Source organism: Burkholderia sp. FW306-1C-G01B (assembly GCF_058781685.1).
In genome coordinates, this window is the sequence record NZ_JBYSWZ010000012.1 from 56,168 (window position 1) to 112,003 (window position 55,836).

The 55,836-nt window shown below is 65.1% G+C and carries 53 protein-coding genes and 5 pseudogenes (2 of these 58 only partly in view); 25 read left to right on the forward strand and 33 right to left on the reverse strand.

Translation table 11 applies throughout. The features are described 5' to 3' along the window. The 3 genes in view from ceoB to AC3WLY_RS23340 are tightly spaced (at most 45 nt apart) and all read right to left on the reverse strand, a layout consistent with a single transcriptional unit that may run on beyond the window. Window positions 1-2,756: the 5' portion of a multidrug efflux RND transporter permease subunit CeoB gene (gene ceoB / locus AC3WLY_RS23330; protein WP_175960100.1), read on the reverse strand. Its footprint begins 460 nt before the window's first position; the window shows 2,756 of its 3,216 coding nt (coding positions 1-2,756); the start codon lies at window positions 2,754-2,756; the stop codon falls past the left edge of the window. A 45-nt stretch (window positions 2,757-2,801) separates the two neighbouring features. Beyond that, on the reverse strand, window positions 2,802-4,019 hold the full coding sequence (gene ceoA, locus AC3WLY_RS23335) for a multidrug efflux RND transporter periplasmic adaptor subunit CeoA (RefSeq protein ID WP_425131479.1): 1,218 nt from the start codon (window positions 4,017-4,019) through the stop codon (window positions 2,802-2,804). A 32-nt stretch (window positions 4,020-4,051) separates the two neighbouring features. Then, entirely contained in the window at window positions 4,052-4,912 is an 861-nt protein-coding gene (locus AC3WLY_RS23340) for an alpha/beta hydrolase (RefSeq protein ID WP_027781544.1), read from the reverse strand. A 174-nt stretch (window positions 4,913-5,086) separates the two neighbouring features. Here AC3WLY_RS23340 and ceoR point away from each other — a divergent pair, with 174 nt between their 5' ends. Both ceoR and AC3WLY_RS23350 read left to right on the forward strand, forming a co-directional pair. Next, window positions 5,087-6,091, forward strand: coding sequence for a putative multidrug efflux transcriptional regulator CeoR (ceoR, locus tag AC3WLY_RS23345; protein WP_072444546.1), 1,005 nt, complete (start codon window positions 5,087-5,089; stop codon window positions 6,089-6,091). 364 nt (window positions 6,092-6,455) lie between these two features. Further along, a complete protein-coding gene (locus tag AC3WLY_RS23350; RefSeq protein WP_492309778.1) occupies window positions 6,456-6,749 on the forward strand; it encodes a DUF4148 domain-containing protein in 294 nt (97 codons plus the stop codon). A 217-nt stretch (window positions 6,750-6,966) separates the two neighbouring features. Here AC3WLY_RS23350 and AC3WLY_RS23355 read toward each other — a convergent pair whose 3' ends face one another. The 3 genes from AC3WLY_RS23355 to selD form a co-directional block, all read right to left on the reverse strand. Continuing rightward, complete coding sequence (locus AC3WLY_RS23355) at window positions 6,967-8,046, reverse strand: purine-nucleoside phosphorylase (protein ID WP_492309777.1); 1,080 nt, start codon at window positions 8,044-8,046, stop codon at window positions 6,967-6,969. A gap of 289 nt (window positions 8,047-8,335) precedes the next feature. Next, entirely contained in the window at window positions 8,336-8,926 is a 591-nt protein-coding gene (locus AC3WLY_RS23360; protein WP_492309776.1) for a LysE family translocator, read from the reverse strand. 70 nt (window positions 8,927-8,996) lie between these two features. Then, window positions 8,997-10,061: a selenide, water dikinase SelD gene (gene selD, locus AC3WLY_RS23365; protein WP_175960095.1), complete on the reverse strand. Its 1,065-nt coding sequence runs from the start codon at window positions 10,059-10,061 to the stop codon at window positions 8,997-8,999. A gap of 105 nt (window positions 10,062-10,166) precedes the next feature. On the opposite strand from selD, the gene AC3WLY_RS23370 reads away from it, so the two are divergent. Then, on the forward strand, window positions 10,167-11,003 hold the full coding sequence (locus AC3WLY_RS23370) for an EamA family transporter (RefSeq protein ID WP_492309775.1): 837 nt from the start codon (window positions 10,167-10,169) through the stop codon (window positions 11,001-11,003). Between the two features lie 117 nt (window positions 11,004-11,120). On the opposite strand, the gene pdxR is transcribed toward AC3WLY_RS23370, so the two are convergent. Then, the gene (pdxR, locus tag AC3WLY_RS23375) at window positions 11,121-12,629 is read right to left on the reverse strand and encodes a MocR-like pyridoxine biosynthesis transcription factor PdxR (RefSeq protein WP_175960093.1); all 1,509 of its coding nucleotides are present in this window, start codon (window positions 12,627-12,629) and stop codon (window positions 11,121-11,123) included. A 126-nt stretch (window positions 12,630-12,755) separates the two neighbouring features. Between pdxR and AC3WLY_RS23380 the strand changes: the two genes are divergently transcribed. Further along, window positions 12,756-14,039, forward strand: coding sequence for a 4-aminobutyrate--2-oxoglutarate transaminase (locus AC3WLY_RS23380; protein WP_310136570.1), 1,284 nt, complete (start codon window positions 12,756-12,758; stop codon window positions 14,037-14,039). Window positions 14,040-14,124: 85 nt separating this feature from the next. Then, window positions 14,125-15,594, forward strand: coding sequence for an NADP-dependent succinate-semialdehyde dehydrogenase (gabD, locus tag AC3WLY_RS23385; protein ID WP_492309774.1), 1,470 nt, complete (start codon window positions 14,125-14,127; stop codon window positions 15,592-15,594). A 115-nt stretch (window positions 15,595-15,709) separates the two neighbouring features. Here gabD and AC3WLY_RS23390 read toward each other — a convergent pair whose 3' ends face one another. Then, a complete protein-coding gene (locus AC3WLY_RS23390) occupies window positions 15,710-17,254 on the reverse strand; it encodes a methyl-accepting chemotaxis protein (protein ID WP_492309773.1) in 1,545 nt (514 codons plus the stop codon). 323 nt (window positions 17,255-17,577) lie between these two features. On the opposite strand from AC3WLY_RS23390, the pseudogene AC3WLY_RS23395 reads away from it, so the two are divergent. The 3 genes and pseudogenes from AC3WLY_RS23395 to AC3WLY_RS23405 form a co-directional block, all read left to right on the forward strand. Beyond that, window positions 17,578-17,943 (forward strand): annotated as a pseudogene (locus tag AC3WLY_RS23395) (class I SAM-dependent methyltransferase); the annotation flags it as partial. A gap of 14 nt (window positions 17,944-17,957) precedes the next feature. Then, window positions 17,958-18,518 carry a GNAT family N-acetyltransferase gene (locus tag AC3WLY_RS23400; protein ID WP_492309772.1) on the forward strand — a complete coding sequence of 187 codons (561 nt, stop codon included), beginning with the start codon at window positions 17,958-17,960 and terminating at the stop codon, window positions 18,516-18,518. A 101-nt stretch (window positions 18,519-18,619) separates the two neighbouring features. Next, window positions 18,620-19,120 (forward strand): 2-thiouracil desulfurase family protein, encoded by a 501-nt coding sequence (locus AC3WLY_RS23405; RefSeq protein ID WP_492309790.1) that lies wholly within the window; start codon window positions 18,620-18,622, stop codon window positions 19,118-19,120. A 92-nt stretch (window positions 19,121-19,212) separates the two neighbouring features. On the opposite strand, the gene pcaF is transcribed toward AC3WLY_RS23405, so the two are convergent. After that, window positions 19,213-20,415 carry a 3-oxoadipyl-CoA thiolase gene (pcaF, locus tag AC3WLY_RS23410; protein ID WP_492309771.1) on the reverse strand — a complete coding sequence of 401 codons (1,203 nt, stop codon included), beginning with the start codon at window positions 20,413-20,415 and terminating at the stop codon, window positions 19,213-19,215. A 261-nt stretch (window positions 20,416-20,676) separates the two neighbouring features. On the opposite strand from pcaF, the gene AC3WLY_RS23415 reads away from it, so the two are divergent. Then, window positions 20,677-21,462, forward strand: coding sequence for an IclR family transcriptional regulator (locus AC3WLY_RS23415; RefSeq protein ID WP_175960086.1), 786 nt, complete (start codon window positions 20,677-20,679; stop codon window positions 21,460-21,462). 218 nt (window positions 21,463-21,680) lie between these two features. On the opposite strand, the pseudogene AC3WLY_RS23420 reads toward AC3WLY_RS23415, so the two are convergent. The 3 genes and pseudogenes from AC3WLY_RS23420 to AC3WLY_RS23430 all read right to left on the reverse strand — a co-directional run. Continuing rightward, window positions 21,681-21,857 (reverse strand): annotated as a pseudogene (locus AC3WLY_RS23420) (succinylglutamate desuccinylase); the annotation flags it as partial. Between the two features lie 24 nt (window positions 21,858-21,881). After that, window positions 21,882-23,204, reverse strand: a complete 1,323-nt coding sequence (locus AC3WLY_RS23425) for an MFS transporter (RefSeq protein WP_492309789.1) — start codon at window positions 23,202-23,204, stop codon at window positions 21,882-21,884. A 54-nt stretch (window positions 23,205-23,258) separates the two neighbouring features. After that, a complete protein-coding gene (locus AC3WLY_RS23430; protein WP_492309770.1) occupies window positions 23,259-24,449 on the reverse strand; it encodes a M20 aminoacylase family protein in 1,191 nt (396 codons plus the stop codon). Window positions 24,450-24,880: 431 nt separating this feature from the next. Here AC3WLY_RS23430 and AC3WLY_RS23435 point away from each other — a divergent pair, with 431 nt between their 5' ends. Next, window positions 24,881-25,099: a hypothetical protein gene (locus AC3WLY_RS23435; protein WP_492309769.1), complete on the forward strand. Its 219-nt coding sequence runs from the start codon at window positions 24,881-24,883 to the stop codon at window positions 25,097-25,099. A gap of 462 nt (window positions 25,100-25,561) precedes the next feature. Here AC3WLY_RS23435 and AC3WLY_RS23440 read toward each other — a convergent pair whose 3' ends face one another. After that, entirely contained in the window at window positions 25,562-26,467 is a 906-nt protein-coding gene (locus AC3WLY_RS23440; protein ID WP_492332721.1) for a LysR family transcriptional regulator, read from the reverse strand. A gap of 125 nt (window positions 26,468-26,592) precedes the next feature. On the opposite strand from AC3WLY_RS23440, the gene AC3WLY_RS23445 reads away from it, so the two are divergent. Together AC3WLY_RS23445 and AC3WLY_RS23450 are read left to right on the forward strand one after the other, a co-directional pair. Beyond that, window positions 26,593-27,345 carry an SDR family oxidoreductase gene (locus AC3WLY_RS23445; protein WP_175960211.1) on the forward strand — a complete coding sequence of 251 codons (753 nt, stop codon included), beginning with the start codon at window positions 26,593-26,595 and terminating at the stop codon, window positions 27,343-27,345. 160 nt (window positions 27,346-27,505) lie between these two features. Further along, a complete protein-coding gene (locus AC3WLY_RS23450; RefSeq protein ID WP_175960082.1) occupies window positions 27,506-28,186 on the forward strand; it encodes a glutathione S-transferase family protein in 681 nt (226 codons plus the stop codon). A gap of 308 nt (window positions 28,187-28,494) precedes the next feature. On the opposite strand, the pseudogene AC3WLY_RS23455 reads toward AC3WLY_RS23450, so the two are convergent. The 8 genes and pseudogenes from AC3WLY_RS23455 to AC3WLY_RS23490 form a co-directional block, all read right to left on the reverse strand. Next, window positions 28,495-28,914, reverse strand: a pseudogene (locus AC3WLY_RS23455) (SDR family NAD(P)-dependent oxidoreductase); the annotation flags it as partial. A gap of 375 nt (window positions 28,915-29,289) precedes the next feature. Continuing rightward, window positions 29,290-30,291, reverse strand: a complete 1,002-nt coding sequence (locus AC3WLY_RS23460; protein ID WP_492309768.1) for an NADP-dependent oxidoreductase — start codon at window positions 30,289-30,291, stop codon at window positions 29,290-29,292. A gap of 315 nt (window positions 30,292-30,606) precedes the next feature. Next, the gene (locus AC3WLY_RS23465; protein ID WP_492309767.1) at window positions 30,607-31,470 is read right to left on the reverse strand and encodes an alpha/beta fold hydrolase; all 864 of its coding nucleotides are present in this window, start codon (window positions 31,468-31,470) and stop codon (window positions 30,607-30,609) included. Between the two features lie 70 nt (window positions 31,471-31,540). Next, window positions 31,541-32,122, reverse strand: coding sequence for a TetR/AcrR family transcriptional regulator (locus tag AC3WLY_RS23470; RefSeq protein ID WP_175960078.1), 582 nt, complete (start codon window positions 32,120-32,122; stop codon window positions 31,541-31,543). A 46-nt stretch (window positions 32,123-32,168) separates the two neighbouring features. Continuing rightward, entirely contained in the window at window positions 32,169-33,419 is a 1,251-nt protein-coding gene (locus AC3WLY_RS23475; RefSeq protein ID WP_492309766.1) for an NADH:flavin oxidoreductase/NADH oxidase family protein, read from the reverse strand. A gap of 122 nt (window positions 33,420-33,541) precedes the next feature. Next, complete coding sequence (locus tag AC3WLY_RS23480) at window positions 33,542-34,231, reverse strand: alpha/beta hydrolase (protein ID WP_425132394.1); 690 nt, start codon at window positions 34,229-34,231, stop codon at window positions 33,542-33,544. Between the two features lie 223 nt (window positions 34,232-34,454). Then, the gene (locus AC3WLY_RS23485) at window positions 34,455-35,243 is read right to left on the reverse strand and encodes an SDR family NAD(P)-dependent oxidoreductase (protein ID WP_072440264.1); all 789 of its coding nucleotides are present in this window, start codon (window positions 35,241-35,243) and stop codon (window positions 34,455-34,457) included. 56 nt (window positions 35,244-35,299) lie between these two features. After that, on the reverse strand, window positions 35,300-36,382 hold the full coding sequence (locus AC3WLY_RS23490; RefSeq protein ID WP_492309765.1) for an alkene reductase: 1,083 nt from the start codon (window positions 36,380-36,382) through the stop codon (window positions 35,300-35,302). 132 nt (window positions 36,383-36,514) lie between these two features. On the opposite strand from AC3WLY_RS23490, the gene AC3WLY_RS23495 reads away from it, so the two are divergent. Beyond that, on the forward strand, window positions 36,515-37,144 hold the full coding sequence (locus tag AC3WLY_RS23495; RefSeq protein WP_492309764.1) for a TetR/AcrR family transcriptional regulator: 630 nt from the start codon (window positions 36,515-36,517) through the stop codon (window positions 37,142-37,144). Window positions 37,145-37,310: 166 nt separating this feature from the next. Here AC3WLY_RS23495 and AC3WLY_RS23500 read toward each other — a convergent pair whose 3' ends face one another. The 3 genes and pseudogenes from AC3WLY_RS23500 to AC3WLY_RS23510 form a co-directional block, all read right to left on the reverse strand. Further along, window positions 37,311-37,652, reverse strand: a complete 342-nt coding sequence (locus tag AC3WLY_RS23500; RefSeq protein WP_492309788.1) for an ATP-binding domain-containing protein — start codon at window positions 37,650-37,652, stop codon at window positions 37,311-37,313. Window positions 37,653-37,900: 248 nt separating this feature from the next. Then, window positions 37,901-38,355 (reverse strand): annotated as a pseudogene (locus AC3WLY_RS23505) (sigma-70 family RNA polymerase sigma factor); the annotation flags it as partial. Continuing rightward, window positions 38,354-38,611 (reverse strand): annotated as a pseudogene (locus tag AC3WLY_RS23510) (DUF4142 domain-containing protein); the annotation flags it as partial. The pseudogenes AC3WLY_RS23505 and AC3WLY_RS23510, both read right to left, overlap by 2 nt. Window positions 38,612-38,800: 189 nt before the next feature. Between AC3WLY_RS23510 and AC3WLY_RS23515 the strand changes: the two are divergent. Together AC3WLY_RS23515 and AC3WLY_RS23520 are read left to right on the forward strand one after the other, a co-directional pair. Further along, entirely contained in the window at window positions 38,801-39,874 is a 1,074-nt protein-coding gene (locus tag AC3WLY_RS23515) for a TIGR03118 family protein (RefSeq protein ID WP_175960071.1), read from the forward strand. 77 nt (window positions 39,875-39,951) lie between these two features. Continuing rightward, window positions 39,952-40,368 (forward strand): plastocyanin/azurin family copper-binding protein, encoded by a 417-nt coding sequence (locus tag AC3WLY_RS23520; RefSeq protein WP_175960070.1) that lies wholly within the window; start codon window positions 39,952-39,954, stop codon window positions 40,366-40,368. Here the strand turns inward: AC3WLY_RS23520 and AC3WLY_RS23525 are convergent. The 5 genes from AC3WLY_RS23525 to bufA1 all read right to left on the reverse strand — a co-directional run bounded on the left by AC3WLY_RS23525 (window position 40,326) and on the right by bufA1 (window position 43,289). After that, complete coding sequence (locus AC3WLY_RS23525; protein ID WP_175960069.1) at window positions 40,326-40,727, reverse strand: hypothetical protein; 402 nt, start codon at window positions 40,725-40,727, stop codon at window positions 40,326-40,328. The genes AC3WLY_RS23520 and AC3WLY_RS23525 overlap by 43 nt on opposite strands. 64 nt (window positions 40,728-40,791) lie before the next feature. Beyond that, a complete protein-coding gene (locus AC3WLY_RS23530; protein ID WP_175960068.1) occupies window positions 40,792-41,274 on the reverse strand; it encodes a DoxX family protein in 483 nt (160 codons plus the stop codon). Further along, a complete protein-coding gene (locus AC3WLY_RS23535) occupies window positions 41,271-42,095 on the reverse strand; it encodes an HvfC/BufC N-terminal domain-containing protein (protein WP_175960067.1) in 825 nt (274 codons plus the stop codon). The genes AC3WLY_RS23530 and AC3WLY_RS23535 overlap by 4 nt, the downstream gene beginning before the upstream one ends. Continuing rightward, window positions 42,067-42,954 carry an MNIO family bufferin maturase gene (gene bufB, locus AC3WLY_RS23540; RefSeq protein WP_175960066.1) on the reverse strand — a complete coding sequence of 296 codons (888 nt, stop codon included), beginning with the start codon at window positions 42,952-42,954 and terminating at the stop codon, window positions 42,067-42,069. Before bufB ends, AC3WLY_RS23535 begins: the two co-directional genes overlap by 29 nt. Window positions 42,955-42,968: 14 nt before the next feature. Continuing rightward, window positions 42,969-43,289 carry a BufA1 family periplasmic bufferin-type metallophore gene (gene bufA1 / locus AC3WLY_RS23545; protein ID WP_175960065.1) on the reverse strand — a complete coding sequence of 107 codons (321 nt, stop codon included), beginning with the start codon at window positions 43,287-43,289 and terminating at the stop codon, window positions 42,969-42,971. A gap of 132 nt (window positions 43,290-43,421) precedes the next feature. Between bufA1 and AC3WLY_RS23550 the strand changes: the two genes are divergently transcribed. Beyond that, a complete protein-coding gene (locus AC3WLY_RS23550) occupies window positions 43,422-44,072 on the forward strand; it encodes a sigma-70 family RNA polymerase sigma factor (protein ID WP_175960064.1) in 651 nt (216 codons plus the stop codon). Further along, a complete protein-coding gene (locus tag AC3WLY_RS23555; protein ID WP_492309763.1) occupies window positions 44,069-44,728 on the forward strand; it encodes an NrsF family protein in 660 nt (219 codons plus the stop codon). The genes AC3WLY_RS23550 and AC3WLY_RS23555 overlap by 4 nt, the downstream gene beginning before the upstream one ends. 107 nt (window positions 44,729-44,835) lie before the next feature. On the opposite strand, the gene AC3WLY_RS23560 is transcribed toward AC3WLY_RS23555, so the two are convergent. Both AC3WLY_RS23560 and AC3WLY_RS23565 read right to left on the reverse strand, forming a co-directional pair. Further along, on the reverse strand, window positions 44,836-45,708 hold the full coding sequence (locus AC3WLY_RS23560; protein ID WP_492309762.1) for an SDR family NAD(P)-dependent oxidoreductase: 873 nt from the start codon (window positions 45,706-45,708) through the stop codon (window positions 44,836-44,838). A gap of 187 nt (window positions 45,709-45,895) precedes the next feature. Next, a complete protein-coding gene (locus tag AC3WLY_RS23565) occupies window positions 45,896-46,474 on the reverse strand; it encodes a TetR/AcrR family transcriptional regulator (RefSeq protein WP_175960062.1) in 579 nt (192 codons plus the stop codon). Between the two features lie 201 nt (window positions 46,475-46,675). Here AC3WLY_RS23565 and zwf point away from each other — a divergent pair, with 201 nt between their 5' ends. Beyond that, complete coding sequence (gene zwf / locus AC3WLY_RS23570; RefSeq protein ID WP_175960061.1) at window positions 46,676-48,151, forward strand: glucose-6-phosphate dehydrogenase; 1,476 nt, start codon at window positions 46,676-46,678, stop codon at window positions 48,149-48,151. A 100-nt stretch (window positions 48,152-48,251) separates the two neighbouring features. Here zwf and AC3WLY_RS23575 read toward each other — a convergent pair whose 3' ends face one another. Next, window positions 48,252-49,196 carry a LysR family transcriptional regulator gene (locus AC3WLY_RS23575; RefSeq protein ID WP_310136602.1) on the reverse strand — a complete coding sequence of 315 codons (945 nt, stop codon included), beginning with the start codon at window positions 49,194-49,196 and terminating at the stop codon, window positions 48,252-48,254. Between the two features lie 101 nt (window positions 49,197-49,297). Between AC3WLY_RS23575 and AC3WLY_RS23580 the strand changes: the two genes are divergently transcribed. The 7 genes from AC3WLY_RS23580 to AC3WLY_RS23610 all read left to right on the forward strand — a co-directional run bounded on the left by AC3WLY_RS23580 (window position 49,298) and on the right by AC3WLY_RS23610 (window position 55,683). Further along, the gene (locus AC3WLY_RS23580) at window positions 49,298-50,500 is read left to right on the forward strand and encodes an MFS transporter (protein ID WP_047902309.1); all 1,203 of its coding nucleotides are present in this window, start codon (window positions 49,298-49,300) and stop codon (window positions 50,498-50,500) included. A gap of 31 nt (window positions 50,501-50,531) precedes the next feature. Then, window positions 50,532-50,855: a MoaF-related domain-containing protein gene (locus AC3WLY_RS23585; RefSeq protein ID WP_492309761.1), complete on the forward strand. Its 324-nt coding sequence runs from the start codon at window positions 50,532-50,534 to the stop codon at window positions 50,853-50,855. Between the two features lie 13 nt (window positions 50,856-50,868). Beyond that, window positions 50,869-51,831, forward strand: a complete 963-nt coding sequence (locus tag AC3WLY_RS23590; protein ID WP_310136607.1) for a TIGR03571 family LLM class oxidoreductase — start codon at window positions 50,869-50,871, stop codon at window positions 51,829-51,831. Window positions 51,832-51,981: 150 nt separating this feature from the next. After that, window positions 51,982-52,788, forward strand: coding sequence for a 2,5-didehydrogluconate reductase DkgB (dkgB, locus tag AC3WLY_RS23595; protein ID WP_492309760.1), 807 nt, complete (start codon window positions 51,982-51,984; stop codon window positions 52,786-52,788). A 64-nt stretch (window positions 52,789-52,852) separates the two neighbouring features. Then, complete coding sequence (locus AC3WLY_RS23600; RefSeq protein ID WP_072440226.1) at window positions 52,853-53,968, forward strand: alkene reductase; 1,116 nt, start codon at window positions 52,853-52,855, stop codon at window positions 53,966-53,968. Window positions 53,969-53,988: 20 nt separating this feature from the next. After that, window positions 53,989-54,993, forward strand: a complete 1,005-nt coding sequence (locus tag AC3WLY_RS23605) for an aldo/keto reductase (RefSeq protein ID WP_175960056.1) — start codon at window positions 53,989-53,991, stop codon at window positions 54,991-54,993. Window positions 54,994-55,164: 171 nt separating this feature from the next. After that, on the forward strand, window positions 55,165-55,683 hold the full coding sequence (locus AC3WLY_RS23610; RefSeq protein ID WP_425132381.1) for a DUF3455 domain-containing protein: 519 nt from the start codon (window positions 55,165-55,167) through the stop codon (window positions 55,681-55,683). Between the two features lie 129 nt (window positions 55,684-55,812). Here AC3WLY_RS23610 and AC3WLY_RS23615 read toward each other — a convergent pair whose 3' ends face one another. Continuing rightward, window positions 55,813-55,836 carry the 3' end of an O-methyltransferase gene (locus AC3WLY_RS23615; protein WP_425132380.1) on the reverse strand. 642 nt of this gene lie beyond the right edge of the window, so only the last 24 of its 666 coding nucleotides appear in the window; its start codon lies off the right edge, out of view — the gene reads right to left on this strand; it ends in the stop codon at window positions 55,813-55,815.

The following is a 55,836-nucleotide window of genomic DNA, read 5'->3' on the forward strand; positions in this document are numbered from 1 at the left end:
GACAGAATGCTCATCGGCACGATCAGGATCACCGCGAGCGGCAGCGTCAGGCTTTCGTACAGCGCGGCGAGCACCAGGAACACGAGCAGCACGCTGATCGGGAACACATACATCGCCGAATCGCCCGCGAGGATCTGCTGGTACGTGAGGTCGGTCCACTCGAAGCGCACGCCGCGCGGCAGCGTCTCGTGCGCGATCCGCTCGACCGCGGCCTGCGCCTGACCCGACGAGAAGCCCGGCGCCGGGCCGCCGTTGATGTCGGCCGCCGTGTAGCCGTTGTAGCGCACCACCATTTCAGGGCCGAACGTCGGCGTCACCGTGACGAGCGACGACAGCGGCACCATCTCGCCCTTGTCGTTGCGCGTCTTCAACTGCAGGATGTCGTCCGCGCGCTGGCGGAACGGCGCATCGGCCTGCACGCGCACCTGGTACACGCGCCCGAAGCGGTTGAAGTCGTTCACGTACAGCGAGCCGAGATACACCTGCATCGTGTTGAACACGTCCGTGACCGGCACGCCGAGCTGCTTCGCCTTCACGCGGTCGAGATCGACGTTGAGCTGCGGCACGTTGATCTGGTAGCTCGTAAACAGGGGCCCGAGCTCGGGCGCCTGCTGCGCGCGCTTGATGAAGTCGTTGGTCGCATCCGCGAGCCGCGCATAGCCGACCGCACCGCGATCCTCGATCTGCATCTTGAAACCGCCGAGCGTGCCGAGGCCGAGCACCGGCGGCGGCGGGAACACCGCGACGAACGAGTCCTTGATCGCGCCGTACTGCTGGTTCAGCGCGCCGGCGATCGCACCGGCCGACAGCGCCTTGCCGTGCCGTTCGGAGAACGGCTTCAGCGTGACGAACACGATGCCCGCGCTCGAGCTGTTCGTGAAGCCGTTCACCGACAGCCCCGGGAACGCCACCGCGCTCTCGACGCCCGGCTGCTTCAGCGCGATCGAACCCATGTCGCGGATCACCTTCTCGGTGCGGTCGAGCGACGCACCGTTCGGCAGTTGCGCGAACGCGATCAGGTATTCCTTGTCCTGCGCGGGCACGAAGCCGCCCGGCACGACCTTCGACACCAGCACGGTCGCGCCCACCAGCACGAGGTACACGCCCAGCATCAGCGTCTTGCGCGACAGCACGCCGCGCACGCCGCGGCCGTAGTTCTCCGCGCCGCGATGGAACACCTTGTTGAAGCCGCGGAAGAAGCCGCCGAGCACGCGATTCATCACGCGCGTGAGCCAGTCTTCCTTGTCGCCATGGCCCTTCAGCAGGATCGCGGACAGCGCCGGCGACAGCGTCAGCGAGTTGAACGCCGAGATCACCGTCGAGATCGCGATCGTCATCGCGAACTGCTTGTAGAACTGGCCGGTCAGGCCCGACATGAACGCGAGCGGCACGAACACGGCGACGAGCGTCAGCGCGATCGCGATGATCGGCCCGCTCACTTCCTGCATCGCCTTGTAGGTCGCCTGCCGCGCGTTCATTCCGCTTTCGATGTTGCGCTCGACGTTCTCGACGACGACGATCGCATCGTCGACCACGATCCCGATCGCGAGCACCATCCCGAACAATGACAACGCGTTGATCGAATACCCGAACGCGAGCAGCAGCGAGAACGTGCCGATGATCGACACCGGCACCGCGATCAGCGGAATCAGCGACGCGCGCCAGGTCTGCAGGAACACGATCACGACGATCACGACCAGCGCGATCGCTTCGAGCAGCGTGTGCACGACGGCCTTGATCGACGAACGCACGAACTGCGTCGGGTCATAGACGATCTTGTAGTCGACGCCCGCCGGCATGTCCTGCTTCAGCTCGGCCATCGTCTTGCGCACTTCGTCCGAGATCTGCAGCGAGTTCGCGCCCGGCGACTGGTTGATCGCCATCGCGACGGCCGGCTTGTTGTCGAGCAGCGAGCGCAGCCCGTATTCGGACGCGTCGAGCTCGATCCGCGCGATGTCGCGCAGGCGCGTGACGCCGCCGTCCGGCGTCGTCTTCACGACGATGTCGCCGAACTCGTCTTCCGTCTGCAGACGGCCGCGCGCGTTCACCGACAGCTGCAGCGGCGTGCCGGGCAGCGACGGCGACGCGCCGATCACGCCGGCCGCGACCTGCACGTTCTGCTCGCGGATCGCCTGCACGACGTCCTCGGCGGACAGCCCGCGCTGCGCGACCTTCTGCGGATCGAGCCACACGCGCATCGCGTAGTCGCCCGAACCCCACAGCTGCACCTGGCCGACGCCCTGGATCCGCGACAGGCGATCCTTCACGTTGATCAGCGCGTAGTTGCGCAGGTAGGTCATGTCGTAGCGGTTGTCCGGCGAGATCAGGTGCACGACCATCGTCAGCGTCGGCGAGCTCTTCACCGTGGTGATGCCGAGCCGCTGCACGTCTTCCGGCAGGCGCGGCAGCGCCTGGTTCACGCGGTTCTGCACGAGCTGCGTGGCCTTGTCCGGATCGGTGCCGAGCTTGAACGTGACGGTGATCGTCATGTTGCCGTCGCTGTTCGCCTGCGACTGCATGTAGAGCATGTCCTCGACGCCGTTGATCTGCTCTTCGAGCGGCGACGCGACCGTCTCGGCGATCACTTTCGGGTTCGCGCCCGGGTATTGCGCCTTCACGATCACGGAAGGAGGCACGACTTCCGGATATTCCGAAATCGGCAGCAGGAACATCGCGATCACCCCGCCGAGCAGGATGATCACTGATAGGACTCCTGCAAAGATCGGCCGGTCGATAAAGAATTTGGAAATGTTCATGTGTGGCTCTGTCTGGTTGAACGCGGATGCGAAGCGGCGCGCCGCTTACGAATCCGCCTTCGCCGGTGCGGCCGGCTTCGCGGTGCTCGCGAGCGGCGCGGACGGCGCATCGCCGCCCGTCATCGGGACCATGTGCGGCTTCACCTGCTCGCCGGGTCGTACGCGCTGCGTGCCGTTCACGATCACGCGGTCGCCCGCGGAAAGCCCGCTCACGATCACGCGCCGGTTGCCGTGCTGCATCCCCTGCTGCACTTCGCGGTACGACACGCGGCCCTGCTGGTCGACGACGAACACGAACTTCTTGTCCTGGTCGGTGTTGATCGCCGCGTCGTCGACGAGCAGCGCCTGGTGCGGCGCGCTGCCGCCCACCTTCACGCGCGCGTAGAGGCCCGGGACGAGCGCGCCGTCGGCGTTGTCGAAGCGCGCGCGCACGCGGATCGTGCCCGACGACGTGTCGAGCCGGTTGTCGACCGAATCGATCACGCCGCTGCGCGAGTAGCCGGCTTCGTTCGCGAGGCCGAGCTCGACCGGCACCTTGCGGCCGTCGCGCGCGCCGTTGATGTATTGCAGGTAGGTCTGTTCGTCCGCATCGAACGACGCATAGATCGGCGACACCGACACGAGCGTCGTCAGCGGCGCGGCCGACGCACCGGCCGACACGACGTTGCCGACCGTGATCTCCGCGCGCGACACGCGGCCCGACACCGGCGCGGTGATCCGCGTGTAGCCGAGGTTGATGCGCGCCGTTTCCAGCGCGGCATCGGCCGCCTTCACGTTCGCCGTCGCCTCGCGGGCCGCGTTCTGCTTCTCGTCGTAATCGCGCTTCGCGATCGCGTTGTCGCCGATCAGCCGCTGCGCGCGCTGCCAGTCGGTCTGCGCATAGCCGTTGCGGGCCTGGGCAGCCGCGAGCTGCGCAGCCGCGCGGTCGACTTCGGCCTGGTACGGGCGCGGGTCGATCACGAACAGCACGTCGCCCTTCTTCACGAGCGCGCCGTCCTTGAAATTCACCGCGACGATCGTGCCCGACACCTGCGGGCGTACGTCGACCTTCTCGATCGCTTCGAGGCGGCCCGAATAACCTTGCCAGTCGGTCACGGTCTGCGGCACGACGGTCGCGACGTCGACTTCGGGCAGCGGCGCGGCTGCTTTTTCGGGCGCGTTCGCGTTCACGCGCATTGCGCCGAACGTTCCGAGGCCGACAACGGCGAGCGTCACGATCGCCGCTGTCGCGATTCGGGAACGGGAGGTGCGTAGGATGGCCATGTGGATCTCCAATAAACGTGGATTGGTTCTGGTTATTCGGAACGGTTCGGCTGGCGCGCCTGGAAGCGGCACTGGAAGAAGCGCACGGCTTCCTCGAATGCGGCTTCGTGCGTCGCGAGCGCGGCGTGCGTGATGTCCGGATAGCGGATCACCTGCGTGAGCACGCCCGACGAAATCAGGCAGCCCGCATATTTCTCCGCTTCGACGTGCAGCACGTCGTTCTGCGCGGTGACGACGAGCGTCGGCGGCAACCCCGCGAGGCGCACCGATTCGATCGGCGCCGCGTACGGGTGCATGCGCTGCGCGGCCTGCGGCAGATACGCGCGATAGCAGGCCGCGCATTCGCGCGCGGTGATGTCCGACGCGAGGCGCTCGGCGTCGCCGATGCGCGTCATGCTCGGGTCGAGCATCGGCCCGAACAGCGCCTGCGCGGCGATCGACACTTCGCCGCGGTCGCGTGCGATGAATGCCAGACAATTCGCGAGCTGCCCGCCCGCGTCGTGGCCCGCGACACCGATCTTCTTCGGATTGCCGCCGAACGCGCGGGCACGCGTCGCGGCCCACACGGCCGCGCGATACGCATCCTCCGGCGCGGCCGGAAAAGGAAAGGCCGGCGCGAGCGAATAATCGACCGACACTACGAGAGCTGGTAAGCGTTCTGCTAAAAAACGCGCGGCGAAATCAGCGTCTTCGAGCGAACCGCGGACGAAACCGCCGCCGTGGAAATAAAGCACTACTGGCAGCCCGGTCTTGTCCGGGCGGCGGTAGAGGCGCAGCACGATGTCCTGTGCGTAGCCGGGAATTTCCACTTCGGCAACCGTCAGCGCCGCGCCCGCCAAGGCTTGAGCGGGCAGCGCGGCTTTCAGGAATTTGCTGAATTCAGAAGCGTCCATGACGATGCAGCATCCATTTCGAGATGGAACGAATTCTGGGGCCGGCAGACATTGGGATAAATGCCTATAATCCGGCAACACAATTCAACGACCCCGAACAATCCGAGGCTGCGTTCACCCACGAGGTAGCGCAGCCTTCTTGTTCCGGCGGCAAATTAGATTGCGGAGGTTGTGATGGACCGGCTTCAGGCCATGCAGGTGTTTACTCGCGTCGTCGATACAAGCAGCTTCACCAAGGCGGCAGAAACGCTCGGCTTGCCGCGGGCGTCCGTCACGACGATCATCCAGAATCTCGAAGCGTTTCTCGGCGTGCGGCTGATGCACCGGACCACGCGCCGGCTGTCGCTGACGCCGGACGGCGCCGCGTACTACGAAAGATGCGTGCGGATCCTCGCGGACGTCGAGGAAACCGAAGCGAGCTTCCAGGCCAACAACCGGAAGCCGCACGGAAAGTTGCGTATCGACATGCCGGGTTCGATCGGGCGGCTGCTCGTGATTCCGTCGCTGTGCGAATTCCACACGCGCTATCCGGACATCGACCTGCAGCTCGGCCTGTCCGACCGCCCGGTCGACCTGCTGCAGGAAGGCGTCGACTGCGTGATCCGCGTCGGCGCGCTGCAGGACTCGTCGCTCGTCGCGCGCCGGGTCGGCCTGTTCGAAGGCGTGACGGTCGCCGCGCCCGCGTATCTCGAACACTTCGGCGAGCCGAAGACGATCGAGGACCTGAGCCAGCACAAGGCCGTCAACTATTTCTCGAGCCGCACCGGCCGCACGATCGACTGGTCGTTCCTGATCGACGGCAAGGAAACCGAGATCAAGATGGAAAGCATCGTGTCGGTGAACGACGCGGATGCGTACGTGACCTGCGGGATCGAAGGCTTCGGGCTGATCCAGCCGCCGCTCTTCATGGTGCTGCCGCACCTGCGCGAAGGCCGGCTCAAGGAAGTGCTGCCCGGCATCAAGCCGCTGCCGATGCCGATCTCGGTCGTGTATCCGCACAGCCGCCATCTGTCGCCGAAAGTGCGCGTGTTCGTCGACTGGATCGCCGAAGTGTTCGACCGCTGCCCGCTGCTGAGCGGCAAGGGCAGCCTCGACGCGACGTGCAGCAAGCGCACGTTCGAGGAAGCCGAGCGCGCGCCGGCGCTCGACACGCCGGTCATCAACGAGTGGGTCGCGTAATCGTCTGAACCAGCACGCGCGGGCTGCGAGGCCCGCGTGCTGTCCCGCCTTCGCGCCGCGTTCCCGCGCGGCGCCCGCCATCTTTCCCGAATCCGCAGCAATCCTTTGTGCCGAGCGCGGCAATCGTTCGCGTGCGTCGTCGCGGGTTGTCGTCGCATCCGTGTGAGCCCCGCTGCATGGGGCTGGCGGCGATTTCCGCATAACCCTGCCGAGCGTGCGGATGACGATTGTTCCTTTGCAACGACAAATCAATTCGCGTCTGCCGCATTTATCGCGACGGAACGGATACCTAGAGTAAACCCTGTCGCGCACCTCGTTGCGCATCGAACAGATCCCGCTTGATGGGACCGACAGGAGTTACGCCATGAACCGCCGCCACCTTCTCTCCGCCCTGGCCCTCGCACTCGCCGTGTCCGCACCGGCCTTCGCCGATTCGGGCACGCCGCACGCCGGCGACTACGGCAACACGTCGTGGTACTCGCAGCACAACGGCCCGCGCACGCGCGCCGAAGTGAGTGCGGAAGTCGAACAGGCTCGCCGCGACGGCACGCTCTCGTACCTGCGCAAGGCAACTTCGTATCCGCAAGGGCTCGAACTCGCGCAAGGCCCGTATCGCTCGATGCCGGAAAGCAACCAGCTCGCCGGCGGAGGCCGGTAAACGCGCGACGCCGCGCAGCGGGTTGCCCCGTGCGCGGCGTCGCGAAACACCCATCGACGACTCGCTGAGTCAGTTAGTTGCAGGAGCACATGATGAACGACCAACTTCCTTCGCCGCTCGATCACTGGGACGACACCACGCCGGTCTGGACGCCGTTCCGTTCGGCCCCGCAATCGCATTGACCGCCGGCTGAGTCATCGTCCGGCCAGTCCGGCCATCAGCGGCGCGGTACGCCGTCGCGCCATTCGCCCCAGTGCGTCACGATGTCCTGCACGAGCGGGTTGCCCGCGCGGTACAGGTTTTCGGTCGCCGGCGCGAAGCCGCCCTGGTCCGCGTAGTTCAGCAGGTTGTCGGCGCTCGTCTGCCCCGCATACGGCCGGTCGAAATCGGACCCCGTGCGCAGCACCGCGACGCGCGACAGGTCGACCCGCTTCACGCTCGCCGCGCGCTTGAGCGCTTCGTACGTCGCGTTGTCTTCCTGCGCGGTCATGCAGTAGGTGCCCTTGCCGTCGGTCAGGATCTTCGTCCACTGGCGAGCGCGCTCGCCGATCAGCGTGCCCGAGAACCACGTGTTGCCAGATGACGTGTCGCACTGGATCACCGTCGGCGGCCGGTTCGCCGGCGCATACGTGAACTTCGCGCGCGCGGCCTGCGCCTGCGCGCTGTCGGCGAGCACGACGTTGCGCGACAGCGCGACCGCGGCGTCGGTCAGCTGCGGATTCAGCTGGAACACTTCGGTGCGGTAGTCGAGCGGCGGCTTGTCGTTCGGGCTCTTCGTGTTGATGCCGAGAAAGCCCGTATTCCAGCCGGACGGAATCTCGCGCGCATCGAGTTCCCACTGCAGGCTGAAATCGACGAGGTACTTCGACCACGCGGCCGAACCGACCGTGCCTTGCGCGGGGTCGACGCCCGCGATGCCGGAGATCAGGAAATACGTGCGGCGCAGATCGAAGCGCTGCGAGAACGTGAGCGCCATGATCGTCGCCGACGCGTTCGCATAGCCCATGCCGGTCGTCACCACGCACACGTCCTGCTTGTTGCAGTGGACGGCCGGATAGTCGGGCGACAAGCCCGGCACGGCGATGTCGCGCCACGGGCCGATCCGGTCGAGCCAGGCCTGGCCCTCCGGACCGAACATCGTGATGATCATGACCTTGACCGGGCGGCCCTGTGCACCGGTCTCGGCAAATGCAGTGTTGCCCGCGTTGTTGCCCTGGTTGTCCTGCGCGATCGACGGCGCGGTCGCACAGGCCGCGAGCGAGAATGCGGCGGCGGAAAGAATGGAGCGAGTCAGCATCGGCGTCCCTTGTTTCGATGATGTTGGGTGAGAACGGCTCTCGGAGACTGCGCGAAGGAGTATAGAACGGGCCCGCGCGATGCGGAACCCGGCTACGAAACGGCTCCCCGTGTTTCGTGCAACGGTGTGCGTGTTGCGCAATGCGATGTGCGTCGTTGGTTTTGCACCATCGCCGTGCACGGCGACCATCAGGAATACTATCCGGTTGGCAGGAACGCATGCCCGCCGGCATAACGCCGAGCATCGCACCCGTCGAAGTCGACGTCGCCTTCGGCCGGCTCCCGAACCGCTACACGCGTACGAGCCCCGCGACGCCATAACCGAGCACGACCAGCGCGGCAACCACATGGCTCGCCGCGAGCCACCCCGGCGACTTCACGATGCGTCCGATCGCACTGCCGCCGAATGCGAACACGAGCTGCCCCGCGAGGCTGCCGGCAAACACGCATGCGGCGCCGAAAAGCCAGTGCCGATGCGCACCGGCGGCAGCCGTCGCATAGCCATAGAACAGCAGGATGGTCAGCGGATTCGCGAGCGTGACGAAGAACATCGACGTGAACGGGCGATTGCCCGGCGTCGGTACATCGCCGTCGAGCGTGCGGCGCCGGTCCCGCAGCGCCTGCCACAGCATCCATGTGCCCATCGCGAGCAACACGAGCGCACCGACGACACGGAACAGCAACAGGTGCGACGCGAGCGTGCCCGCGAGCATCGCGCCAATCGTGAACGCGACGATCGCATAGCAGCCGTCGGCCGTCGCGACACCGACTGCCGCGCGCACGCCACTCGCGGTGCCGGCGCGCATCCCGTAGTTCGCAATCATCAGCGCGACAGGCCCGACCGACAGCGCGATCGTCAGCCCGAACAGGAAATCGCTCACCGATCCTCGACGCCGTCGACGAAAGGCATCGATTCCAGCGGCAGCAAAATATCCGCAGGAAGAACGGTGATCAAGCTACCTCGACCCGCGCCGCCCCGTCCACCATCTCGCCGATCACGGCCGCGCGGTCGAAGCCGTCGGCACGGAAGCATGCGAGGACTTCGTCGACCGCTTCCGGTGCGCACGCGACGAGCAGGCCGCCCGACGTCTGCGGATCGGTCAGCAGCGCCTGTGCAACGGGCGGCAGGCCGTCGGCGAGCCGCACGTCGGTGCCGTACGCGGCCCAGTTGCGGCCCGATGCGCCGGTGAACACGCCGTCGGCGACGAACGCCTCGACACCCGCGAGCCACGGCAGCGATGCGTAGTGCACACGCGCGGTGAGATGCGCGCCGCGCGCCAGTTCGAGCGTATGGCCGAGCAACCCGAAGCCCGTGACGTCGGTCAGCGCGTGCACGCCCGGCAGCGCGGCAAGCTCGGCACCCGGCCGGTTCAGCTTGGTGGTCGTCGCGACCATCTGCGCGTAGCCCGCGGCGTCGAGCTGGTTCTTCTTCAGCGCGGCAGACAGCACGCCAACGCCGAGCGGCTTGCCGAGCACGAGCACGTCGCCCGCGCGCGCGGCCGCGTTGCGCTTCACGCGCGACGGATGCACGACGCCGATCGCCGCGAGCCCGTAGATCGGCTCGACCGAATCGATCGAATGGCCGCCCGCGACCGGAATGCCGGCGTCCGCACACACCGATTCGCCGCCGCGCAGCACGGCCGCGATCGTCTCGTGCGGCAACACGTTGATCGGCATCCCGACCAGCGCGAGCGCGAGGATCGGCTTGCCGCCCATCGCGTAGACGTCGGACAGCGCGTTGGTCGCCGCGATGCGGCCGAAGTCGAACGGATCGTCGACGATCGGCATGAAGAAGTCGGTGGTCGCGACGATCGCCTGCTCGTCGTTGAGACGGTAAACGGCCGCATCGTCGGACGTCTCGGTGCCGACCAGCAGGTCCGGGAACAGCGCGGGCGGCGTCGCGCGCTTCAGCAGTTCGGACAGCACGCCCGGTGCGATCTTGCAGCCGCAACCACCCCCGTGCGACAGGCTCGTGAGGCGCGGAACGGCAGGCTGGGCTTGGGTGGCTTCGGTCATCGTCGGCATCCGGTGAATAACAACGCTCCATTATCGACAATTCCGCGCGAGCGCGCCCGATACCCACATAATTGTCGGCGCCCGCCTTCGTCCGCCCCTTCATTCATGGATCACCTGTTCATCGGCCTCGTGCTGTGCTCCGCGCTGCTGCACGCCATCTGGAACGCGTTTCTGCACGTCAGCGAGGACCGGCTCGTGCAGCTCGGCACGATGTCGCTGCCGTATCTCGCGTTCGGCATCGCCGGCGCCGCGCTGTTGCCCGCGCCGGTGCCCGCCGCCTGGCCGTATGTCGTCGCATCGGCCGCGCTCGAGGTCGCGTACTGCTTCACGCTCGCGCGCGCATACCGCAGCGGCGAGTTCGGGCAGATCTATCCGATTGCGCGCGGGATGTCGCCGCTGCTCGTATCGGTGCTCGCGTTCGCGGTGCTGCACGAGCGGCCGACGCCGTTCGGCTTCGCCGGCATCGCGCTCGTGTCGTTCGGCATCATGTCGCTCGCGCTGCGCCGCGGCTTCAGGTTCTCCGGGGAAGGCGTGCCGTATGCGCTGCTCACGGGCGTGTTCATCGCCGCGTATTCGATCTGCGACGGGATCGGCTCGCGCGTATCCGGCAGCGCGCTCGGCTACATTGCGTGGGTGTACCTGCTGTGGAGCGTGCCGCAGCTCGTGCTCGTCTGCGCGATGCGCGGCGGCCCGCGCGCGGTGCTCGGCTCGCGCACCGCGCTCAAGCAGGGTGCGATCGCCGGCACGATCTCGCTCGCCGCGTATGCGATCGTGATCCTCGCGTACCGGCACCTGCCGGTCGCAACCGTGTCGGCGCTGCGCGAAACGAGTTCGATCTTCGCGGTCGCGATCGGCTGGTTCGTGATGCGCGAGCGGCCCGGCGCGCAGCGGCTCGCCGCGTGCGCGCTGGTCGTGGCGGGTGCGGCGCTGATCCGGTTGTAGGCGCGCGGGCCGACGACCTTCGTCGCACCACCGCCCGCCCGTACGTTCCATCCGCGCCGCGGGGAGACGGTGGCGATCGACTCGCACTGCTCCGCGACGCAGCGACACCATCGACCATCAAGCAGCCACCGCCACCCCGCCGAACGCCCGCTCGTCGATCGCCTCGGCGAGCGTCGCGAATGCCGGCGCGATCTCGTCCTCCGGCACGCATGCATAGCCGAGCAGCAGCCCCGACGCCGCGCGCCCGCGATCCGCGTAATAGCCGGACAGCGGCCGCACGACGATATTGCGTTCGAGCGCGGCCTGCGCGACCGCGCGATCGTCGACACCTTCCGGCAATTGCGTGACGAGATGCAGCCCCGCGTCGCTGCCGAGCGCCTGCAGCGTGTCGCCGTAGCGGCGCGCGACCGCATCGAGCAATACCTCGCGGCGTTGCCCGTACAGCGTGCGCATCTTGCGGATATGCGACACGAAATGCCCTTCCGCGATGAATTCGGCGAGCACGGCCTGCTGCAGCAACTGTCCTTCGCGATACAGCTCGGCGCTCGCGGTCGCGAAGCTTTCCGCGAGCGGCTCCGGCGCGACCAGGTAGCCGACCCGCAGCCCGGGGAACAGCGTCTTGCCGAAACTGCCAACGTAGATCACCTGCCCGGCCGTATCGAGGCCCTGTAGCGACGCGAGCGGCCGGCTGCCGTAGCGGAATTCGCTGTCGTAGTCGTCCTCGATGATCCAGCAGCCGTGCTGGCGCGCGTATTCGAGCAGCATCCGCCGCCGCGCGAGGCTCATCACCATCCCGAGCGGATACTGGTGCGACGGCGTGACGAGCATCAGCTTCGGCGGTTCGGCGAGATCGGCGGCCGACGGCGCGATGCCTTCGTCGTCGACCGGGATCGGCCGCGTGGTCAGCCCTGACACGTTCAGCACGCTGCGCACGCCCCAGTAGCACGGGTCCTCGGTCCAGATCGCGTCGCCCGGGTCGGTCAGCAGCCGCACCGCGAGGTCGATCGACTGGTGGATGCCGGTCGTGATCACGATCTGCTCGGGCGTGCAGCGCACCGAGCGCGACGTGCGCAGGTAGTCGGCCAGCGCCTCGCGCAGCAGCGCGAGCCCGCCGCCCGGCGCATAGGTCAGCAGGTCGGGGCGCAGGCGCCGCCAGTACTTGTTGTGCAGCCGCGTCCACACGCGCGCCGGAAATCGCGACACATCGGGCACGCCCGGCATGAACGCGCCGCCCTGGCGCTTCGACACGCCGGCCCCTTCGACCAGCCGCGTGCCGCGTGCGGACAGCCGTCGCGCGGACGGCGCCACGACGGCCGGGCCGGCCGCCGCGTCGGGCGGCGCACCGACGATCTCGTCCGGCGCGCTGTCGGCGACGAACGTGCCGCGGCCCGTCGCCGAGTTCACATAACCTTCGAGCGCAAGCTGTTCGTAAACCTGCGTGACCGTGTTGCGCGCGATCCCGAGCTCGGCGGCCAGCAGCCGCGACGACGGCACGCGCGTGCCGGCCGGCAGTTCGCGCGACAGGATCGCCTGTTGCAGCAGCCGGTGAAGCTGCCGGTAGATCGGCTGTTCGCCGCCGCGCACGAGGCGCTGTGCCAGCCAGTCCGACAACACGCTCGCGCGCATGATTGGCTCCTGAATATTTATTGAAATGGCTCTGATTGCCAGAGCCAAATGTGATTATAGTCGCCTCCATGGGCTGTCAACGCGCCCGATTTTCTACTCACCGGAAAGAACATCAAGGAGATGACCGTGAAGAATGCCGACCTGCAGGCCCGCAAGAACGCCGCTACCCCGCGCGGCGTCGGCGTGATGTGCGATTTCTACGCAGCCCGCGCCGAGAACGCGGAACTGTGGGATGTCGAAGGCCGCCGCTTCATCGATTTCGCCGCCGGCATCGCGGTGCTGAACACGGGCCACCGCCACCCGAAGATCGTCAAGGCGATCTCGGATCAGCTGAACAACTTCACGCACACCGCTTACCAGATCGTCCCGTACGCGTCGTACGTCGAGCTGGCCGAGAAGATCAACGCACGCGCGCCGGGCGACTTCCCGAAGAAGACCGCGTTCTTCACGACCGGCGCCGAAGCCGTCGAGAACGCAATCAAGATCGCGCGCGCCGCCACCGGCCGGCCGGGCGTCATCGCGTTCTCGGGCGGCTTCCACGGCCGCACGATGATGGGCATGGCGCTGACCGGCAAGGTCGCCCCGTACAAGCTGAACTTCGGCCCGTTCCCGGGCGACGTGTTCCACGCACCGTACCCGACCGCGCTGCACGGCGTGACGACGGCCGACTCGATCAAGGCGATCGAGATGCTGTTCAAGGCCGACATCGATCCGAAGCGCGTCGCCGCGATCATCTTCGAACCGGTCCAGGGCGAAGGCGGCTTCAACCCGGCGCCGGCCGAATTCGTGCGCGCGCTGCGCAAGATCTGTAACGAACACGGCATCCTGCTGATCGCCGACGAAGTCCAGACCGGCTTCGCGCGTACCGGCAAGCTGTTCGCGATGCAGCACTACGACGTGCTGGCCGACCTGATCACGATGGCGAAGAGCCTCGCGGGCGGCATGCCGCTGTCGGGCGTCGTCGGCCGTGCGGACGTGATGGACGCGGCAGCGCCCGGCGGCCTCGGCGGCACGTACGCGGGCAACCCGCTGGCGGTCGCGTCGGCGCACGCGGTGCTCGAGATCATCGACGAAGAGCAGCTGTGCGAGCGCGCCACGCAACTCGGCGACGTGCTGAAGGCGAAGCTGAACGCGCTGCAGGCCGACGTGCCGCAGATCGCCGACGTGCGCGGCCCGGGCGCGATGGTCGCGGTCGAGTTCCTGAAGCCGGGCTCGGGCGAGCCGGACGCGGAATTCACGAAGCGCGTGCAGGCGCGTGCGCTCGAGCGCGGCTTGCTGCTGCTCGTGTGCGGCGTGTACTCGAACGTCGTGCGCTTCCTGTTCCCGCTGACGATCCCGCAGGCCGTGTTCGACGAAGCGCTCGTGATCCTCGAGGAAGTGCTGAAGGAAACGGTCGGCGTGCCGGCCTGAGTTCCCGTCAACTGAATGTGCCGCCGCCATCGTCAGGACGGCGGCGGCCGTTTCGTCCTTCATCTTCAACGCAGGCTACATACACATGAGCACGGTTCAGGAAACCCTGGCACTGAAAGATCCGTCGCTGTTCCGCCAGCAGGCGTACGTCAACGGCGAATGGCAAAACGCATCGAACGGCGAAACGTTCGAAGTCCGCAATCCGGCGACGGGCGGCCTGCTCGGCACCGTGCCCGCGATGGGCTCGGCAGAGACGCGTCGCGCGATCGACGCCGCGAACGCCGCATGGCCGGCGTGGCGCAAGAAGACCGCGAAGGAACGCGCGGTCATCCTGCGCAAGTGGCACGACCTGATGATGGAAAACGCCGACGACCTCGCGCTGATCCTGACGACCGAGCAGGGCAAGTCGCTGGCCGAGGCGAAGGGCGAGATCGGCTACGCGGCGTCGTTCCTCGAGTGGTTCGCGGAAGAAGGCAAGCGCGTGTACGGCGACACGATCCCGACGCCGGCGAGCGACAAGCGCATCGTCGTGACGAAGGAAGCGATCGGCGTATGCGCGGCGATCACGCCGTGGAACTTCCCGGCGGCGATGATTACGCGCAAGGTCGGCCCGGCGCTCGCAGCAGGCTGCCCGATCGTCGTGAAGCCGGCAGAGGCAACGCCGTTCTCCGCGCTCGCGATGGCCGTGCTGGCCGAGCGCGCGGGCGTGCCGGCCGGCGTGTTCAGCGTCGTCACGGGAGATCCGAAGGCGATCGGCGGCGAACTGACGTCGAACCCGATCGTGCGCAAGCTGTCGTTCACCGGCTCGACGCCGGTCGGCCGCCTGCTGATGGCGCAATGCGCGGCGACGGTCAAGAAGGTGTCGCTGGAGCTCGGCGGCAACGCGCCGTTCATCGTGTTCGACGACGCCGATCTCGATGCGGCCGTGCAGGGCGCGATCGCATCGAAGTACCGCAACAGCGGCCAGACCTGCGTGTGCACGAACCGCTTCTACGTGCATGAAGCCGTGTACGACCAGTTCGCGCAGAAGCTCGCGGCGGCGGTCGGCCAGCTGAAGGTCGGGCGAGGCACCGAGCCGGGCGTGACGCAAGGCCCGCTGATCAACGAAGCGGCCGTGCTGAAGGTCGAGGCGCACATCGAGGACGCGCTCGCGAAGGGCGCGACCGTCGTGACGGGCGGCAAGCGCCACGCGCTCGGCCACGGCTTCTTCGAGCCGACCGTGCTGACGGGTGTCACGCCAGCGATGAAGGTCGCGAAGGAAGAGACGTTCGGGCCGCTCGCGCCGCTGTTCAAGTTCGGCAGCGACGACGAGGTGATCCGCCTCGCGAACGACACCGAGTTCGGTCTGGCCGCGTATTTCTTCAGCCGCGACATCGGCCGCGTGTGGAAGGTCGCCGAAGCGCTCGAATACGGGATGGTCGGCGTGAACACGGGCCTGATCTCGAACGAAGTCGCGCCGTTCGGCGGCGTCAAGCAGTCGGGCCTCGGCCGCGAAGGCTCGCACTACGGCATCGACGACTACGTCGTGATCAAGTACCTCTGCCTCGCCGTGTGACGGTTCAGGGCCTGTCGCTTCGGTGACGGGCCCTGACCGCCCGGCCGGAACCGGGCGGTCCGACGCGGGCCGGTGCCCCTCTCCGCCGCGCCCGCGTCGCCTCTCCTCCCCGCGATCAGCGGAACACGTTCACCGCATCCACGAGCCGCGTCGCCTGCTGTTTCAGGCTCTGCGACGCCGCCGTGCTCTGCTCGACGAGCGCCGCGTTCTGCTGCGTGATGTTGTCCAGGTGCACGACCGCCTGATCGACCTGCGCGACCCCCGTGCTTTGCTCGGCCGTCGACGAGCTGATCTCCGCGATCAGGTCCGACACGCGCTTCACCTGCGTGACGATGTCCTCCATCGTCTTGCCCGCGCCGTCGACGATCCGCGCGCCCGACTCGACCCGCTCGACGCTCGCGCCGATCAGTGTCTTGATCTCCTTCGCCGCGTTCGCGCTGCGCTGCGCGAGCGCCCGCACTTCGCCCGCGACCACCGCGAAGCCGCGCCCCTGTTCGCCCGCACGCGCGGCCTCGACCGCCGCATTCAGCGCGAGGATGTTGGTCTGGAACGCGATGCCGTCGATCACGCCGATGATGTCGGCGATCTTGCGCGAGCTGTCGGTGATGTCGTTCATCGTCGCGACGACTTCGCTCACCGCCTTTCCGCCGCGCTCGGCAGCATCGCTCGCCGACACCGCGAGGCGGTTGGCCTGCAGCGCGGTTTCCGCGTTGCTGTCGACGGTCGCCGTCATCTCGGCCATCGACGCGGCGGTCTGCTGCACGCTCGACGCCGCCTGCTCGGTGCGCGCGCTCAGGTCGTTGTTGCCCTGCGCGATCTCGTTGCTCGCGCGCTGTACGTTGTGCACCTGTTCGCTGACGTCGTCGACGAGCCAGCGGAACATCAGCCCGAGCTGGTTGAGCGTGCGCAGCGTCATGCCGATCTCGTCGACGCGGTTCATCCGCACGCCGCGCCGGCTCTCGCCGGTCGCGACGTTCAGCGCCTGGTCGTGCAGCTGCTGCAGCGGCCGCACGATCTGTGCGTCGAGCCACAGCCCGGCCGCCGCCGCCACGCCGACCGTCACGCCGGCAAACGCCGCGAGCCCGGCGCCGGCCAGCCCGCATGCCCAGCCCGCGCCGATGACAGCCGGCGCCAGTACGCATAGCGCCGAATGAACGCGCGCACGCACCGACATCGTCTGCGACAGCGACGCAATGCGCAGCAGCCCGGTGCGGATGACGAGCCCCTTGTGGAACCGGCGCTGGCCGGCCTTGCCTTCACGAAACGCGCGATACAGTGCATCGGCCGCCTCGGACTCGTCGCGCGGCGCCCTCGTGCGCACCGACATGTAACCCTGCGGCTCGCCGTTGCGCATCACCGGGATCGCGTTCGCGCGCACCCAGTAATGATCGCCGTTCTTGCGGCGGTTCTTCACGAGCGCGGTCCACGGCTCGCCGCGCCGGAGCGTCGCCCACATGTCGGCGAATGCCTCCTTCGGCATGTCCGGATGGCGCACCGCGTTGTGCGGCTGGCCGACGAGCTCCTCGTTCGAGAAGCCGCTCACCTGTGCGAACGTCGTGTTCGCGTACGTGATGGTGCCGTCGGCATCGGTCGTCGACATCAGCGTGACGTCGTCGGGAAAATCGAATTCTTGTTGGGTAACGGGCTGGTTGTTGCGCATGCAAGGCTCCGAAAGGCGGATCTGTCGTCCGCGTCGCGCTGAAATCGCGCTCAGTAGCCGAAAAACGGTTTATCGCTTTACGACGGTCTTCATTTTTACTGTCGGCAATCCGGCGGAAAACCTTACCCATTCCTCACATAAAATATGCAATTCGGCCTGCACCATGATTTCGATCAAATAATCCGGCGATAGTCGCCGCGCATGCCGGTCCGCATGTCACAACTCGCCGCACGGCGTGTCCACGGCGTGTCAATACCGGCATCCGTTGCAAGCAGCGAAACAATTCGGTCTATTCTGCTCAATTCAACCAGTATTCGAATTCGATGAAAAAGGCATTGCACGAACTGGATCGGCTGCCATGGAATACGGCGACGGTCGCGCATAACAGCCATAAAGGCGATCAGGCCGACTTTTTCCGCCATGGCGGCTCGACACTGTTTCCGGAAGAACGCGAACTGCTCGGCGACGGCGCGGACGCGACGGGCGTCGACATCGCCGACGAAGCGATCGGCTTCGCGCGGCAACTGCCGGCCGACGCGGGCCTGCCCGCGCGGTTCGAACGCGCCGACGCGCTCGACCGGATGCCCGAAGCCGCTGCGCGCGGCGAGCGCTTCGAGCGCGTGTCCACGTCGTACGGTGCGATCTACTGGCTGCCGGGCCAGAACGCATGGGCGCGCGGGATCGCCGCGCACCGGGCGGCCGCATGACGCGCCGTACCATCGCCGAACGCGACGCGCTTTGCGCACGCACGCTCGCACGCGACGAGGTGCCACTCGTGTGGACCATCGACCGGCGCGAGATCATCGACCACCTGTATGTGCTGCGCGACGGCGCGCTGCATCTCGTTCCCGAGTTCTACGATGTCGGCGGCTGGCCCGCCGGCGAAGCCGACCACTACACGCCGATCCTGCTCGACTGCCACGATCGCGGCGGCTGGTTCCGCGGCATGTTCGACGGCGCGCGGCTGGTCGCGGCGGTCGTCGTCGACAGCCGGCCGGTCGGCCCGTGTCACGACATGCTGCAACTGAAGTTCCTGCATGTGAGCCGCGACTGGCGCAGCTGCGGGCTCGGCGAGCAGCTCTACCGCGCGGCCCACGCGCAGGCGCGCGCGATGGGCGCCGAACGCCTGTATGTGTCGGCGACGCCGTCGCAGCGCACGATCGACTTCTACCTGCGGCTCGGCTTCACGGTCAGCGCGTCGCCCGACCCGGCGCTGTACGCGCTCGAGCCGGAAGACATTCATCTGGAAGGGCCGATGGCCTGACGCACCGGCATGCGGGTGACGCGTAGAATTTCCCGCTTTGCCACAGCCGCCATCGGCCGACACGGAGAACGAAATTGCAGAACGAACCGCAGCCGCAGGCCATGCCGAAAATCCTCGTCAGCATGTGCGTGGTCGGTCATCCGGTGCGTTACAACGGCTCGGCCAAAACCGCCGCGCACGAGGCGCTCGAACGGTGGCAGCGCGAAGGGCGTCTCGTTCCCGTCTGCCCCGAGCTGGCGGGCGGCTTCGGCGTGCCGCGCCCACCCGCCGAAATCGCGGATGGTGAATCGGGGCAGCGGGTTCTGTCGGGCGCCGCACGCATCGTCGACGTGAACGGAACCGACGTGACAGCGCCGTTCGTCTGCGGCGCGCAAACCGCGCTGGCACTCGCACGCGCGCACGATTGCCGCTTCGCGATCCTGGCCGACGGCAGTCCGTCGTGCGGCAGCACCTTCATTTACGACGGGAGTTTCGCGAACCGGCGGCATGCGGGGGCCGGCGTCACGGCGGCGTTGCTTCGCCAGCACGGCATCGAGGTGTTCGCGGACACCGAGATCGACGCGCTCGACGCACGCCTCAGGCAGATATCGCAGGCCGGTTAACGACAATGCGCGGCACGACGATTGTCGTGCCGCGCATTGCTCAGGGAACGGCGAAGCGGCGCATGTCCGGCCGCTTCGCCGCGTCACGCGGGTCAGACGCGTTCGATCGCGATCGCGATGCCCTGGCCCACGCCGATACACATCGTGCACAGCGCAAAGCGGCCGTTCGTGCGATGAAGCTGGTACATCGCGGTCGTCACGAGACGCGCGCCCGATGCGCCGAGCGGATGGCCCAGCGCGATCGCGCCGCCGTTCGGGTTCACGCGCGGATCGTCGTCGGCGACGCCGAGCATGCGCAGCACCGCGAGACCCTGCGACGCGAACGCCTCGTTCAGCTCGATCACGTCGAACTGGTCGATCGTCATCCCGAGCCGCGCGAGCAGCTTCTGCGTGGCCGGCGCGGGGCCGATGCCCATCACGCGCGGCGCGACGCCGGCGGTCGCGATGCCCAGCACGCGTGCGCGCGGCGTGAGACCGAAGCGCTTCGCGGTTTCCTCGTTCGCGAGCAGCAGCGCAGCGGCGCCGTCGTTGACGCCCGACGCGTTGCCGGCCGTTACAGAGCCGTCCGGGCGCACGACGCCCTTCAGCTTCGCGAGGGTTTCGAGCGACGTCTCGCGCGGATGCTCGTCGCGCGACACCACGACCGGATCGCCCTTCTTCTGCGCAATCGTGACGGCGACGATTTCCTCGGCGAGCGTGCCGTCCCGCTGCGCACGCGCGGCCTTCTGCTGGCTGCGCAGCGCGAACAGGTCCTGGTCGGCGCGGCTGACGTTGTAGTCGACCGCGACGTTCTCGGCCGTCTCCGGCATCGAATCGACGCCGTGAAGCTGTTTCATCAGCGGATTGACGAAGCGCCAGCCGATCGTCGTATCGAAGATGTCGGCCTGGCGTGCGAACGCGCTGGCGGCCTTGCCCATCACGAACGGCGCGCGCGTCATGCTCTCGACGCCGCCCGCGACCATCAGCGCGGCCTCGCCCGACTTGATCGCACGGGCGGCCACACCGACCGCATCCATCCCGGAACCGCACAGCCGGTTGATCGTCGAACCCGGCACGCCCTGCGGCAGGCCCGCGAGCAGCAGCGACATGCGCGCGACGTTGCGGTTGTCCTCGCCGGCCTGGTTCGCGCAGCCGTAGATCACGTCGTCGATCGCCGTCCAGTCGACGTCGCGGTTGCGCTCGACGAGCGCCTTGAGCGGCACCGCGCCCAGGTCGTCGGCGCGCACGCCGGACAGCGCGCCGCCGTAACGGCCGATAGGGGTACGGATCGCATCACACAGAAAAGCTTCGGTCATCAGTGTCTCCGGTTGGCCGGCGTGGGCGCATTAGCGCCGATTGCGGCCACATGCAAGGCTGGGAAATGAACGGGGCGCGCCCCTTGCATAACCCGCCGGGATGCGCTTAAATGTTCTATATACGAACATAAGATCGTGTATCGAACGTCCAATGCATCATAGGGAGTGCGGGGACGACCTGTCAAGCGCCTGGTCCGCCGCGCGGTTGGCGTGTCAGGCCCCATGCGCTATCTTCTCGGCTGCACGATATTCCACCCGCTCATGACAACCGAAGACACTCAGAAACCCGGCGACTCCTATGTGCAGTCGTTCGCGCGCGGCCTCGCGGTGATCCGCGCGTTCGACGCGGCGCGTCCGGAGCAGACGCTCACCGAGGTCGCGTCGGCTACCGGCCTGACGCGCGCGGGCGCGCGCCGGATCCTGCTCACGCTGCAGACGCTCGGCTACGTCGAGGCCGACGGCCGGCTGTTCCGGCTCACGCCGAAGATCCTCGAGCTCGGCTTCGCGTACCTGACGTCGATGCCGTTCTGGAGTCTCGCCGATCCCGTGATGGAGCAGTTGTCCGCGCAGATCCACGAAAGCTGCTCGGCCGCGGTGCTCGACCGCACCGAGATCGTCTACGTGCTGCGCGTGCCGACGCACAAGATCATGACGATCAACCTGTCGATCGGCAGCAGGCTGCCCGCGTACTGCACGTCGATGGGCCGCGTGCTGCTGTCCGCGCTCGACGACGCGGCGCTCGACGAAACGCTCGCGCAGAGCAACATCCGCGCGCACACGCCGCGCACGATCACGGACCTCGGCGAACTGAAGGCGACGATCGCACAGGTGCGCCAGCAAGGCTGGGCCGTGGTCGACCAGGAACTCGAAGTGGGCCTGATGTCGATCTCCGCGCCGATCCGCAACCGGCGCGGGCAGATCATCGCGGCGATGAACATCAGCGGCAACGCGCAGCGGCATACCGCGAAGCAGATGGTGAAGGAGTTTCTCGGGCCGCTGCAGCAGGCCGCGCAGACGGTGTCGGAACTGGTGGCGCGACGGGGGTGAGCGTCCAGCTCGATTGTCGTATCGGTGAAACGACAATCCGCTCATAAAAAAAGCGGGCAGCGCAAGCTGCCCGCCAACTCTGACTCCCTTGCAACGTTCTTCTCACGGAACACGGAGCAAACTCCGCGCCGCTCAATTTAGTGACGTGCGGAAGCCCGGTCAATTTGACGAGAACGAAAATGCACGGAGCCTCTCGGACACCGTGCCCGCCGCGTCCCTCACGCGCCGAGCAACATCCCCGTGCGCACCGGCACCGTGCCCGTCACGCGGCCGAGCGGCGCACCGGCCGTCACGAAACGGATCGCGCGCCGCATGTAGAACACGCCGTCGGTCCCGCTCGAGATTGTCGTGATCGCATCCGTCAGCGGATCGACGATGTCGAACAGCGGATCGCCGCCGCCGGCCCGTCACTCCGCGCGTCAGTCCATCGACTCCCGAGCCGTCTCGCGCAGCATCGCGACCGCGATCAGCGACAGCAGCACGCACGCGGCCACGTAGCCGGCCGGCGCGAGCTTGCTGCCGGTCGTCTTCACGAGCCAGGTTGCGATGAATTGCGCGGTGCCGCCGAAGATCGTCACCGCGAGCGCATACGCGATCGAGATGCCCGTCGCGCGCACATGGCGCGGCAGCGACTCGCACATCAGCGCCATTTCCGACGCCGAACCGAGCGAATAGAACAGCAGCATCAGTGCGGTCAGCGGCAGGATCACCGACAGCGTCGGATGATGGTTCATCAGCCAGAACGCCGGGAACAGCAGTACGACCAGCACGCCGCGGCCGACGAAGATCGGCAGGCGCCGGCTGCCGATCCGGTCCGACAGCCAGCCGAACAGCGGGCACGTGACCAGCATCACGCAGCCCGACGCGACGCCCACGAACATCGACAGCTTCATCGGCAGGCCGAGCGTATGGATCGCGTAGGTCGGCATGTAGAAGGTCAGGATGTAGGTCGACACCGTGCCGCCCATCACCGTGAGCATCAGCAGCAGCACCGTGCGCGTGTGCTTCGAGAACAGCTCGTGCAGCACGCCGCGCTCGATCGCATGATGGCTGTCGCCGGGCGCATCGTCCGCGAGCCGACGGCGCAGATACATGCCGACCGGCGCGATCAGCACGCCGACGAGGAACGGCAGCCGCCAGCCCCAGCTTTCGAGCGCATCCTTCGTCATCGTGTTCGACAGCAGCGCCGCGAAGCCCGAGCCCATCAACGCGGCGCCGCCCTGCGTCGCAAGCTGCCAGCTTGCGCGGAACGCGCGGCGCGACGTGCCGCCCTGTTCGAGCAGCGTGGTGGTCGCCGCGCCGAATTCGCCGCCCTGCGAGAAGCCCTGCATCAGCCGCGCGAACACGACGAGCAGCGGCGCGGCCATGCCCGCCTGCGCATACGTCGGCGCGATCGCGATCAGGCCCGTGCCGAGCGCCATCAGCATGATCGTCAGGTTCAGCGCGGCCTTGCGCCCCTTGCGGTCCGCGTAGACGCCGAGCACGACGCTGCCCAGCGGCCGCGTGAAGAAACCGGCGGCGAATGTCGCGACCGACAGCAGCAGCGACGTGGTCGAATCGCTCGACGGGAAGAACAGCTTGCCGATCAGCACCGCGAAAAAGCCGTACACGGTGAAATCGAAGAATTCCAGCCAGTTGCCGATCACGGCCGCCGCGATGGCGCCGCGCCGCGTGACGGCGGGTGCGCCGGCTTCGACGGCCACCGCCGGTGCGGGGTGCAGTGCGAGATTGTCTTTCTGCATCATTCCGGTCTCCTTCTCAATACGGCCGGAAGCGCCGGCCGCGCGCCACCGCGATCACCGCCCCAGGTAACGCTCCACGAGACGCGTCCAGAACGCCGCGCCGATCGGCAGGTTGCGATCGTTGAAGTCGTATTTCGGGTTGTGCACCATGCAGCCGTCCTCGCCTTCGCCGTTGCCGAGCCGCACGAACGAGCCCGGCCGCTGCTGCAGCATGAACGCGAAATCCTCGCTGCCCATCAGCAGGTCGGTCTGCTCGACCACGTGCGCGTCGCCGACCAGTTCGCGCGCGACCTGCGCGGCGAAATCCGTTTCGGCATCCGTATTGACGACGACCGGGTAGCCTTCGATGTACTCGACGTTCGCGGTCGCGCCGTAGCTCGCGGCCTGCGTTTCGGCCAGTTCGACGATGCGGCGCTTCAGCAGCGCGCGCACGTCGGGGCTGAACGAGCGCACGCTGAGTTCGAGGCGCGCGCCGTTCGGGATCACGTTGTTCGCGGTACCCGCGTGCATCGAGCCGACCGTGACGACCGCCGGCTGTGCGGGGTCGACGTTGCGCGCGACGATCGTCTGCAATGCCATCACGATGCTCGCCGCGACGACGACCGGGTCGACCGTCAGGTGCGGCCGCGCCGCGTGGCCGCCGACGCCTTCGATCGTGATGATCGCCTTGTCGCCGGCCGACATGAACGGGCCGCGCCGCGTGAGGAAGACGCCGGGCGCCGCGCCCGGATGGTTGTGCATGCCGAACACGGCATCGCACGGGAAGCGTTCGAACAGGCCATCGTCGATCATCTTCTTCGCGCCGCTGTCGACGCCGTGCTCTTCGGCCGGCTGGAAATACAGGTGCACGGTGCCGGAAAAGTTGCGTGTCTTCGCGAGATGCTGCGCGGCGCCGAGCAGCATCGTCGTGTGGCCGTCGTGGCCGCACGCGTGCATCTTGCCGTGCGTGCCGCTCGCATACGGCAGGCCGGTCGCCTCGACGATCGGCAGCGCATCCATGTCGGCGCGAATGCCGATGCTGCGCGCGCCGTCGCCCACGCGCAGCGTGCCGACGACGCCCGTCTTGCCGACCCCGCGCGTCACCTGCCAGCCCCATTGCCCGAGCTTGTCCGCGACGAGCGCGGCCGTGTCGTGCTCTTCGTACGCAAGTTCGGGATGGTGATGGATGTGGTGACGGATCTCGCGCAGCCCGCCGGCGGCGGGCATCAGATCCTCGATTTCGGTGAATCGGACGTCGGTGGTCATCAAGCGGCTCCTGCTGATCGTCAGCGTGTCAGCCGCACGCGGACGGTCGCGTGCGGGAAAGCGAGCCACTATATCGAGCCGATATCGGTTCAATAAGATGCGGAATTTTTCACCGCGATAAGATTTATTAATCAGGGTTAGTACGGGGGCGATCGTGTATGTGTAGTCTTCGATTAGATCGATCGATTACACGGAAGAGCAGATAGCTGCCAGAGAACTCCGAAACACCGCATACCACGAAGCGGGCCACAAGTTGCTCTACGAGCGCTTCGGCGGCGCTGGCGACGCAGTCGTGTGGAAAAACGAGAGTGGCAATTCCGAGGAGTGCGCGTGGCTCGGCCAGTTCCGTCCCCGCACCTGCCCCGAGGAGATGCACAAGGTGGCGTTGAAACATGGGTTTGCGGTTCCCGAGCTACCTGCGAACCGGCGCTATGGCGGATTCCCTGTTCCTCAAAATTTCCTTTGGAGAAGCATCGGCCTCCGATCTCGCGCTCGTGGGCGTCACGGACATCGAGTGCTGCGGACTGAGCTATGACGTGGTCGACGAAGTCGTGCGGATGCTGCGCGAGGGATGGTCCGTCGTGCAGGAAGAAGCCGAGTATCTGATAGCGTCCGCCGCAGCTGACCCTGCTTGCTGCAGAATGGTGTGAGAGATGACCCGCCTGCGGCATGTGATGCGGCGATTTTTCCGGCAGGCTGCTATGTGATCGGAGCCGACCATCCCGTGACGTCGGGCCAACGGTGTGATTTTCGACCCGCCCCGAACACGAAGTGTCTGACAACCCCTTTTCTGCTGACCGTCTGGATGAACGGGTTACCAGTAATATTCGCCGTCGTCACGTTGACCTTCGATCCATGTGTCGCCGAGGTCGAGCTCGTAGTATGAATAGGCTGGTTCGCCTCCCTTGCCGGCGACTTCGAGAGTAGTTTGCCCCGATACGGTACACACCGATCAGGTTTCTGGAATTCCGAGCGAAAGCTACGCTTCCATCGACTGTCGGCATAACGAAGCTGCCTTCATCTATCCCGGAATCCACGACCGCCAGATGCTGGACGCAGCTTCGCGGGCTTCGGTTCTGCTGGATGCTCCTAGATTGGCCGCAATCAATCCCCTAAGGCTTCGGAAATGCGATTTTGTTGAAAGCCGAAATCCTTGAAAATACGTCGGAAATGAATTCAATAAACACTATGGCCCGTGTTGGAAGCAACCTGTTTGCAACATAGACAATCTGAACAGGGACGGCCGGAGCAAAGTGCCCGGTCAGAATTAACTGCAAACGACCGCTTTTTAACCCTTCCTCGAACAGCCATTCCGGCCCATGCCCGACCCCTAACCCTGCTGTGACCGCTGCTCGAACGGCCTCGGGTGAGTTGACCCGCAATCTCCCAGAGACCGGAATATCGGCGTCACGAAAGCGCCATGTCGCACCGGACGACAGCAAAGTGTAGACCACGCAATCATGTTCGCGCAGGTCATCAGGTGTGTCCGGAACTCCGCGTTTCGCCAGATAGTCCTTGCTGGCCACGACCACACGCTCGTACATTCCTATGCGCCTGGCGCGTAGCGCACTGTCCTCCAGATGTCCAATGCGAATCGCGAGCTCGACTCCCTCGTCTACAAGGTTCACGTAGCGATCGCTGATCTGAAGATCCAGCGTCAATCTGGGATACCGCTCCAGAAAGACCGGGACCTGAGGCAACACATATGCATGCGCTAACGCCGTGGGACAGGCCACGCGCAAGAGTCCCGATGGATCGACACTGTTCCTGAAAGACGATTCAGATTCGTCCACCGCGTCAAGAATCCGGCGGATATCTGCATAGTAGCGTTCACCCTCGGGCGTCAGGGCAAGCTTTCGTGTGGATCGGTGCAGCAGCCGCGTTTGGAGATGGTCCTCCAGCGCGGCTACATAGCGGCTGACGTTGGGTTGGCCCAATCCCAAATCTCGCCCTGCAGCAGAAAAACTCCCCGTCTCGACGGCCCGTGCGAAACACGTCATCAAGAGAAATCGGTCCACGCGGCCCCCAATTCATGCAACAGAAGCATGAAATATATTCAAAGCAGACATCTTATCGCCACATCGGCATAGGTGCACATTTCTCCCTGTCGACCACGGTTGGTTGTCACTTACAGGAGAAGTCAATGTCGCGCTTGCAAGGTAAACGCACCCTTATCACCGGCGGCACCAGCGGCATCGGTCTGGAAACCGCGAAGCAGTTTTTGGCCGAGGGCGCCCGCGTCGTCGTCACGGGAGTCAATCCCGATTCGATCGCCAAGGCGCAAGCCGAACTTGGACCCGAGGTTCCGGTTCTACGGGCCGACTCGGCCAGCGTCGCTGCCCAAAAGGAACTGGCACAAGCCATCAAGGATCACTATGGCCAACTAGACGTTGCCTTTCTCAATGCTGGTGTATCCGTCTGGTTGCCGATCGAGGAATGGACGGAAGAGATGTTCGATCGCTCGTTCGATGTCAATGTCAAGGGACCGTACTTCTTGCTCCAGGCGTTGCTGCCGGTGTTCGCTCGCCCGGCGTCGGTCGTGCTCAACACGTCCATCAGTGCGCATGTTGGCGCAGAGCGCTCCTCCGTTTATGCGGCCACCAAGGCTGCGGTGCTGAATATGTCGAAGACGCTTTCGGCGGAACTGCTTGGACGCGGCGTCCGCGTCAATGCGGTCAGCCCCGGCCCGGTCGACACGCCGCTGTACGACAAGCTCGGCATCCCCGACGCCTACCGCGAACAAGTCAACAGGGATATTGCCGCCACCATCCCACTCGGCCGCTTCGGTACTCCGGAGGAGGTGGCCAAAGCCGTGCTGTACCTGGCCTCCGACGAGTCCCGTTGGACGGTCGGATCGGAAATCGTCGTGGATGGCGGTCGCATGCTCAACCGCTGATCGAGCAACGCCGGAGCCCGGGGAAAGCGTCTTCTGTTCGCGCACGAGTGGCAGGTGCTGCGTTCGGCATCACGCTTTCCCCTCCCGCGAAGCAAAAAGAGCAGAGACACGGAAAACATCCTGGTGCACTGCCGCTGCAGACAGACCATTCGAGCCTTACATGACAATGCCCTCGCTTACTCTGATCAGTCACCCTCTGTGCCCGTTCGTCCAGCGGGCCGCCATCGTTTTGCTTGAAAAACAAGTTGCGTTCGAGCGTATCAACGTGGATCTCAACGCCAAGCCGGCTTGGTTTTTGGCACTGTCACCGACTGCCAAGGTCCCTTTGCTCCAAATCCAGCAGCCCGACGGCGAAGAAGAGATCTTGTTTGAAAGTATGGCGATTTGCGAATATCTGGACGAAACGCAACCCGGCCCACATCTCTACCCGGCCAATCCATTGGCACGCGCCAAGCATCGAGCCTGGATTGAATTTGGCTCAGCGACCCTGGGCGAGGCGTGGGGGTACTTGAACGCCAAGGACCATGCCAGCGCCGAAGTAAAAGCCACGTCGTTCAAAGAACGGCTGGTCCAACTCGAAAACGTCCTAGGCTTCGGTCCGTACTTCGACGGTGAGGCCTTTGGCATGGTAGACGCGGTCTTTGCCCCCATCTTTCGCTACTTCGACACCTTAGAGATAGATGGTGTCGCGTCAATTTTCGCGGACGTTCCCAAAGTCAACGCCTGGCGTAGAAATCTCCGAGGAAGAGCTAGTGTGATCGGCGCCGTTTCTGTAGATTATCAGGCCCATTTTCTAGCGCACTTGCGACGGCAAAAGGCTGTGCTGGCCGAGAAAATGTAGGACGCGTCCCCATCGCCTCACGTGCTCTATTGGAACGCGCCCCTCCGTTACAAATCCATCCCGAGACCTTATAGCCGCAGCCGGAAGCTAACAAATGTTCTTCTCGGGAACCACGGCTAAAAGATGCCACCGCCTCGCGTGCTCGGAAAGACGATTGTCGAATGATCGTCATCGAGCATTCGTTCGGTGGGCAAATTATTCACAGAGCCTTGATATCGGAGACGGCTGAAGGCGATTGGCGAGCGACAACCACGTCGCAACCAGCAGATTGTTCTGACGCGCTTCGAGCCAGCGTCGTCATGTCCCGTTCAAACCGCACCCGCTCCCCACGCAAGGAATCCGCCGTCCACCGGAAGCACAATTCCGTTCGTATACCCCGCCTCCTCCGACGCCAGATAGCACACCGCCGCAGCGATTTCCGACGTCGTGCCGTAGCGCTTCATAGGAATCGCATTTGAATATTCGGCGCGGAACTCTTCACTATGCAGCGCCTTGGTCATAGGCGTATCGACTGGGCCTGGCGCGATTGCGTTAGCTGTAATGCCGTAATCGCAGAGCTCCACTGCCATCTGGCGGGTTAAAGCAATAACGGCCCCTTTCGAGGTGCCGTATGCCGTGCGGCCTTTACCGACCGCTCGCATGCCCGCCACCGAGGCGATATTGATTATGCGGCCCCAGCGATTCTTTACCATCAGACGTGCGGCGTGCTGGGAGCACACCGATGATCCGCCGCCCGAAGTAGCGGCGGCCGGTCACAATCGTTGTATCTGAATACAACCAACTGCTAGATCGTCTAAGTCTTTGATCTGGTGGGCACTTCCACAACGAACAGGTTGTGGCTCGGTTCCCCAGTATCAGCGTTAGACGCCCCTTCGAGAGCATCGACCAACGCAAAATCGTCATCGTTTGCAAAAGAAGGAGGTCACTTCGCCGGCCGAAGCCGACGCCGAAGGGGAAAATGTCGTCATACGTGCCGCGAAATGAAGTCGTCCCGACGCTCGGCGTTGCGAACGCCTGACGCCAACTCGCCCAGGGGCAGGCGTATTGAGAGTCATACATCATTCCCGAGCTCGGCACGCCTCAACACTCAACCCTTAGGTACCTTACTTGATCTTGACCACGACCTTACCCTTGGCGCGTCCTTGCGCTAGGTACTCAAGCGCTTCCTTTGCCTGTTCAAACGGAAATACCTTGTCAATCACCGGATGGATGCGTTCTGACTTGAGCAGTTTGCCAATCTCGGCAAGTTGAGCACCGTCGGGGCGTACGAAGAGAAATGAGTAGGTGACGTCCCGCGTTCTCGCGAGACGCATGATCTTGCGACTCATTAGGCCAAATACGAACCTCAGGACGAAGTTCAGCCCGCGAGCACGGGCGAACGCTGCGTCCAGCGGCCCGATAAGAGAGACGATCTTGCCTCCTTGACTCAGGATTCCTATCGACTTTTCAATCGCATCACCCCTGATCGTGCCAATCACCACATCGTAGCCGCCCAGCACTTTCTCGAACTCTTGCTTCTTGTAGTCGACTACCTCGTCCGCGCCCAGGCTTGTAACCAATGGGATATTACCCGTACTGGTGTTGGTCCCTACTTTAGCACCGAAATACTTGGCCAATTGGATCGCAAACGTGCCAATACCGCCAGATCCTGCAGGAATGAACACCTTCTGACCCGCGTGAAGATTGGCACGTTCCTTCAGCGCTTGCCAGGAAGTGAGTGCGACCATTGGAACTGAGGCGGCCTGCACGAAGTCGAGATTAACCGGTTTTGGGGCTGCTGCACTCTCCGGTACAACGGCGAATTCGGCGATAGATCCTCTTCCAAGGTCGAACAGACTTGCAAAGATTGCGTCGCCTTTCTTGAAACGAGTTACGCGGCTGCCAACATCGATCACAATGCCAGCGAGGTCGCTACCCATAGTCGCGGGCAGTTGGAACTTCAATACGGGTTTGAAAATTCCCGTCGGAATCATGTTATCGATCGGGTTCACCCCCGCGGCGTGAACCTCGACCAGCAGTTCGTCGGGCTTTAGTGTGGGGCGCGGAACTTCGGCGAACCCAATCTCGGGTGATTTGCCATAGCGTTTGAATGTGAGTGCTTTCATGTTGCTCTTACTCCGATGTTGCGTTGTATTGTGAAGGCGCTGAACTGAGCCGCGCTCACGCCCACGGCTGGGGTACTATCCAGCCGCTTCGACGCGAATGAGAACTTCGTCGTCGGCGAGTGAGGGATCTGGCACATCCTCATACACCAGGGTTTCAGGGCCTCCGGTCTTATGAAATCGGACTGATTTCATTTCTTTCTCCAAATTTCGGTGATGCTTTCGGCAAAGCGCGTCGTCGACGAATTTTGGTCGAGAATCATGCGCGCTCTGCTGGGGTTCGCGAGAAGCTTCATACGTGGCTGCCCCACAGAGTATTCATTGCGATAGGAACTCCAGTGCCGTAGGTACGAAGTTGGTGTAATGCTGGAAAATTCCACCATGGCCCGCGTCCTGATAAATGACGAGTTGTGCATGGGGGATGCGGCGGGCCATATCGTGGCTCAAAGCGGTGGGTACCATAATGTCGTTATCCCCATTGGCGATCAGGACAGGGATGGGCAGGTTGGTGAGGTCTTGTGGCGCCTGCTGGCCCCAAGCCTTGATCGCCTTGAGTTGATGAAGGAAGGCGCGAGGTGTAGGCCCCTTGTCACGGCCAGTCTTACGTTCCTTCAACCGTTTCAAGAAGGCGCTTGCTGCACGCCGGCCATTGGTTGTGGAGGTGAAGAACAGATAGGCCTTTGGATCGCGCAGCGTTAGCAGGCCTTTGAGCATCAGTGGCCAGGACACGGCACCCACACGATCGATGCCGTGACCGCCGGCGGGACCCGTGCCAGTGAGGATGAGCTTGCGCACCAGGCCGGGCGCCTTGAGAGCCACGTCCTGCGCCACGAATCCGCCGAGCGAGAAGCCAAGCAGGTCGACTCGATCAAAACCCATTGCGCGAATCACCGCGATGGTGTCGCGCGCCATCTCGTCCACGGTCACCGGCGCGATACCGCCGGATAAGCCAATTCCTCGATAGTCGATGGTGATAACGCGACGCTTGTGAGCCAAGCCGTCGACGATGCGCGGGTCGAAGTTATCCAGAACGGCTCCCCAATGGTTCAGCAAAACTAAAGGAATTCCGCCGTGCGGACCGAGTTCGCGGTAGGCGAAGGTAGTGCCAGCCGCCTTGACGAAGTTGTTCGGTGCTCGAGCAAACGACGGGGCCGATTGGGTGTCTGGGTTGATGCTCTTCATCATTGACTCCTTGGGTTCTACTTTCATATGTCGAGCATCATGCTGACGGGTAAAAAAAAGCAGTCGGACTTTAATCCGCGCCGCAAGCAAGATGCTCGAGTGCTGCTTCAAGCATCGATTCGGACAACGGCTCTTCGTCGACAGCGCGCGCCAGGATCACGGCCCCAATCATCGTTGCTGTGGTCGCCAGGGCACGCTTGTGCGCATCGGGCTCACCCCAATCGGCCGATTGGCGGGAGACGACTTCGATCATTTCTTTGATGCGACGCGTAATTGCGCGTCGTACAGCCGGCGCCTGACGCGGCATTTCCGTTCCCAGGGCGGCGATTGGGCAACCGACCTCCGGGTTTTTCACGTGCTCCTTGGACAGATAAGCTCGTAGGAGCGCCCGCAGGGAATGCTCGGCGGGCGCTGCGGCCGTACAGCGCAAAAAGGTGGCGATGGCATCGGCGCCTGCCCGATCCGCCAACTCGACCAGCATTGCCTCTCTCGAAGCGAAATGTCCGTAAAACCCACCGTGGGTGAGGCCCGCGTGCTTCATGATGTCGCCAATGGCGACGCCGTCATACCCGCTGCGGCGGATCACGCGCGCGCCAGCGTCGACAATGCGCTCGTGCGTGGCTTCCTTTGATCGGGCGGCGGATCGTTTCATAGGACGTTCATCAGCGATGAGTTTCTAATCGCAAGCGCCTCGGCGCTCAACTGCGCGCCCGCAAACGACGCGTGCGAAACGTTCCCCAGCCGCTGCTGAATGCAGACTTCAAGAATGCCGCAAGCCCGCTCTCGTCGGGGCGCGGTTCTCTACCCCTCGCAATGCGCTTGAGCTGGCGCGTGTACCACAGCACCTCCATGATTCCGATGCGATCGACAGTCTTGAGGCCGGTACTGATTGGGTGCACCTGCTGCAGGCTGTCGCGCCCTTGAAGCAACGCGACGGGGGCATCAGGATCGATCGCGAGCAGACGCGCCAAGCCCACCACATCCAGCGCGCTGGAGTGCAGCGCCGCATTCATGCCGGCAGCCGTTCGGAAACCACCGGTCACCATCAGTGGCACTTTGACTGCTGCCCGCACCTTCTGGGAAAATTCAAGGAAGTAGGCTTCTCGGACCGCGGTGGATTCCTTCTTCGGTTCTCGCATCGCCCCGCTCATGGCCGGCGCCTCATAGGTACCGCCAGAAATCTCGATCAGGTCGATGCCCGCGTCGGTCAACGCGCGGATTGTCTCGATCGATTCTTCTTCCGTAAGACCACCACGCTGGAAGTCGGCCGAATTGAGCTTGATGCCGACCGGGAAGTCTGGACCGACCTGCCGGCGGATTTCCGCATATACGGCCAGTACGAACCGGCGCCGCTTCTCGGGACTGCCGCCCCATTCGTCGCTGCGGCGGTTATGGTGCGGAGAAAGAAATTGGCTAATCAGATAACCATGTGCTCCATGGATCTCTACGCCACTGAACCCAGCCTTCTTGCAAATAGCCGCACTGCGCCCGAAGCGTTCGATGATTTCTTGAATCTCGGACGTGGTCGCTTCGCGCGGTGTCTCGAAGAATGCTGCCATGTCCTCGCGGAAAGGAACCGCAGAGGGCGCCAGGTTGAAGGCGTTCAAACCCTTGGTCGACTGCTTTCCGGGATGGTTAAGCTGCACCCAGATCGACACCCCTTGCGCGGTTGCAGCCTCCGCCCACTGCCGCAGCACGGGCAAGTCTGCTTCGTCTTCGATCACGACATTCCCAGGCTCGCCCAAGGCGCGGCGGTCGATCATTACGTTGCCTGTCATGATCAGTCCGAGCCCCGAGGCAGCCCAGCGTCGGTACAACTGCACCAGGTCCGGTGTTGGGCGATTATCGTAGGTGCCCAGAGTCTCACTCATGGCGGCCTTGGCGAGCCGGTTGCGCAGAGCGCTGCCATTGGGCAGGCGCAGCGGCTGGTTAAGCAGATCGGGTTTCATGGCAACTCAGAAGACGGTGCGGTCGTAAGGCAAGACGACTTTCGGAGGCTGCAGGAACGCCGTAAGGCCCTGGAACCACAACACTTCCCGGAAGTCGCCGCTGATGGTCAGGTCTTTACTGCTCACCCCCCTGAGGAAAGCCGCTTGGGCATCCTTGTCCGACAGAATCTCGAAGCCTTTGGCGGCACTAGTAAAGGTGAGCGTGAATCGAGGAGTCGCTGCCAGTCCCGCAAACGATCGGACGGTGGCGGATCTTGGTCGGCTCGCATATGACGCCGCTCCCAGAACGCCCTTGCTGCCTGCTCAGCCTCTGCTGATCGGCCGAAGAACAGATAGAGGAAGTCTTCGAACGCAGGGACCGGATTGACCGCTGTCGTCAACACGCGCTGCTCCATTTCGGGATTTCCCCCGCGCGGCCCGGTACCCAGCAGCATCAGCTTGCGCACGAGCTCGGGATGGCGCCAAGTCAGGTCCAGCGCCTGAAACCCTCCCAACGAAAAGCCCAGAACGTCGATTTGCTGCAAGCCGAGTGCGCGAACGAAGGCCGCTGCGTCATCGGCCATGTCCTCAATGCGCGTTCGTGGTTGCCCGCCGGAGGAAGCGACGCCGCGACCGTTGTAGAGAATGACTTCGCGGCTTTGCGCAAGACCATCCGTCATCAGTGGATCCCAGTTGTCCATGCCCCCACGGAAGTGCTGCAGGAACAGTAACGGCGGCTGCGAAGAATCTGCGTTACCCCAGCGGCGGTAGGCGAATCGAGTACCTTCGACATCCACGAAGCGCGTGGGTGTAGTGATATGGTTGTCAATCATGTTTTCACCTGTTGAGGCAGCTTCGCAGCTTCAATGCGCTAGAAATGCCAACACTTGGGGCGCAAAGTCCTCGTGGTATTCGTCGCTCCGCCGTTTGCTGCAATTGCTTTACAGACCACGGCGCCCCCTGAAACAACCAGAGGGTGCAGTGTCGGGATGCAAAAAACGGCTTCTTACAGATCAGGTACAGCCTGACGCTCGCCAAAGGCAGAAACGGCAATAGTCAGGCGTTGAGCTGATAGCGCTCGGCCGCGTGTGCTTGTCGAATGTCCGACATCAGTCCCTGGCGAGCGCCATCCAGCGCGTCCCATCGTCCGGCTACGTGCAGTGGCGGGATCGTGACCAGTTCGCGACGGTCGAACCCAATCAGTGCCGCATCAACCAGCTCTCCGACTTCCATAACTTCGGGAAGCGTGTTCACGTCGACCCCGGCACGCTCCCAGATCTCCGTGCGGGTCGCCGCCGGCAGTACCGCCTGCACGTAAACGCCCTTGGGCGACAATTCGAGGTTCAGGCCCTGCGACAGGAACAGCACGAATGCCTTGGTCGCGCCGTAGATCGACATGCCGAACTCGGGCGCGAAACCTACCACCGAGCCAATGTTGACGATCGAGCCATTACCGGACTGCACAAAGCGTGGAGCGACCGCGGCTGCAAGCCTCGTCAGCGCCGTGGTGTTGAGCGTGATCAGGCGTTCGATGCTTTCAGAGGTTTGCTGCAGGAAGCCGCCAGACTGAGCCACACCGGCATTGTTTATTAGAATTCCTATCCGATCGTCATCGCGCAGACGCGCCTCGAGCGCGGACAGATCGGTGGACTGGGTCAGGTCGGCCTGCAGCACTTCTACGGCCACACCGCTTTCCTCACGCAGGCGCGTTGCCAAGGCATCCAGTCGCGCCTTGTCACGGGCGACAAGGACGAGGTCATGGCCACGCCGAGCGAAGCGCTCGGCGTAGGTGGCGCCGATGCCGCTGGAGGCGCCGGTGATGAGGACTGTCGGAAGCGTGGTCATGGGTACTTTCCTTTGCAAGGGTTCTTCTGGCGGAGACTCAGTCAAGGGCGCGAGCTTTAGCCGGAGATCGTCGGATAATCGATGTAGCCCACAGCGCCGCCGCCATAGAGCGTCGCCGGGTTGAGCTGCGTCAGGGGTGCGCCGTGCTGCAGGCGTTCGACCAGGTCCGGGTTGCTGATAAACGGACGGCCGAACGCGAACAGGTCGGCCCTGCCCTCATTGAGTTGAGTGGTGGCGAATTCCAAGTCGTAGCCGTTGTTGGCTAGATAGGTCTGCTTGAAACGGCGGCGCAGCGCGTCATAGTCGAACGCGGCGATATCGCGTGGGCCGCCAGTCGCACCTTCGACTACGTGCAGATAGACGACGCCCTGGGCGCTGAGTTGTTCGGCGATGTAGTCGTACTGCGCTTGCGGATCGCTGCAGGAAATGCCGTTGGCCGGCGAAACGGGCGAGATGCGCACGCCAGTGCGTTCGGCGCCGATTTCCTTGACCACTGCGGCGACCACCTCGAGCAGCAGGCGCGCACGGTTTTCGATCGAGCCGCCGTAGTCGTCGGTGCGATGGTTGGCCCCGTCCTTGATGAACTGCTCCAGCAGATATCCGTTGGCGCCGTGAATTTCCACTCCGTCGAAACCAGCGGCAATAGCGTTGGCGGCAGCCTGTCGAAAATCGTTCACGATGCCCGGCAGCTCGGCAAGTTCCAGGGCGCGTGGTTCGGACACGTCGGCAAATCCGTTGTTGACGAAAGTCTTCGTCTCGGCGCGGATAGCGGAAGGTGCGACCGGCGCCGTACCGCCAGGTTGCAGGTCAGTGTGCGAGACACGGCCCACATGCCAGAGCTGCACGAAGATGCGTCCACCCTTGGCATGTACGGCGTCCGTGACCTTCCGCCAGCCAGCGATCTGCTCGGGCGTGTACAGGCCGGGAGTGTCCTGATAGCCCTGGGCCTGGGCCGAAACCTGAGTGGCCTCCGTGATGATCAGGCCGGCCGACGCACGCTGGGCGTAGTAGGTCGCGGCATGCTCGCTGGGCACCAACCCGGCGCCGGCACGGTTGCGGGTCAGCGGTGCCATGACGATGCGATTGGCGAGCGTCAGGCCACCAAGGGCGTACGGCTCGAAAAGCGTTTTCTCTGACATGTTGTTCCAGCGTCTGGTGGCGGGAATGGGTTAATGATGATGACCATAATCAAAAGTGTCAAGACTTTGATGACGACCAACATCAATGTATAGTCAGGCCATCAGACAGGAACGCGCCCACGGAGAGGAAAAGTGAAAGTCACCAAGGCACAGGCCCAGGCCAACCGGGCCCACGTTGTTGAAACAGCGTCGACGCTGTTCAGGGAGCGCGGTTTTGATGGGGTCGGAGTAGCGGATCTGATGGGCGCAGCTGGGTTCACCCACGGCGGCTTCTACAAGCACTTCCGCTCAAAGGCCGATCTGATGGCGGAATCGGCGGCCTGCGGCATGGCGCAGACCGTTGCGCTGTCGGCTGGGGTGGACGCATCGGAATTCGTGCGACTGTATCTCGCGCGCGAGCACCGCGACTCGCGCGCAACCGGCTGCACGATGGCCGCGCTGGGTGGGGATGCCGCGCGTCAACCCGAAGCGGTCCGGGCCACATTCGCGGACGGCATCGAAAGACTGCTGGCGGCGTTAGTCCAAGAACGTGATTCGTCAGACGGTGCAGACTCGGCGGAGGCCCGAGCCAACTGCCTCGACATCATGGCGCATGCGGTCGGCGCCATTGTGTTGTCGCGCGCGTGCCCGGATGATTCTCCTCTGGCCGACGAAATCCTGACGGTATGCCGCGACAAGATTCTCGCGACACTGGGCCCGTTGGCGACAGCGCGCGAACCAGGTCGCAATCAGGGTAACGACAGCTCCGCCAAGTCAAATTGACATCGGGCGCCGACGGCCACCTGGAAGGTATTGGAGATCATGGAATACGAGAGCTCCGACAACTGTTGTTCCCTGCGGGGCCGACTATCGTTCTCTTCTTTTATCCGTACGGGCGCACGAGCAGACCCGCATTCCTGCCGTTTGGATGATCTGTTGACGTGACGCCTTATAGCTTGAGGAGAGGTGAGGGATTGAACCGTGGAACGACGAGTGTCAGATGCGCGCACGCCCGGCTCAGCGCAACGTAGAGCAGGCACCGATTCTTCTCGTTGGCAACGAGGTTGTTGGCGTCACAGGGGACCAAGAACGCTCTTCGGGTTTCCAGCCCCTTCGACTTGTGGATGGTGCTAATCGCTTGAGGCGGCAACTGGCCTTTCCGTACGCCGCGTTGATGTGTCAGTCTCGTGAGAACGGTATTGATGTCCGGGTCCGTATGTATCTGGCGTGCCTCAGCGAATTCCCGCCCCAGATCGATCCGGATGTCGCGAAAATTTGCGCTCGTCTGCATCAACTGATGAATCAGCTCACCGAAAAATCGGAGCCGGGCACCAGCTCGGGATAACGCGTCAACGATATCCGCATCTAATCGAAGATGACACGTGTATGTCAGATTCGATTAGATGCGGATATGGACGCTCGGCGCATGGCCGGCACGCCGCGCCGCTGCCGCAGGGCTTGCAGCAGGTGCTGCAGTGACAGTCGAGAAGGCTCGCCGTCGCCCCGTTTCCTTGAGCACACGACGTGTGCCGTGCGAGTCTATCGGCGCGAATCGAGCCTCGCCAGCACGCTGGCCACGATCCGATCGCAACGTGCGCCGCCGAACGAGAACACGTCACGCTCGGCCAGATCGACTTCCTGAGCAAGGGATTCGCGCAGCATGTTCCTTGCCCGGAAATGACGCGAACGCACGGTCGCTTCCGGCATACCGAGACACTGTGCCGTTTCCTCGACGCTCAGCTCCTCGACGCAACGCAGGACGAAGACGACCCGGAACGTGTCGGGTAACGCATCAAGCTTGCGCTCGAGCAACGCGCGCAACTCTGCCCGCATGAGCGGGCGATCGGGCGATCGGGCGATCGGGCGATCGGGCGATCGGGCGATGAGATTGGGTCTTCGACCATGACGTTCCGCTCGAAATCGCCGATGGTCGACGTGCTGACCATCGGCGCGATGTTATCGCGCCGGGCGCTCCGGCGCTGACGCGTAAAACAGGTTCAGCCTGGTCGCAAGCGCGACTGCCGATCGGTTCACGCTGGTGTGGTCCGTGACCATCAATTTTGCGAAGTCCCTGACCTGCTTCGTGTGAGTCTTGCCTATCGCAAGCTTCCCTGCATCGATGTCGACCTGATTCGCCGTCACCACGATCGCGGCGATCCGGGGATCGGTTAACTGCGCATCCTGCGCGCAAGCCGCGAGCGGCAACGTCGAAAGCAGTGCCACCAGGCTCAGTTTGTACGTGAGCGCCATTTGTTTTCTCCTGTCCAGTTTGAACGGCCGTCCTCGCAAGGATCGACGATGGACGGTTCCGTGGCGATAGACGTCACGACTGATCGTCGCGTTCCGCGCCCGACACCGTAGCCGCGCAAATGAAACGAGCGGAATAAACGCACCGGCCTGTCCGTTTACTAACGTCCCATTCGTGTTCGGAGCCAAGTCATGAAACAGGTCCATACAACGCTCGGCGCTGCGATGATGGCATTCGTGCTGACCAGCGTCGTAGCATGCGGCAGTTCATCCCACGTCAGTCAGTACAAGGTCGGCGTACTGGTTTCCGACGGTGCGCTTCCCGCTGCTCACGTGGATACAAACCTGAAGAATCCGTGGGGCATTGCATTCAATCCCAAGGGCTTTGTCTGGGTCGCGGATAACGGGACGCAGCATGCGACGCTCTATGACGGCAATGGCGTGCCGCAATCGCTCGTCGTGACAATCCCCGCCGGCTCGCAAGGCGACGCCGCCCCCACGGGCATCGTATTCAATGGCACGTCAGACTTCGTGGTGACCCAGGGCGCAAAATCGGGGCCGGCGCCTTTCATATTCGCCGGAGAGGGTGGAACGATCACGGCGTGGTCGCCCGCGGTCAATCCGACATCGGCCGTCACCGTGTTCGACAGCGGCGGCAGCGCCGTCTACAAAGGGCTCGCCATGGCCAGCAACAACGGCGCGAATTTCCTGTACGCAACGGACTTCCACAACAACCGGATCGATGTTTTCGACAGGACCTTCACAAAGGTTGCGACGACCGGTGCATTTCAAGATCCCGCTTTACCGGCAGGGTTCGCGCCGTTTGGAATTCAGGCCATCGGCTCGAAACTTTACGTCGCTTATGCGAAGCAGGACGCGGCAGCACACGACGACGTCGCTGGTGCAGGGTTGGGTTTGATCGACGTGTTCAGCCCGTCGGGACAATTCATTCAACGCTTCGCCTCAGGCGAACCGTTGAATGCGCCGTGGGGCATGGCGCTTGCGCCCGCGGATTTTGGCCGCTTCAGCAACACCGTTCTGATCGGCAACTTCGGTGACGGCATGATCCACGCGTTCGATGCGACGTCAGGCATGCTGCGCGGGACCCTGCAGCAACTCGATGGCAAGGCGATCGTCGAGCCGGGGCTGTGGGGCATCGCATTCGGCAACGGCCTCAACAATCAACCCGTCAATACGCTGTTCTTTGCTGCCGGCCCCAACGACGAAGCCGACGGTGTCTATGGCCGCATCGATGTCGGCCCGTGAGCGTTCTCGCCGGGATCGCTTACGGCAATCGCTCGACGCTTGATAGGCCGCGTTGTTTCGATGCAAAGGAGGCTGCCATGGACGCCGCTTACAGAATCGCCATCCTCGCCAGTGTGACCGCCCTCGGCATGACATCGCATGCAAGCCGGGCGGAGCAAACCGTCAACGCGACGTTGCGTTCGAACTCGATCCAGCTCGAGACACACAACGTGAAAGCGGGTCGCGTCACGTTCGACGTCAAGAATGCTGTGGACAACAACATGGAGCACGAACTTGTCGTGCTCAGGACCGATCTCCCGGATGATGCACTTCCTGTCCGCAAACGGCAGGTGCTGGAGCACAGGTTGAGAAAGATCGGCGAAGTCGAAGACATCGCGCCGGGCACGAGCAAGCGCGCGTCATTCAAGCTCACGCCCGGCCACTACGTGCTGATCTGCAACAAGCCGGGACACTACGTTGCGGGCATGCATACGGCGCTTGTCGTGACGCCGTAAGTCACTTCGCGGCCCGAAAGACAGCCCGGACGCGCCGGGTACCGATGTCGTGCGATCGGAACCGGAGACTTCGCCACGCGGCGCGGCGTGTGCGTCGTCGACTTCAGCCCCTCTTCAGTTCGTCCGTCGCGCGGCGCCGCCTCGGCGTCACGCGGACGGATGCCCTTGTGCTGCTGACCCCCGCCCCTTTTCAACGACGGCACAGCAAGCAGACCAATCAGCGAGAGGGTGACGATCCGGAACGCCACTCGCTGACGTCGACCGTCCGCGGATTTGCACAGGCTGAACCTGCCCGCGTGTTCCAGTGCTGCCGGAATCGCCCCCAATGATCCGGTCATGATGTCGGGAAGACGGTCCATTGAATTTCCATCCGTACACTTCACGATGGACCCTGGAGCACACTCTCGGGTCAAGGCCTGCGGCTCACTTTTCTGCTGAAGTCCGCTGCAGCCAGCGCGTGCGCACCACATGATCAATCGATAACAATCCGGCGCCGCGACACAACAGCACGATCAGCATCGCCGCCCATTGAATGTGTATGGGCCACGCCTGCGGATAGACAAAGATTTCAATCACCGAGGTCATCCCGAGCAGGACCAGCGCGGCGGGCCGGACTGCCAGGCCGAGTACAAGCAGCACCGGCATGCTCAGTTCGATCGAGACAGCCATGTATGCGGCGATTTCGGGTGGCAGCACCGGCAACCGGTACTCTTCCGAAAAGAGTTGCAGTGCCGCGTCCCAGTTCGCAAGCTTGGTCATCGCCGAGTTCCAGAAGACGGTCGCCACCGCAATCCGCAGCGGGATGGCGAGCAGCCAGTAAGGAACACGCTCGAGCGTCTGCGCGATGCGCAGCAGTGCGTCGCGCGCGCTCGCCCGGGTATGGACGGTTTGTGACAGGCGAGTCATGTCCGTGATCCTCCGTCGAACGCGCAGTCGTTCGCCGACTGCGACGCTTCAGCAAAACATCCGCGTGCAAGACAGGTTGCGAGCAGTGCGTATCCGTGCGCTTCGGGAGCTTTCGCGAGTGCGACACTCACCGCCTCGCCTGCGAAGAGCGCCGTGGCGATCTGCCATTCGGCGACACTCAAGCGGAGCGTCTCCACATCTTCGGCCGTGCGCTGCACGAGCAGGTGTGCGGGCGCGTCGTCGAGCCGGATCGCGCGTAGGGCCGAATCGTCGTTCTCGAGCACTGCGCGCCAGATCGCGTCGGCGGGAGAGTTGCAGCGCAGCAGCCGCGCAGCTGGATGGGGCCGCAGCCGCAACTCGCCCAGCGCGACGTCGTCGAGTCGTGCCAGGCGGGCAAGATCGCGTATCGGATCGTCCGGTGCGTGAAGCACGAGATTGACCTGCCATTCGAGGCGTGCGACGTCGCCGAGGTACGGCAGCGACGCGGTCTGCGGCATCTGCGCGAGGAAGTCGGGAAACTGCGCGCCGTATTCGTCCAGCCACGCGCGATGCGGCGGCGCCGTGCTGCAGAACAGGCGCGCGGCACCGTCGAAGAATTCGGCGCCGACCAGACGCTGCACAGCCGGAAAGCTCAGGCGCAGCGCATTGGCCAGCACGCTCATCGCCGTGTTCCGGTAGATGTTCAAGCGCGCGCGTGGCTCCAGCCCGTCGCCGAGCACCATGGCTGCAATGTCGCCATTCGCATCGTGATCGGCATCGCACAGCAGGCTGCGGCTGAAAGCCTGCTGCACGTCAGCAAGCGAATGCGTTTGCGGTTTCATTTCGAATCGCCTCCCGTACGGCATCCGCGATGGCCGCTTCCTGAATCAGAACCTCGAGCGTGGGCACGTCGTTGTCCCATTCGATCAGCGTCGGCACCGGGCCAAAACGCCGTAGCGCCGCTTCGTAGAGTGTCCACACCGCGGGCGCGACGCGCGAGCCATGATCGTCGATGCGCAGTGTTCGGCCGTTCTCGAGTTGCATCGTGCTATGGCCGGCGAGATGGATTTCGCCGATCGCCGCCGGCGGCAGCGTAGCGAGATAGGTATGCGGGTCCCAGCCATGATTGCACGCGCTGACGTAAACGTTGTTCACGTCGCAAAGCAGGCCGCATCCCGTGCGCCGCGCGATTTCCGAAAGAAATTCCCACTCTGGAATGGTCGAGTGGACGTAGCGTAAATAGGTGGACGGGTTCTCCACCAGAATCTGCCGTCCGAGCGCGGTCTGCACCTGGTCCACATGCCGGCATACGACCTCCAGTGCCTCCTCGGTCATCGGCAAGGGCAGCAGGTCCGCCAAATAGGTTCCGCCCACCGCGCTCCACGACACATGCTCGGAAACCAGGTCGGGCTCGAAACGCAGCACTGCTGCACGCACCCGTGCGAGATGCACGGCATCCAGCCCGTCCGCGCTGCCGAGGGACAAGCCCACGCCATGCAGCGACAGCGGGTAATCGCGACGAATCGCATCCAGACATCGCGACGCCGTGCCACCGCCCATGTAGTTCTCGGTGTGCACCTCGAACCATGCGACAGCCGGCCGCTCGTCAATGACCGTCCGATGGTGCCGGAAGCGCAGCCCGACGCCCGCCCGGGCCGGAATCGGGCGCGGCGCCGGGCGATGCGGCGCGGATACGCTCATGATGGGGCGGGCCGTCAACCGGCCTTGAGCTTGCCGCCGGCGATCTTGCCGCAATCGCCGGCCGGCAACAGCACGAACGACTTCGAATCACGAGCCTGCGTGGCCTGCCCCGCGCACGAATGTGCGCCCTCGGCGCAGTCGTTCTTGGCGACCGCGTTCACGCCATAGCATTTTTCCAGATGGTTCTGCGCCATCTTCGCCATGTTGTCCTTGACGACCTGGGGCATATTGCTCATATCCTTCATACCCTGCGCCTGTCCCGGAGCGGCTTGCATGGCAAGCGCAAGTCCGATCGCGGCTGACAGGGAGGAAACGGCTAAGGCGGATTTGCTCATGGTGTCTTCTCCTGAAGATCGGGGGATCGCCGGTGCGCGACCTTGTCAGAAAATTCGCTCCGCGGCGACTAAAGGTTACGCAGCGCGCCGGAAAATTTTCTGCGCCGGACCTTGTAGCGGGATACCTTGGAAATGACCGACGACGAAAGCCATCGTGCAAGGCGTATCCGTCTGGTCCGGCCGGCAGCCGGGCCCGAGGCAGGTAGCGGACGGGCGGCGATTCGGGAGGACGGATCGCCCGACTGGTCGACGCTGATGGCATGCGCACAGATCGGCGACCGGGACGCCTACCGCCGGCTGCTCGAGAGCGTCACCCCGTACTTGAGGCGACTTGCTGCACGCCACGGCGTCCACCCCGATGCCATCGAGGATGTGGTGCAGGACATACTGATCACCCTTCATCAAGTGCGCCACACCTACGCGCCCGAGCGGCCATTCGGGCCGTGGCTGGTATCGATAGCGAGTCGCCGCATCGTCGACGCGCTGCGTCGCCAGGGCCGTGCGGCATCACGCGAGATGTCGCTCGACCCCGACCACGAAACCTTGGCCGGCGACGGAGCGAATCTTATGGAGGAGGCAGCCGATGCGCGGGTGCTGCGCGACGCGCTTGCCCGCTTACCCCAGGGCCAGCGCGACGCGATCCGGATGCTCAAACTCGAGGAAATGTCGTTGAAGGAAGCGGCCGTCGCGAGCGGCATGACGGTTGCCGCCCTGAAGGTCGCGGTCCATCGCGGGATCAAGACATTACGTAAATTGTTGGCGAGAAAAGGGACAGCTGAATGATACGGCCGACCTCCGAACTGATCGAATCGCTGGTAGCGGACAGCACGCCGGTCCGCCCGCTGCGCCGGCCGCTGTGGCGGGCAACAGGCTGGCTGACGTTCGCGGCGCTGCTGCTCCTTGCCATCGCCGTCGCGCACGGCTTGCGGCCGGATCTGTCGTTGAAGCTGCACGAGCGGGCGTTCGTCACCGGCATCGCAGCGGCGGCGGCAACAGGAATTCTGGCCGCCATCGGCGCGTTCATCGCGAGCGTGCCGGGGCGCTCGCTGCGGTGGCTTCTGTTGCCGTCGCCGGCTCTGTTCGTCTGGATCTCGACGATCGGCTACGGTTGCCTGACGAATTGGGTCGAAATCGGCCCCGACGGCCTGTCGCCGGGCGAAACGGCCCGCTGTTTTGCGACGCTCGCGCTCACCGGCGTGCCGCTTTCGTTGACGCTGCTGATCATGCTGCGCCATGCCGCACGTCTCGCGCCGGTGCCCGTGGTCATGGCGGGAAGCGTTGCCGTCTCCGCGATGACGGCGCTCGCGCTATCGCTCTATCATCCGCTCGACGCCACGATGATGATTCTCGCGTGGAACGTCGGACTGACGATTGTCCTGCTGATCGCAAGTGCGTCGTACGGTGCGCGGCTGCTCCGTTGGGTCGGGGCAGGCGTGTGATCGACAGATGGACGGCAGCCGATTGTCCGGCCGCTCGCATCGGGCCTGCCGTTACGCACGGCCCGACCCAACGGAGCAGCCGCGCGAGCGGCGCATGGCCGTGCTCATTACACGCGCTTCAACGCTTCCAGCCCCTCCGGCAGCTTCGCATCCGGAAACTGCGTGGACAGCGTCGCATCCCGCCACCGCGCGGCTTCTTCCGCGCGCTGCGTTTCCGCCTGCTCGCATACGAACAGCGCATCGCCGCCGAGCAGCAGGCGCATCGGAACGTCGTCGCGCCGCGACAGCTCGACGATCAGCTTCGCGATCCGCGCCGGATCGCCGACCTCGTGGCCGGCATATGCGCCGTACAGCTCGAGAATCTTCCCGACCGACGGCTGATAGTCGGGCAGCAGGTCGTCGACGCTGCGCTTCGCCTGCGCGGCCCAGTCGGTGCGCATCCCGCCCGGCTCGAGCGTGCACACGCGCACGCCGAACGGCGCGACTTCCTTCGACAGCACGTCGCTGAACCCGCCGACCGCCCACTTCGCCGCCTGATACGCGGACAAACCGGCCGTCGACGTGCGCCCGCCGACCGACGATACCTGGAAGATGTGGCCCGCGCGCTGCGCACGCATCGTCGGCAGCACCTCGCGCGTCAGGTTGATCACGCCGAACAGGTTCGTTTCGATCTGGTCGCGGAAGTCGTCGGCGCCCATCTGCTCGAACGGCGCCGTATGGCCGTAACCCGCGTTGTTCACCAGCACGTCGATGCGTCCGAACGCTTCGCGTGCCGCCGCGACAGCCTGCGCGGCCGCCGCTTCGTCGGTGACGTCGAGCGCCACCGGCAGCAGCCGGTCGCCGTATTGCTCTGCCAGATCGGCCAGCCGCGCTGGATCGCGCGCACCGGCCACCAGCCGGTCGCCCGCCGCCAGCACCGCTTCCGAAATCGCTCGCCCAAGGCCGCGCGCGGCCCCTGTTACCAGCCAGACTTTCGACATTTTTCCACTCCTCGAAAAGATGAAACCACGAAAATGAATGATTACTCACTCATTAATATCGACGATGCATCGATGATTCGTGCGATGCGTCGCCCTGCCTGAAACCGTCCTGCCTTCCGTCTCGCGGCACACGCAGCACCCATGCCCCACGACGGCCAACCCTTCCGTCACATCGTTCGCGTCACGCTCACACGGCGTGCAGCACGGCCCACAGCGCACGAAACCCGGCTTCCCGGTACGCATCGGCCCGCGCCGGATCGCGCGCGACCGACTCCATCGCCGTTTCCGCGATCGACGTAAACAGCGCCGCGCAGAACGCATGCGCCTCGTCGGGTTTCAGCCCGCTCGACGCGACGATCTGCTCCTGCAACAGCGAGCGAATCGTGCCGAAGCCTTCGGCGCCGGCCGCACGATGCACGTCGTCGATGCGCCCGCTCACGCCGAGCTGCTGCAGCGCACGCCGCCCGTCCGGATTCGCGACGCCCCACGACACATAGCCGTTCCACGCATGCCGCACGGCCTGTTCGGCCGGCGCGCCTTCCGGAAAACCGGCCATCATCGCTTCGCGCATCCCGGCCTTCAGGCTCAGATACAGCGCGTTCAGCAACGCATCCTTGGTCTCGAAGTACGTGAACACCGTGCCTTCCGCCACACCGGCGAGCCGCGCGATGCGCGCGGTGGTCGCGGTCGCGCCGTCCTCGGCGAGCGCGCGGGCGGCGGCGGCGAGGATGGCTTCATGCTTGTCGGGACTGCGCGGTCGGGCCACGTTCGATTCCTTTAATGAGTGAGTACTCAATCATAATCAGGCCGCCCGACGGAATGCAAGCCCTGTTACATCTGGGGGAACGCATACGCAATCCATCAAAACCGTGCACTATTATCGTTTTGCCGTACCGGTGCCGGCCATCCGGCGCCCGATGCCTTCGACGTTCGTTTCACGTTCCCCGTTTCAAACCGCGAACCACTCATGACGAATCAGCCTACCCAGACCGCGGCCGACCGGCCCGTCGACATGATCATCTTCGGCGGCGGCGGCGACCTGGCCGCCCGCAAGCTGTTGCCCGCGCTGTACATGGCGCATCTGCACTGCAACCTTCCGCCCGAGACGCGCATCATCGCCGTCGGCCGCCGCGACTGGGGCATCGACGGCTATCGCAAGTTCATGGACGAGCAGTCGCGCCCGTTCATCGACGAGAAGGCGTTCAACGCCGACGCGTGGAGCCGTTTCCTCGACCTGTTCAAGTACGTGCTGATCGACGTGAACGCGCCGGACGACTACCTGCGGCTCGCCGAAGCGGCGCGCGGCAACGCGATCCGCGTGTTCTACCTGTCGACGTCGCCGGAGCTATTCACGACGATCTGCGACAACCTGTCGGCCGCGCACCTCGTCGACGCGCGCTCGCGCGTCGTCCTCGAAAAGCCGCTGGGCCACGATCTCGCGTCCGCGAAGGCGATCAACGATGCGGTCGGCAAGCACTTCGAGGAATCGCAGATCTATCGGATCGACCACTATCTCGGCAAGGAAACCGTGCAGAACCTGATGGTGCTGCGCTTCGGCAACCCGATCTTCGGGCCGCTGTGGCAGGCGCCGAACATCCGCAGCGTGCAGATCACGGTCGCGGAAACGGTCGGCGTCGGCAGCCGCGCGGGCTTCTACGACCATACCGGCGCGCTGCGCGACATGGTGCAGAACCACCTGCTGCAACTGCTGTGCATCGTCGCGATGGAGCCGCCCGTGTCGCTCGACCCGGACGCGGTGCGCGACGAGAAGCTGAAGGTGCTGCGCTCGCTGCGGCCGATGGCGCTGTCGGACGTCGCGCGCGACACGGTGCGCGGCCAGTACACGGCCGGCGCGGTCGACGGCCAGCCGGTCAAGGGCTATCTCGAGGAAGACAACGTGCCGGCGGACAGCCGCGCGGAAACCTTCGTCGCGCTGCGCGCGCACATCAACAACTGGCGCTGGGCGAACGTGCCGTTCTTCCTGCGCACGGGCAAGCGGCTGCAGCGCCGCCAGTCGGAAATCGTGATCGAGTTCGCGGACATGCCGTTCTCGATCATCCCGACCGGCCCGCGCCACTACGGCAACCGCCTCGTGATCCAGCTCCAGCCGGAAGAGTCGATCCAGTTGCAGATGCTCGCGAAGGAACCGGGCAGCGGCATGAACATGGTGCCCGTCAGCCTGAACCTCGACCTGCAGCAGGCGATTCCGGAACGGCGCGCGGAAGCGTACGAACGGCTGCTGATCGACGTGATCCGCGGCCGCCTCACGCACTTCATGCGCCGCGACGAGCTCGAAGCCGCATGGTCGTGGGTCGAGCCGATCCTCGACGGCTGGAAGCAGCTCGGCGACCGGCCGCGCCTGTACACGTCCGGCACGTTCGGGCCCGCGGCCTCGTCGGCGCTGCTTGCGCGCGACGGGATGTCCTGGTCCGAAGAGGCGTAACCGCAGCACGACGGCGTGCCGCCACGCGGCACGCCGGGCCAAGCGGGGCGTGTGCCTGCCCCGTCTTTCCCCGCCTTCCCCCGCAAGCCGCCCGCAGCCGCTAGCGCGGCTCCAGCCACGCGGCCTTGCGCCGGGCCGGCGCATCGCTGCCGCTGCTGCCGCCGCCCAGCACCTCGATCATGTAATCGACGAACGACGCGATCCGCGACGAGATCGCGGTATTGCGGTAGTACACCGCATGGATCGGCTGCTCGACGTCGAGCGTCTGGCGCGCGAGCACCTGCACGAGCCGCCCCGCTTCGCGATCCTGCGCGGTCATGAAATCCGACAGGCAGACGATGCCCGCGCCGTCCAGCGCGAGCTGCCGCAGCGTCTCGCCGCTCGACGACCAGATGTCCGGCTCGATGCGGCACGGCTCGCCGTCGGTGCCGAGGATCGGCCACACGTTCAGCGATTCGGGCTGCGTGAAGCCGAGCAGCGTGTGCCTGCCGAGATCCTCGACCTTGCGCGGCTGACCATGCGCTTCGACATACGCGGGGCTCGCGAGGATACGCAGCCGGCTGTTGCCGATGCGCCGGCTGTGCAGCGTCGAATCCTTCAACCGGCCGATCCGGATCGCGACGTCGGTGCGCCGCTCCAGCAGGTCGATGATCCCTTCGTTGCTGTTCAGCTCCAGCTCGACTTTCGGGAAGCGTTCGCGGTAGCCGCGCACGAGCGGCACGATCACGTGCAGCATGAACGGCGTCGCGGCGTCGACGCGCAGGCGCCCCGACGGCATCTCGCGACGCGCGAGCATCTGCTCTTCCGCATTCTCGACCGACTCGATGATCGCGCGCGCGTCCTGCAGGAATGCGCGCCCTTCCTCGGTCAGTTCGAGCCGGCGCGTGGTACGGCGCAGCAGCGTGGTCTTCAGCTTCTCCTCGAGCCGCGCGAGCGTGCGGCTCGCCGCCGACACGGTGAGGTCGAGCTGCTGCGCGGCAGCGGTGATCGAACCGGTGTCGACCACGGCGGCAAAGGCCTGGAGTTCGTCGAGCGTGATTTTCATTGTTGATTTGAAATCAAAACAATTTGGTTTATAGACCAGTTTTTCCGCAAAAGTAAAGTCGGCACACTGCGATCCATCCTTACTGGAACCAGGATCCCATCATGCCACTCGCCCTGCTTGCGCTGACCATCAGCGCATTTGCCATCGGCACCACCGAATTCGTGATCGTCGGGCTGATCCCGACGATCGGCGCCGACCTCGGCGTCAGCCTGCCGTCGGCCGGGCTGCTCGTCAGCCTGTACGCGCTGAGCGTCGCCATCGGCGCGCCGCTCCTGACCGCGCTCACCGGCCGCGTGCCGCGCAAGACGCTGCTCGCCGCGCTGATGGCGCTCTTCACCGTCGGCAACCTCGTCGCATGGCAGGCGCCCGGCTACGAATCGCTGATCGTCGCGCGCATCCTCACCGGCCTCGCGCACGGCGTGTTCTTCTCGGTCGGCTCGATCATCGCGACCACGCTCGTGCCGAAGGACAAGGCGGCCAGCGCGATCGCGACGATGTTCAGCGGGATGACCGTCGCGTTCGTCGCCGGCATTCCGCTCGGCACCTTCATCGGCCAGCACTTCGGCTGGCGCGCGACGTTCCTGATCGTCGCGCTGTTCGGCCTCGTTGCGTTCCTCGGCGCGGTCGCGTTCGTGCCGCGCGCTCTGCCGCAAACGCCGCCGGCGCCGCTCGCGCGCCAGCTTCGCGTGCTCGCGCAGCCGCGCCTGCTGCTCGTCTTTGCGATGACGGCCGTCGGCTACGGCGGCTCGCTGATCGCGTTCACGTACATGGCGCCGCTGCTCGAACAGATCGCCGGCTTCACGCCGTCGCAGGTGAGCCTCGTGCTCGTCGGCTACGGCGTGTCGGTCGCGTTCGGCAACGTGTGGGGCGGCAAGCTCGCGGACGCCGTCGGCCCCGTGAAGGCGCTCAAGCGGATCTTCCTGCTGCTCGCGATCGTGCTGCTCGCGCTGACCTTCACGATCCACGTCAAATGGCTCGCGGTGCTGACGATGCTCGCGTGGGGCGCGGTCGCGTTCGGCAACGTGCCGGGGCTGCAGGTGTATGTCGTCAAGCAGGCGCGCCACTTCGCGCCGGACGCCACCGACGTCGCATCGGGCTTCAACATCGCCGCGTTCAACCTCGGCGTCGCCGGCGGCTCGTCGCTCGGCGGCCTGATCGTCGCGAACGTCGGCCTCGGCCACACGCCGTGGATCGCCGCGGTGGTCACGCTCGGCGCGTTCGCGCTCACCGCGCTGAGCGGCCGTCTCGACCGTCACCACGGGCTGCCCGAACGCACGGCAGAACCCGTCGAACTCGCCCATTGAACGTCACATCCATTTGCAGGAGCTGATCAGCATGAACGCATCGACCCAGCGTCCGCCGTTCGCCGGCAAGACATTCGAAGTCCGTTACGACGGCCTCGCCGCGCTCAACGCGTATGACGAGGACGGCCGCCACATGCGCTACGAGATCACCGAAGGCGCATACGCCGGCGCGCAGGGCGAAGTCGCCTGCACGTGGCAGCACATCGCCGGCGAGACCTACGCGATCTCGTGGCAGGAAGCCGACCGCGCGACGGTCGTGCACATCGACGATTTCGCCGCCGGCACATCGCGCTCGTTCTTCACCGCGTCGTCGCTCGATTTCTACCGGCTCGAAGGCAGCCTGCGTGCGATCTGAACGGAGCCCGACGATGTCCACTTCACTCGACAAACTCGCCGACGGCGGCTTCAGCGTCGGTATCGAACTGCCGCTCGACAACGACTGGTCGCCGGCCGGCGACGCGAAGCGCCAGCATGACGGCCGCCGCCCCGGCGTGCCCAACCTGGAAATCCACGCGGAGCTCGCGCAACTGGCCGACACGCTCGGCTTCCGCGCGCTCTGGGTGCGCGACGTGCCGGTGTACGACCCGTCGTTCGGCGATGCCGCGCAGGTGTTCGAAACGTTCTCGTATCTCGGCTACCTCGCCGGTATCACGCGCGACATCCTGCTCGGCACGGCGGCCGTCGTGCTGCCGCTGCGCGAACCGCTGCTGACGCTGAAATCGGCCGCGACGATCCAGGAACTGAGCGGCGGCCGCCTGCTGCTCGGCGTCGCGAGCGGCGACCGGCCGGTCGAATATCCGCTGTTCGGCCGCGACTTCGCATCGCGCGGCGCGAATTTCCGCGACCAGATCGCACTGCTGCGCGACGGCGCGCGCGCTCACCTGCCGCCCGGCCTCGACGTGCTGCCGGCCGCCCGTTCGCCGGTGCCGCTGCTCGTCGCAGGCCTCGCACAGCAGACGCCCGCGTGGATCGGCGAGCACATGGACGGCTGCCTCGCGTATCCGGGCACGCCGGCCGACCACGCGCAGCGTGCCGCGAACTGGCGCGCCGTGGCAGGCGACAAGCCGTACGTGAGCTTCATCCACCTCGACCTCGCGGAAGATCCGCACGAACCGCTGCAGCGGCACCGCTTCGGCGCCCGCGCGGGACGCATCGCGCTGACCGAGGAACTCGCTGCGATGCGCGACGCCGGCGTGCGGCACATCGGCCTGCATTTCCGCCGCAACCGCCGTCCGCTCGACGAGACGATGGCCGAGATCGCAGCGGACGTGCTGCCGGCGTTCCATGCGAACGCGAACACAAGAGCGAGCGCGCGAACACGCGTCGCATAAGGCCGGCACCGGCCCGCAGCGGGCCCGGTTCACAACCGATATTTGAATTCAAATCAAATATTTTTGACCTCTAAAGGCGTTTATCTCATCAGTCTCAAACGCCAGAATGACTCGCATACCGCAACCGTTCCCCTCTCCCAGGAGCACACGATGAGCAAGATTCCCGCATTCGGCCTCGGCACTTTCCGCCTGCAAGGCCAGGTCGTCGTCGACTCGGTCCGCAACGGCCTCGAGCTCGGCTACCGCGCGATCGACACCGCGCAGATCTACGGCAACGAAGCCGAAGTCGGCGAAGCGATCGCCGCATCGGGCGTGCGCCGCGAAGACCTGTTCCTGACCACCAAGATCTGGGTCGACAACTACGCGCCGGACAAGCTCGTGCCGAGCCTCGAAGAAAGCCTGCGCAAGCTGCGCACCGACCATGTCGACCTGACGCTGATCCACTGGCCGGCCCCGGACAACGGCGTCGCGCTCGACACGTTCATGACCGCGCTGGCCGATGCGAAGGCAAAGGGCCTCACGCGCCAGATCGGCATCTCGAACTTCAACATCGCACTGGCGAAGGAAGCGATCGCGGCCGTCGGCAAGGATGCGATCGCGACGAACCAGATCGAACTGAGCCCGTACCTGCAGAATCGCAAGCTCGTCGAGTTCCTGAACGGCGAAGGCATCCACGTGACGTCGTACATGACGCTCGCGTACGGCAAGGTGCTCGGCGACCCGGTGATCGGCGCGATCGCGCAACGTCATCACGCGACGCCCGCACAGGTCGCACTCGCGTGGGCGCTGCAGCTCGGCTACTCGGTGATTCCGTCGTCGACGAAGCGCGAGAACCTCGCGAGCAACCTGCTCGCGCAGACGCTGCGCCTGACCGACGAAGACATGGCGCAAATCGCCGCGCTTGACCGCAACGGCCGCGAAGTCGATCCGGCCGGCCTCGCGCCGAAGTGGGACTAAGCGCACCGCACCCTCAATCGACCCGTCCGCGGCCAGCCGGCCGCGGCACCGACAGGAATTCACCATGACCCAGGACCCGCTTTTTCAACCGCTGCGACTCGGCACGCTGACGCTGCCGAACCGCATCGTGATGCCGCCGATGACGCGTTCGCGCGCGAGCCAGCCCGGCGACGAAGCCAACGAACTGATGGCCGCGTATTACGCGCAGCGCGCGAGCGCGGGCCTGATCGTCAGCGAAGGCACCTATATCGCGCCGCTCGGCAAGGGCTACGCGTGGACGCCCGGCATTCACACGCCGTCGCAGGTCGCCGGCTGGCGCAAGGTGACGGACGCCGTGCATGCCGCGCACGGGCGCATGTTCGCGCAGCTGTGGCACGTCGGCCGGCTGAGCCACACGAGCCTGCTCGGCGGCCGGCAACCCGTGTCGTCGTCGCCGATCCAGGCGAAGGGCGTGAACGTGTTCATCGCCGGTGAAGACGGCAGCACGCCGGGCTTCGTGCAGGCGTCCGAGCCGCGCGCGCTGACGATCGACGAGATCCGCGAGATCGTCGGCCAGTACCGCGCCGCCGCGCGCCACGCGATCGAAGCCGGCTTCGACGGCGTCGAACTGCACGGCGCGAACGGCTATCTCGTGAACCAGTTCATCGACTCGAATGCGAACACGCGCACCGACGCGTACGGCGGCTCGCTGGAAAACCGGCTGCGCTTCCTGCGCGAAGTCGCGCAGGCGCTGATCGAAGGCACCGGCGACGCGTCGCGCGTCGGCATCCGCCTCGCGCCGCTGACCACGCTGAACGGCTGCGTCGACGACGATCCGGAAACGACCTACCTCGCCGCCGCGAAGCTGCTCGGCGAGCTCGGGGTCGGCTACCTGCACATCGCGGAAGCCGACTGGGACGACGCACCGCTGATGCCGGTCGAATTCAAGCGGCAACTGCGCGCCGCGTACCCGGGCGTGCTGATCTACGCCGGTGCGTACACCGCCGAGCGCGCGCGCGAAGCGATCGCCGCCGGCTGGGCCGACCTCGTCGCCTTCGGCCGCCCGTTCGTCGCGAACCCCGACCTGCCCGAACGCCTGCGCACCGGCGCCGCGCTCACGCCGCACGACCGCAACACGCTGTTCGGCGGCGGCGCACAGGGCCTGACGGACTATCCGACGCTCGCGCAAGCCGCCGCGTGAACGATCCACAGGAATCCGACATGAGAATCACGCTCCCTTCCCGCCTGGGTTTCGGCACGGCGCCGCTGGGCAACATGTATCGCGACATCCCGAACGAAGAAGCACTGGCCACGGTCGATGCGGCCTGGGAAAGCGGTATCCGCTACTTCGACGCCGCGCCGCTGTATGGCGCGGGCCTCGCCGAGCTGCGCCTCGGCGAAGCGCTCGCAGGCCGTCCGCGCGACGAATATTCGCTCGGCACGAAGGTCGGCCGGCTGGTCCTCGACGAACACGAGGACGCGTCGCAGCGCGATCTCGGCGAGAAGGGCGGCCTGTTCCGCCATGGCCTGCCGAACAAGATCGTCTACGACTACACCGAGGACGGCACGCTGCGCTCGATCGAAGCGAGCCTCGAGCGGCTGCGCACCGACCGGCTCGACACCGTGTGGATCCACGATCCGGCCATCGACTTCCACGGCGAGCGCTGGCTCGACGTGTTCGACGTCGCGATGTCGGGTGCGGCGAAAGCGCTCACGCGGCTGCGCGACGAGAAGGTCATCAAGGGCTGGGGCCTCGGCGTGAACCGCGTCGAGCCGTGCGAGCTCGCCCTCGAACGCTCGGATCCCGACGGCTTCCTGCTCGCCGGCCGCTACACGCTGCTCGACCATGCGGGCGCGCTCGAACGGCTGATGCCGGAAAGCGTCGCGCGCGGGCTCGGCATCATCGTCGGCGGTCCGTACAATTCCGGCGTGCTCGCCGGCGGCACCCACTTCGAGTATCAGCCGGCGACGCAGGACATGCTCGATCGCGTCGCGCGCATCCGGCAGATCGGCGAGCGCTTCGATGTGGACGTCCGCGCGGTGGCGCTGCAGTTCTCGCTCGCGCACCCGGCCGTCGCGGCCGTGATCCCCGGCGCGAGCCGGCCCGATCGCATCGACGAGAACCTGCGGCTGGCCGCGGCGCCGATTCCGTCCGGACTGTGGGACGCGCTGAAGGCCGAGCGCCTGATCGCGGAACACGCGCCGACGCCGGCCGGCGCGGCCTGAGCTGCTTCCGCGCGACCGCCGCGACGAGCGGCCGCGCATAGCCATTCGGTGGCAATCGCGGCGACTATCGCCGCGATTGCCATTTCCGAATTGCAGCCTGCGCAATCGGCGTCTAGCGTTTACGGGATCGACCCCGCACGACCGTCACCCGACCTGAAAGGACGCCCCGCCATGCCAAGCCGCTCTCCGAAACGCGACATGCTGCTGGCCCTCGCGGCCGGCCTTTCCTTCGCGGCTTTCACGTTACCGGCTTACGCAGAAGATGCGGCCGGTCTCGCGCCGCCCGAGCCTGCGACGCCGGTACTGTCGACCACCGCGACCGGCGTACAGATCTACGCATGCGAATACGACAATGAACACCGGCTCGCGTGGACATTCCAGCGCCCGGAGGCGATGCTGTTCGACGCCGACGGCACGCTCGTCGTCCGGCACGGCGCGGGGCCGTCGTGGGAAGCGCTCGACGGCAGCCGCATCACCGGCAAGAAGCTCGCGGAAGCGCCGAGCGCGCGCCCGGGCAGCATTGCGCAACTGCTGCTCGCCGCGACGCCGGCCGCAACCGGCACGCTCGCCGGCGTGCGCTTCGTGCAGCGGCTCGATACCGCGGGCGGCACGCCGCCGGCTGCGACGTGCGCGACCGAACATGCGATCGGCCGCTTCCCGTACTTTGCGCGCTATGTGTTCCTGAAGTGACGCGTACGGCGCCCGAAGCGCCGGGCGCCATCCTGCTACCTGCCGTCACGCATCCATTCAATCAGTTTTCCTATATTTTATGAATGGAAGCATGAAATCGTCCGCGTCATCGTTACGGTTGCAACGTGCTCAGCGTATCCGCATCGACAGCTC

Coding starts and splice junctions, on each gene's coding strand:
- pcaF (WP_492309771.1), bottom strand. CDS start 20,415: ATGACCGAAGCTTTTCTGTGTGATGCGATCCGTACCCCTATCGGCCGT.
- AC3WLY_RS23450 (WP_175960082.1), top strand. CDS start 27,506: ATGACAATGCCCTCGCTTACTCTGATCAGTCACCCTCTGTGCCCGTTC.
- AC3WLY_RS23600 (WP_072440226.1), top strand. CDS start 52,853: ATGACCCAGGACCCGCTTTTTCAACCGCTGCGACTCGGCACGCTGACG.
- AC3WLY_RS23555 (WP_492309763.1), top strand. CDS start 44,069: ATGATACGGCCGACCTCCGAACTGATCGAATCGCTGGTAGCGGACAGC.
- dkgB (WP_492309760.1), top strand. CDS start 51,982: ATGAGCAAGATTCCCGCATTCGGCCTCGGCACTTTCCGCCTGCAAGGC.
- AC3WLY_RS23490 (WP_492309765.1), bottom strand. CDS start 36,382: ATGTCAGAGAAAACGCTTTTCGAGCCGTACGCCCTTGGTGGCCTGACG.
- AC3WLY_RS23460 (WP_492309768.1), bottom strand. CDS start 30,291: ATGAAAGCACTCACATTCAAACGCTATGGCAAATCACCCGAGATTGGG.
- AC3WLY_RS23535 (WP_175960067.1), bottom strand. CDS start 42,095: ATGAAACCGCAAACGCATTCGCTTGCTGACGTGCAGCAGGCTTTCAGC.
- bufA1 (WP_175960065.1), bottom strand. CDS start 43,289: ATGAGCAAATCCGCCTTAGCCGTTTCCTCCCTGTCAGCCGCGATCGGA.
- AC3WLY_RS23400 (WP_492309772.1), top strand. CDS start 17,958: ATGACGCGCCGTACCATCGCCGAACGCGACGCGCTTTGCGCACGCACG.
- ceoA (WP_425131479.1), bottom strand. CDS start 4,019: ATGGCCATCCTACGCACCTCCCGTTCCCGAATCGCGACAGCGGCGATC.
- AC3WLY_RS23605 (WP_175960056.1), top strand. CDS start 53,989: ATGAGAATCACGCTCCCTTCCCGCCTGGGTTTCGGCACGGCGCCGCTG.
- AC3WLY_RS23580 (WP_047902309.1), top strand. CDS start 49,298: ATGCCACTCGCCCTGCTTGCGCTGACCATCAGCGCATTTGCCATCGGC.
- AC3WLY_RS23610 (WP_425132381.1), top strand. CDS start 55,165: ATGCCAAGCCGCTCTCCGAAACGCGACATGCTGCTGGCCCTCGCGGCC.
- pdxR (WP_175960093.1), bottom strand. CDS start 12,629: ATGCGCGCGAGCGTGTTGTCGGACTGGCTGGCACAGCGCCTCGTGCGC.
- AC3WLY_RS23415 (WP_175960086.1), top strand. CDS start 20,677: ATGACAACCGAAGACACTCAGAAACCCGGCGACTCCTATGTGCAGTCG.
- bufB (WP_175960066.1), bottom strand. CDS start 42,954: ATGAGCGTATCCGCGCCGCATCGCCCGGCGCCGCGCCCGATTCCGGCC.
- AC3WLY_RS23485 (WP_072440264.1), bottom strand. CDS start 35,243: ATGACCACGCTTCCGACAGTCCTCATCACCGGCGCCTCCAGCGGCATC.
- AC3WLY_RS23470 (WP_175960078.1), bottom strand. CDS start 32,122: ATGAAACGATCCGCCGCCCGATCAAAGGAAGCCACGCACGAGCGCATT.
- AC3WLY_RS23445 (WP_175960211.1), top strand. CDS start 26,593: ATGTCGCGCTTGCAAGGTAAACGCACCCTTATCACCGGCGGCACCAGC.
- AC3WLY_RS23560 (WP_492309762.1), bottom strand. CDS start 45,708: ATGTCGAAAGTCTGGCTGGTAACAGGGGCCGCGCGCGGCCTTGGGCGA.
- AC3WLY_RS23390 (WP_492309773.1), bottom strand. CDS start 17,254: ATGCGCAACAACCAGCCCGTTACCCAACAAGAATTCGATTTTCCCGAC.
- AC3WLY_RS23465 (WP_492309767.1), bottom strand. CDS start 31,470: ATGAAGAGCATCAACCCAGACACCCAATCGGCCCCGTCGTTTGCTCGA.
- selD (WP_175960095.1), bottom strand. CDS start 10,061: ATGACCGAAGCCACCCAAGCCCAGCCTGCCGTTCCGCGCCTCACGAGC.
- AC3WLY_RS23525 (WP_175960069.1), bottom strand. CDS start 40,727: ATGGACCGTCTTCCCGACATCATGACCGGATCATTGGGGGCGATTCCG.
- AC3WLY_RS23405 (WP_492309790.1), top strand. CDS start 18,620: ATGCCGAAAATCCTCGTCAGCATGTGCGTGGTCGGTCATCCGGTGCGT.
- AC3WLY_RS23370 (WP_492309775.1), top strand. CDS start 10,167: ATGGATCACCTGTTCATCGGCCTCGTGCTGTGCTCCGCGCTGCTGCAC.
- gabD (WP_492309774.1), top strand. CDS start 14,125: ATGAGCACGGTTCAGGAAACCCTGGCACTGAAAGATCCGTCGCTGTTC.
- AC3WLY_RS23590 (WP_310136607.1), top strand. CDS start 50,869: ATGTCCACTTCACTCGACAAACTCGCCGACGGCGGCTTCAGCGTCGGT.
- AC3WLY_RS23550 (WP_175960064.1), top strand. CDS start 43,422: ATGACCGACGACGAAAGCCATCGTGCAAGGCGTATCCGTCTGGTCCGG.
- ceoR (WP_072444546.1), top strand. CDS start 5,087: ATGGACCGGCTTCAGGCCATGCAGGTGTTTACTCGCGTCGTCGATACA.
- zwf (WP_175960061.1), top strand. CDS start 46,676: ATGACGAATCAGCCTACCCAGACCGCGGCCGACCGGCCCGTCGACATG.
- AC3WLY_RS23425 (WP_492309789.1), bottom strand. CDS start 23,204: ATGCAGAAAGACAATCTCGCACTGCACCCCGCACCGGCGGTGGCCGTC.
- AC3WLY_RS23500 (WP_492309788.1), bottom strand. CDS start 37,652: ATGCAGACGAGCGCAAATTTTCGCGACATCCGGATCGATCTGGGGCGG.
- AC3WLY_RS23530 (WP_175960068.1), bottom strand. CDS start 41,274: ATGACTCGCCTGTCACAAACCGTCCATACCCGGGCGAGCGCGCGCGAC.
- AC3WLY_RS23480 (WP_425132394.1), bottom strand. CDS start 34,231: ATGATTGACAACCATATCACTACACCCACGCGCTTCGTGGATGTCGAA.
- AC3WLY_RS23355 (WP_492309777.1), bottom strand. CDS start 8,046: ATGCTGACTCGCTCCATTCTTTCCGCCGCCGCATTCTCGCTCGCGGCC.
- AC3WLY_RS23475 (WP_492309766.1), bottom strand. CDS start 33,419: ATGAAACCCGATCTGCTTAACCAGCCGCTGCGCCTGCCCAATGGCAGC.
- AC3WLY_RS23430 (WP_492309770.1), bottom strand. CDS start 24,449: ATGACCACCGACGTCCGATTCACCGAAATCGAGGATCTGATGCCCGCC.
- AC3WLY_RS23350 (WP_492309778.1), top strand. CDS start 6,456: ATGAACCGCCGCCACCTTCTCTCCGCCCTGGCCCTCGCACTCGCCGTG.
- AC3WLY_RS23520 (WP_175960070.1), top strand. CDS start 39,952: ATGGACGCCGCTTACAGAATCGCCATCCTCGCCAGTGTGACCGCCCTC.
- AC3WLY_RS23340 (WP_027781544.1), bottom strand. CDS start 4,912: ATGGACGCTTCTGAATTCAGCAAATTCCTGAAAGCCGCGCTGCCCGCT.
- AC3WLY_RS23515 (WP_175960071.1), top strand. CDS start 38,801: ATGAAACAGGTCCATACAACGCTCGGCGCTGCGATGATGGCATTCGTG.
- AC3WLY_RS23575 (WP_310136602.1), bottom strand. CDS start 49,196: ATGAAAATCACGCTCGACGAACTCCAGGCCTTTGCCGCCGTGGTCGAC.
- AC3WLY_RS23585 (WP_492309761.1), top strand. CDS start 50,532: ATGAACGCATCGACCCAGCGTCCGCCGTTCGCCGGCAAGACATTCGAA.
- AC3WLY_RS23435 (WP_492309769.1), top strand. CDS start 24,881: ATGGCGGATTCCCTGTTCCTCAAAATTTCCTTTGGAGAAGCATCGGCC.